We start from the raw sequence: 57,671 nt of genomic DNA on the forward strand, positions 1-57,671 counted from the left end.
GCGGCAACCAATCGGTTGCCGCCCCCCGCCTCTGCGATGTCATGAGGTGCCGCTGCCCGGCGTGCGCCTTCGCACGTCGTCGGCCCGAAGGAGCTCTCCCCCCCCCCGGGCGCGCGCTGAGGAACGCGGCACCGCCCTTCACTGGGCGGGCGGGGACTACCGGTCGTCGCGGGAGGGTCACGCGGTGGCGGTGTCCTGGCTGCGGGTGTGTGCGGTGAGGGCGTGGGCGGCGGTGGGATGGGCGGGCAGCAGGGTGTCGAGCCGGTCAGGTGGAGCGCTGAAGGCGGTCGGGGACGGCGGCGAGGGCCAGGGTGCCATCGACGGACTTGGCGCAGCGGAAGATCCCGACGAGGGCGTTGAAGCCGGAGGAGTCGCAGAAGGTGACGTCCTGGAGGTCCAGGATCAGGTGGCGGTGGCCCTGTTCGATCAGGGTCATTGCCTGGTCGCGCAGGTGGGGAGCGGTGGCTATGTCGAGTTCCCCGGGGGTTGTTAGGAGGCAGGCTCTCTATTGGAGGGGTGGCGTGGAGGCTGCCGGATCGTTTCAGCTGATGTGATGAAGGATTCCGCTTCTTCGAGCCGAGCTCCAGCTGCTCGATCCGCAGCAGCGCGCCGGCCGGGGTCCTGCCGCCCGGATGCTCAGTCGCGGAGATCCCGTGTGAGGGGACGGTGACGTGATGGGGCGGTCGTTCTGCTGGTGTCGGTCCTGTCGCAGCCTCTCTATGCCACCAGTTCCCTCGCGCTTGCGGCTGGTTGGAACTGGGAGATCGACCATCAGCGGCCCAGCGACTGCGTCAACGGCCACCTGATGCCCCTGACCGGCACTGCCGCTGTCCCTGAAGACCTGCCCAACGCTCCGCGGGTGCTGCGCGTCTTCGGATCCTGAGCTCTGGCCGATGCCGCCCAGGGGGAGGTGTGGTCGCCGCCCCGTTGCGGGTCTGCTGGTGACGGGTGGGTTACGGCCCGCCGCCGCGTCCGGTGTGGGGTCGTTGGGCTGCTTATGGACCAGAGAACCGTTCCAGCGCCAAGGGGTTTCACCGATGTGGAGGCGGGCGCCGGTTGGGTTTCCCAGTCGCCGATCTACGACGCCCTTGAGCGGCAGTGGCTCCAGGAGGGCCGGGAGGTTTCCGGCAATGAAGGATCCGCGTCAAGGGGTAGGCACCGTTCAGGGGGTGCAGATCTGTTCCACCGAGGCTGACCGGACGAGCGGTTCAAGATTCACCGCCAGCTTCGGAAGGAACTCCCCGGTGACGCCGACGCCGACGCCGACGGCGAGAACCGGGAGCCGGTCCCGACCGGGGGTGGCGCGGGGATCGTCGTCGCGGTCCAGCGCATGACTTCGAAAGCGCCGAAGGCTCTGCACCGTCCAGGCGTGGCCGTACAGGTCGTCCGATCCGGACATAGGCGTCTCCCTCGTATGACGGAGGCTTCCTGTCCATGGATCGCCGGTTGCATGACCCCTCAACGTACGTTACGTTGCGTCATCAATCGACTACGCAAATGATGCGCTATGGCATCGCCATGCCTGTCGTTGGTGTCACGCAATGGATGTGGCTGTGCTGGTGCCACCATGCCCCGACGCAGTCCCCGATACCGCCGTGACCGTCGCTACTGGATCAGTTGGGGAGAGCGTCATTAGCGTTCAGACTTCCATGCCCGCCGAGGGTTTCCGGACTTGTGAGGAGACCGCTGTCAGCGTCCTGCACGAGGTGCAGGACGCCATTGATGCCATCCGACGTGGGGAGATGGTCCTCGTCGTGGACGACGAGGACCGGGAGAACGAAGGGGATCTCATCGTCGCCGCCGAGTTCGCCGACGCCGCCACCGTCAACTTCATGATCACTCATGGGCGGGGTCTCGTCTGCGTGGCCATCTCCGCCGCGCGCGCTGAGGAACTGCGCCTGCCGCCCATGGTGATGTCCAACGAGGACCGCAAGGGCACGGCGTTCACCGTCAGCGTCGATGGCACTGCCGCACACGGGATCACCACCGGCATCTCCGCCCACGAGCGGGCTCGGACCATTGACCTCATCCTCAACGGCGGCGCCGACGATCTCAACCGTCCCGGACACATGTTCCCCCTGGTCGCCAAGGACGGCGGCGTCCTGGAGCGCCGCGGCCACACCGAGGCCTCCGTGGAACTGGCCAAGCTCGCCGGCCTGGCACCCGCCGGAGTGATCGTCGAGATCATCAACCCCGACGGCACCATGTCCCGGCTGCCGCAGCTCGTGGAGTTCAGCCGCAAGCACGGCCTGGTCCTGACCAGCATCGACAAGCTCGTCGAGTACGTGGCGGCCCAGCAGTGACGCTCCTGCAACGCATGTGCGCGGGTCTGACAGCTGCGGTGTCCAGGCCGATGACAGTGCGTCGACACCTGGCCGACGTCGAGGGGCTGGAGCACCTTCCCCTCGACGGCCCCTTCGTACTCGTCTCCAACCACGTCAGCTTCGCCGACCACTTCATCTACGAGGCCCTGTTGTTCGCAGCCCGCGGCGAACAATCGGCGTTCCTGACCAAGGCGGAGAGTTTCACCGGTCTGCGGGGCGTCTGGTTCGAAAGTGTCGGTGCTGTGCCCGTGGACCGCAGCCGCCCGGCACGGGAACTCCTCGATGTGACCGACCGGATCCTCAACTCGGGCCGCGTCCTGGTCGTCTACCCCGAGGGCACCCGAAACCCCCGGCCCCCGATGCTGGACTTCAAGGACGGCGGCTTCCGCTTCGCCGACCGCGCCCACGTACCCGTGGTACCCGCCGCGCTGTGGGGCGCGCAGGACATCCTGCCCGTCGGCGGCAAGATGCCCCGCGCCGCCCGAGCCCGAGTCGTGTTCGGTCCACCGCTGTTGCCCGATCCCGCGCTGCCGCGCGCCGCCCGGATCCGGGACCTGACCGAACGCGGCCGTGCGGCGATCAGCACCCTCCTGGAACACGCCACCGACCCCCTGCCGCCCGCCGCGGCCGACACGGCGGAGCGGATCAGCGCGCTGGCCGAAGCCGTCCTGGAACGAGGACTCAGCGGCGTCGACACCACCCATCTCAAAATCCGCCGCCGACAGGCGGCCCTACTACTGCGCATCGCACGCCGCGCCGACCCGGACAGCGTCGCTGTCCGGTCCGGCGCGGTCCGACTGGCCGGACTCCGCGTCATGGACGCTCCTCTGCCACTCAAAGCGTTCGGCGTGTTCCAGGTGCGCGCAGGAGCACAGAAGGTACTGAGTGAGGACGCCGACAACCTGATGGCCCACTACGTCCTGGGCCGATGGCACCTGAAGATGCCAAGGGTCCTGGGAGGCCGACCCGACCTGGCGGTGGAACACCTGGCCTGCGCGGAACGGCTGGGAGGCGCCGACTCCCGCTACGCCATGGCCCATGCCGAGGCGCTCCTGGCCGCAGGTCGACACGATCAGGCAGCGGCTGCCCTGGACCGGGTGGTCGCCGCCCCTGCCCCCGACCAGCGCACCCGACTGCGGCGCGAGCGCGCCATGGCCCTGCGTGAGCGCGATCCCTCTCGTACCACTGCTTGAGGCCCCTATCCGCAGAGCCGCACGACCTCTGTGCCCACCGCCGTCCTGCTCGCCGCCATCGCCCCCTTCTGCGACCTCATCCGTCGCGAGGCTCCGCGCCCGAGAAGAGCGACCCCACCACACCCGGTGGGCCCCGGCCGGCCGTGTGAACCAGGCGGCGTGGAGCGTCTCCGCTCTCCCGACCCGAGGACCAACTCATGAACCGCCTCACCCGCCTGGTGATCTCGCGCCCCAAGGCAGTCGTAGCTGCCTGGATCCTGCTCCTGCTGCTGACCGCTCCCTTTGCTCTGCAACTGAACGGAGTCCTGAAGGCCGGCGGATTCTCCGACCCCAACGGCGAGGCGGCCCGCGCCCAGAGCACCCTCACCCGCGCCTTCCACGAGGCGCCCAACACGCTCCTGGTCGTCCTGCACGACCCGAGCCGTCCGGTCGCAGGGCAGGTCGCCGCAGCCCGCGCCGCCATCCCCGACGCGGGAGTAGCCGGCGTCGCGGACTACCGGACCCACCCCACCTGGCTCTCCAAGGACGGCCACACCACCTTCGTGCAGGTCGGCTACGGCAGCAGCAACACCACCGTGCAGAACCTGGTACCCCGTCTGCGGTCCAACGTCGCGGCGAGGGTCGGGTCGGGCGTGCAGGTCGAGGTCACCGGCGCCCCAGCGCTGGACTACGCCCTGAACATGCGCTCCGCGCAGGATGGGATCCGGGCCGAGCTGATCGCCTTCCCGGTCCTGATCGTCGTCCTGCTGTTCGTCTTCCGATCCATCGCGGCCATGGCCGTACCACTGGTACTGGCCGGCGTCACCCTGGGCATCACCCAAGGGGCCGGCTACTTCTTCGGCAGGGCCACCGACCTGTCCGTACTGTTCACCAACATCGTCTCCCTGGTCGGTCTCGCCGTTTCCGTCGACTACTCGCTCTTTATCGTGAAACGGTTCCGTGGGGAGCTGGACCAAGGCCACAGCGTCCCGCACGCACTGCAGCGCACCATGCAAACCGTCGGGCATTCGGTGCTCTTCAGCGGACTGGCGGTGATCGTCGCCCTCTCCGCGCTCTTCATCCCGCGGGCCATGTCGTTCACCAGCATCGCGCTCGGCGGAGTGACCGTCACCGTGGTCGCCCTCGCGATGTCGATGACGCTGCTCCCAGCCGTGTTGAGCATCCTCGGAACCCGAATCAACTGGGGCACGCTGCCGCGCCGCTCCGCCACCACGAACGATTTCTCGCCCGTCTCCGGAACCGGGGCAGCCCGAGCACTCAAGCGTCCCGCCGCCCTGCTCGTTGCCCTCGTCGCGGTCTTCGCCGCATGCGCCTTCCCCATCACCGCCCTCACCCTCCAGGTCCCGGTAGCCAGCGCCGGCATCCTGCCCGCCAGTGACAGCACGCGCGTGGGCATCGAGCGGATCAAGCAGGACATCGGCCTGAACGGCCTGTTTCCGGTACAGATCGTGCTCACTGCCAGGGCCGCCGACGAGGCAGCGCTGCTGCAGGCCGTACAGAAGGTCACGGACTACGCCCGCAGCAATCCCGAAGCCTCCGGTGTCCAGTCAGTCACCACAGTCGGAGTCCCGGCCGCAGCACTGCCTCAGGCGCTCTCCTCCGGTGGCGCGGGCCTGCCGGCCGGCGCCACCACGGCGATCGGGCAACTGTGGACCCGAAGCGGCAACAGCCTCTTCGCCCAGGTCGTCGTCACTTCCCGGGCGGACCCCGACACGCTGGCCTCCCACAATCTGGTCAAGGACCTGCGCAGCCGACTCAGCTCGCTGACAGGCAGTCAGGTCACCGCGCAGGTGGCGGGCGCGACAGCCGTGGGCGTCGCCTTCGACGACCTGGTACTGCGCTCCATCCCCCTGGTGGTCGGGGCTGTCGCCCTGGCCACGTTCCTCCTGCTGCTCTTCGCCTTCCGGTCGGCGCTGCTCCCACTGCTGGCACTGGCCTTCAACGCGATGGTGGTCGCCGCGAGCCTGGGCACTCTGGCCCTCATCTCGCAGAACGGCGAACACGTCATCAACAGCGTCACCCCACCCATGCTCTTCGCGGTGATGTTCGGCCTGAGCATGGACTACATGGTGATCATGATCGCCCGCATGAGGGAGTGCTACCGCGAGGGCGCTACCCACTCCGATGCGGTCCTGGGGGGCCTCGCCCGCACAGCAGGCATGGTCAACGGCGCCGCAGTGATCATGGTTGCCGTTTTCGCCTCCTTCACCAGCGCGCAGATCAGCATCGTCAGGGAACTGGGAATCAGCCTTGCCGTAGCCGTCATCCTGGACGCCCTGGTCATCCGCCGCTTCGTGATGCCCGCAGCGCTGCTCCTGATCGGCCCCCGGGCGTGGGGCCGCCGGGCCGACCCCGTGCAGCCGAGTCCCGATTCAGTACCGGACCAGAAAGGAACCGTCAGTGCCCTTGTCGACTGAACGTTTCGCGGACGTCCTGGTCATCTTCGAGGGGTTCCGCCAGATCGTGTGGCACCCCCTGGGAGACGGCTGCGCAACTCCGGCGGCACTGTGGCCCCGACAATTCTGAGCGGGCCGCAATCGATCACCATCTGCGGATGAACCTGCCCGCCATCGGAGCAAAAGCCTTCCGGCACACGCGATGCCTGGCGGGGCTGCTGTGGATGCTCCACGGATTCCCGTAGGGCGTCCACAGCAGCAGGCGACAGTTACGGCTTGGGGAGAGCGCCGAACGGGTTGGTGATCTCCGCCTGGGCCGTGAAGATGAACATGGGCTCACCTTCTGCTGTCGGGCTGGCACCGAAAGCCTTGGTGAACGCCGCCTTCGCGGCGTTGGTGAGCGTGACCGGGTTGTCCTTCGCGGTCACTGAGGTCGGGGTGATCGCGACCCTGCTCACGGAGACAGGCCAGCGGTCGATGGTGAGGTTCTTCGCCGGCTCATCGTCCACGGTGACGTCCGCGGTGTCGAAGCCCTCCCCGATACGGATGTGACTGTTCATGTTGGTGATGCCCAGGCGATGCCCTGTGCCGGCGAACCGCATGCCTCCCTGCAGGAGGAGTTCACCCCCCGAGATGTCGCTCGCCAGCGTGCCGGTCCCCGGCATGGTGAGGCAGGTGCCGGAGACCGTGGCGGGAGCGATGGCCTCAAGGGTCACGCTCTGGGCTGCAAGGGTGCGAGCCGCTTCCGGGGAGAGGCAGAAGGTGGCCTTGCCCCGCAGTTTGAGTTCGGTGGTGATGGCACTGGCCTGGACGGAAGCGGCCCCCATGGAGACCACCGCCGCGACCGAAAGAACCGCCAGACGCTTCTTGAAACCATTGGTTTTCATGCCTGCCGTAACGACTGATAGCGCGATAGGGAGTGCCCAACTAATCAAGATCACTCCGATGCGCGGTGTCCGAAACTGCCTTGCGGCGACCTCGCGAAGGGGTGCGGCGCCGGCCTGAGCCTCTACCGCGTCGTCCGCGAGCTGCAGACCCTCCTCGCGACACGGACCGGCGTCTGCCCGACCTGTCACCGCGGCATACCCACACCAGCCCCGACCTGACCAATCCCTACTAGGCAGCCCAATTTCTGACCGGCCACGGACGCAGCGATGAGTTTTCCCGGCCCGGCAAGTCTCATTACCGTTGTCGACAACACAGGAGGAACACGTGGCTCAGCTGCTGAGAGTCCAAAACTTCAACGTCTCGAGTGACGGAATCGGTGCCGGTGAGGACCAGACCCTCGAGAGGCCATTCGGTCATGTCGAGCCCGAGAGGCTGTTCGCCTGGGCCGGCGCCACGGCGAGCTGGCCCATGCGCACCGACCCCGGGGGGAGCCGGGGCTTGGACGACTACTTCACGCGGGACTACGCGCGCAACATTGGCGCCGAGATCATGGGCCGCAACAAGTTCGGGCCTCAGCGCGGGCCCTGGCACGACCATGAGTGGCAGGGCTGGTGGGGTGACGAGCCCCCGTTCCGCACCCCGGTGTTCGTCATGACCCACCACAAGCGTCCTTCGTTCACGCTTTCCGACACCACGTTCCACTTCGTCGACGGCGACCCTGCCACGGTGCTCGAGCAGGCCCGGGAGGCGGCGCAGGGCAAGGACGTCCGACTCGGCGGCGGAGTCACCACCATCCGGCAGTTCCTCGACGCCGACCTCGTCGACACCATGCATGTGGCGGTTTCGCCGATGAAGCTCGGGTCCGGACTACGACTCTGGGATTCCCCTGATGAGCTGCTCGACCGGTTCCACCGGGAGGTCGTCCCCAGCCCGAGCGGGGTGACGCACCACCTCTTCTGGCGAAAGTGACCGGTCCTCAGGGCAGCCCCGCCGGCTACTTTGCCTCTGGGGCCTGCCCTGAGGGGGGCCGTTGAGTCGCACCTCGGACGGTCAGCTGGCCTTGGCTGTTTCCTCAGCTCGTGCCCGGGTGGAGGCGAGCCGGTAGACATGACATCCGCAGCGTTGCGGTCGTGTCCCCGGCAGTTCAAGATCGTTGAGGTGGCGTGAGCAGCACCAGCGCCCAGTCGCCACGGCCACCGCCGGGACCGCCTCGCCGCTCGGGTGAGGCAACCAGAGGCGGTTTGTCCCCTTCGCCTTCCCAGCTACGGAAGTGAAATGCAGTCGTTTGCCATGCCGCTCAACGACGCGCTCTTTGTGTTGAGTGAAGATCACTTCGCCGGAGTTTCCACCACCTGCACGGTCGTGGGCTGGTTCCAGGGGGCCGCACCCGCGCTGGGTGAGCTCCGGGCTGCGGTGCAGCGCCGATGGGCGGGCATTCCGCGGTTGTCGATGAAAGTGACGGAGCATGCCGGTCTGCCCGTGTGGCGTCTGGGTGAGCCGTTCCTGGCAGAACGGCATGTGTCGAGCCGTCCCCCGACCACGGACGAGGGCCTTCAGAGGCTGGTCAGCGAGATGAGCGCTTCTCGTATGGACCGCGACTCTCCGCCCTGGGAGCTCCTCCAGGTTATTCAGCCCGGTGGCGAATTCTGTCTGGTGTTGCGGTTTCACCATGCCCTTCTTGACGGAGTGTCCGCCAGCACTCTGCTGCGCGTGCTGCTGGAGGAGACCGAAGCGGTCAACCCCCTGCCGGCGGGGTGCCTGTCGCCGGTTTCCCTTCCGAAACCCCGGGTCACGCTCAGCGGGGTGTGGGAAGCGGTCAAGGCGCAGTCGCCCATCGATCTGTGGCGTGCGGGCGGATGCCTTCCCCCTTCAGGGCCCGGCGACCTGGCCTGGCAGCACCTCCCGTTCCAGACCTTCGCCGCCGCCCGCGCCAGCCTGCCGAAAGCGCGTGTCACCGTGAACGATGTCTTCATGTCCGCTGTGGCCGGCGCTCTTCATTCCCACCCACACCTGATCAGGGACCGTTCCCGCCCCCTGCGCGTGATGTTCCCCGTGGACCTGCGCACGCCCTCCCAGGCAGAAGCTCTGGGCGACATCACCTCCATGGACACGGTCGCCCTCCCTCAGGCCGCGGACAGGCACCGACGCCTCCTCCTGACCCATCACGCGATGAGGAAAGTGAAGCAGCACGGGCGGCCGGCGGGCGGCCTCGCGCTGCTCAAAGCGCTGGTCCGCATCGGTGGACAGCGGGCCATGAAGTGCGTCGCGGCCTACATGATGAGCGAGAGCTACGCCGACGTGCTCTGCTCCAACGTCCGCGTCCCATGGACCGACGCGAACCTGCTGGGCCGTCCCCTGCTCAGGATGTGCATGCTGCCACCGCACCTGCACCTGGATCACACATTCGTGCAGCTGACCAACTTCGGGGACACGCTGACAGTGACGGCGATGACACCGCAAGGCCATGCCGGTTCGGCCGCCTCGCTGGTCACCGCCGTCTGTGAGGAAGTCCGTGCGCTGGCCGATGTGAGCAGAACTGCCGACTCCCAGCCGGCATGACCAGACTCAGGCGGGAGCGCCGGTCACCCTGGTCCGGGAGAGACGAGCCCCCGGTAGCAGCCTCCTCCCCACAAGGCCGGTGAGCCGGCCAGCCGTACGCGCCCTGGCCGTCCCGCAGACCGTGCAGACATGCACCAACCCGCGAGCATCCCGCCGAGCAGGCCCGGCAGGGACTCCGCACTTCGACGCGGCCTACCGGGGGGCCAGGAGGATGGGTTAAAGGGCGCCGAAGAGGCGATTACCGGGGGCGTTCGGGTCTTCGCTGGTCCAGTACTCCTCGGTGGCGCGCCGGATCTCTTCACGGGAGAGAGTGCCGTCGCCGTCGGCGTCGAGCTTGGCGAACGCTGCCTTCAGGTCCTCAGGAGAGCCGCCCATGGTCTTGATGAGCATGGTCTGGTATTCGTTCTCGTCAATGAGGCCGTTGTCGTCGGTGTCGCAGATGTCCATCCACGCGTCGACCATGACACCGAGGCGCCCAAGGATGCCGCCGAGGTCGTTGGCAACCGCCTCGCGCAAACCGGCGATGAACTCGGCCCGATCCAGCTGCCCGTCACCGTCGGTGTCCATGGGGGACAGGTCTTGGGCCCACAGCTGGGTGTGCGCGCCACGCAAGCGGGCGATCTTTGCGGCATCGCCGCTCATGCCGAATGCGGCGGCGAGCCGCTCGCTGAGAACCAGCAGGTCCTCCTCACGCAGGTGGCCATCCCCGTCGACGTCAAGCATGGCGAAAGCACGGCTCAGCTTCTGGTCCAGCACCCCAGCAGCAGCACTCATCGATCGTCTCCTCTACTTCCGCCCGATCCGGGCACAAGATCACCCGCTGGTGATCACAAAGGGGAACGATCCGCGAACCGCTTCGAAACGGTTCCCACACCACAAACCGGGGGTGGGCCGCTTCGGGCCGCCGTGACCGTCTTGCCCCACGAGCCGCCCCACCTGCCCCCCGAGCCTGCGGCTCGATGTGGTCGTTGCGGCACCGCACCATGCACGAGGGCCAACCCGTGACCGGGACCGCGGTCATCCTGGAGGTCCAACGCCCCGCGACCACTCCCAGTACGTAGACAATGGCCTCGCCCCGCGTCGCTGGTGCGGAGAAGGACCAAGATCAGAAGACGGGACACCACCGAAGCGATCGTCGGCGCCGTCACCGGCACCCTGGCCCGCCCGCAGCTCCTGGTCCTCGGTCGGCGCGACGACGCGGGCCGCCTGCGGGCGGTGGGTCGCACCGTCGCGCTGCGCCCGGAGCAGGCCCGCCAGGCAGCGCACCTGGCCGCCGCCGGCTCCGGGCATCCATGGACCCGCCGCTGCCGACCGTTGACCTGCCTTGCCCGATTGCACCGGGCCCGTCGGCTGAGGCGGGAACGGCGGCCAGGAGCAGGGCCGCCACAGCGAACGGCAGGCGCCTGCAGAGGCACACCTAGTGCGCGGCCCAAAACTGAGCCAGGGCCGCCTCCTTGTACGGCGCCGGGCTCACGCTCAGGTCCCCCGCGAAGGGCCGGTCCAGCGCCACCACCAGGAGCAGGCTGAAGCCGATGAGCCCGGCCACCGCCGACACGAACAGCAGCTGCGTCTTCAGGCTGCGCAGCCCGAACAGGAAGGTGAGCGGGACCATCACGAACGCGCCCCCGTACACCAGCACCTGCAGCAGGACCGGCAGCGAGGTCTCGGCCATCGTGACGCGCGCCCGACGCTGCGCGGCGACGTCGTTGAGGCGGGTGACCGCCTCGGCGTAAAAAGTCTCCGCCCGGGCGCCTTTCGGCTCGTACGCCTGGAGAGCCTCGTACAAGGCGTGCGTCTGCGGGCCGGTGGCCTCGTAGCTCGGCTGCCCCTCCCGCATCAGGGGCCACTGCACCTCGACGACGGCGTGCGCGTACGCACTCACCGCCTCGTGCACCCTGGCCCGGTTCGCCGGCGGGAAGGCGTCGGCGCTGCGCACGACGAGGGCCAGGTCGGTGGCCTCGCTGGCGACGATGTTCTGCGTGTTCTCCAGCTGCGTCCAAAGGGTGACGACGACAAAGGCGAGGATGATGCCGTAGATCGCGCCGAACATGCCCAGCGCGACGCCGACCATCTCGTTGTGCTCCCCCTGCGCCAGGTGCGGGAAGCGGCGACGCGCTGCCAGGCTGCCGACCACGGCGAGGGCGGTGAGGCCGCCCACGACGAGGACGGCAATGGTGAACGTGCTGAGGTGATTGAGCAACCAGAGGATCATGCGCTGCTCAACGAGCGCCGCCGCTCCTCGGCCCCGCCTCCGTGCACGTCGATGAGTCCGAGATCCGCTGAGCCGCACCGACGTAGCCGTGGGCGCTGACACCCGCGCCGAACGTGCCGCCTTGGACACCCTCGTACTGCCCGGTCCGCACCACCGTGCACTGCTTCACGAGGCACGCGGTCGTGGACGGTCGAAATACGCGTCAGCTGACCCGAAGACCGACTGCCAGCGTCAGTTCAAGGACCCGGTGTGGCGATGCGAGATCCGGAAACAGCTCCCGCAGCTGCGACATCCGGTACCGGACTGTCTGGGGATGGACGAACAACGCCGCCGCCACCTCGTCCCGCCTGCCCTGGTGCAGCAGCCACGCCCGCAACGTCTCCTCCAGCCGCCGTGCGGTCGCGACAGGCAAGGTCCGCAACGGTGCGAGGGCTCGGGCACGCAGGTCCGCGAACGCGTCCACGTCGGCGCTCAGCACCAGCTCGGGCAGGTGGTTCTCGGTGTCGCGAATATCAGCGGAGAGGGAGCGCGCGCGTACGGCTCGTGCGTACGACGCGGACGCACGAGTCCATGGCCGGGCCGGGCCGACCACGGCGGTGCGGTCGGTCAGCTGCCGCAAGAGATGTGATCGGTCGGCATCGGGGACGAGCAGCACACCGGTGGCATCCGGCAGATCGTCGAGGACGAGGGTGCTCGGGTCGAGCGCGCGGTAGGCAGGTCGGGCCTGGTCGGCAGGCAGCAGGACGGCGGTCAGCGAAACCGGAGGCTGCCACCCGGCCCGTTGACCAGAGGCCAGCAGGACATCCGGGCTCGCGCCGGCGAGGAGGTCGCGGGCCAGGTGTTCCAGGTGGCGCTCGTGGGCCCTGCCCCGGGCGGCCAGTTCGTCGGCGTGGCCCGCGGCGCTCGCGGCGGAGAGCTCGTCGATGTAGGCGAAGGTCAGCTCGGCGAACTTGGCGACCTCGGCGGCGGGCAGACCTGCGGGTACGGCACCCGCTGCCAGGCATCGCCAGGCCACGCGGGCGCCGACGCGGTAGGCGCTGAGTAGGGCGTCCATCGTACGGCCGTCGCGCACCTCGCCGCGGCCCAGCTCGTAGGCTGCGTCACCGGCGTCGCCGCCAGTAGCGTTCCCGCTCGCGAGGTTCAGGTAGTGCCCCAGGGCGGTGCGGACGGCTCGGCGGATGGTGCCGCCCATGCGGCCCGAAAGGGCGTTGGCGTAGGGAGGGACCTCGTCGATGATCGCCTGGACGACCTCGTCGGCGGTGGTCTTCAGCGCAGCCCGAAGTGCGGTGACCGTCTTCTCATCCAGGGCCAGTTCGCTGGCCCTCCGGATTGCATGGCTCACGTTTTGTTCCTTGCGAACAATTTAGCCGACCAGTTTTACGTCCTACGGTCAGGACTTTACGCCTTGAGGCGCAGCAAGCTGGAGTCATGACGAGTACAACCCTCCGCAGCAGGGCGTGGAAACTGCTGGAGATGGTCACGACGCCGCTGCTGCCGTCGGACTACCTCGACCTGGTCGGCCCGCTGCGTGCGGGCGCTGACCTGCGTGGGCGCATCGAGGCCGTGCACCCCGAGACGGGTGACGCCGCGACTATCGTGATCAGGCCGGGACGGGGCTGGCGCGGCCACACAGCCGGTCAGTACGTGCGGATCGGGGTCGACGTCGACGGGGTGCGCCTGTGGCGTGCCTACTCCATCACCTCGCCGACGAGCCACCAGGACGGCCGCGTCACGATCACCGTGAAGGCGATCCCGGACGGCAAGGTCAGCAACCACCTGGTCCGCAGGGCGAAACCGGGCACGCTGATCCAGCTCGACCAGCCGACCGGTGACTTCGTGCTGCCGCAGGCCAAGCCCGCCAAGGTGCTCTACCTGACGGCCGGCAGCGGCATCACGCCCGTGATGGGCATGCTGCGCGACATCGAGTTCGACGACGTCGTCATGGTCCACTGCGCGCCACGGCCGCAAGACGTGATCTTCCGCAACGAACTGCACGACCTAGTCGCGGACAAGAAGCTGCGGCTCACCGAGGTGCACACCGACACAGACGGCATGCTCGACATCGCCCGTCTCGACGAACTCGTGCCCGACTGGGCCGAGCGCGAGACCTGGGCTTGCGGGCCCGCGGGCCTGCTCGACGCCGCCGAAGAGCACTGGGCCGAGCACGGCGTCCAAGAGCGCCTGCACACCGAACGCTTCCGCCCCAGCATCGTCGTCGCCGGCGACGGCGGCGAGGTCACGTTCAGCGCCACCGGCAAGACCGTCGACGCGGACGGCGCCACGCCGTTGCTGGACATCGGCGAGGAGGCCGGCGTGCTCATGCCCTCCGGGTGCCGCATGGGCATCTGCTTCGGCTGCGTCACGCCGCTCAAGGCGGGCGCCGTCCGCGACCTGCGCACCGGCGAGATCACCGAGGCCGAGCCGGGCGTCCTCATCCAGACCTGCGTGTCCGCCGCGGCGGGCCCATGCGACATCGAACGGTAGGAGCACCTTGACCGCCATCGACCCCACCGCCCACCTGACCGCGGAGCAGATCGAGGAGCTAGGCCGCGAGCTGGACGCGATCCGCGACGAGGTGATCGCCGGCCGCGGCGAGAAAGACGCCGCCTACATCCGTAAGGTCATCTCGGCGCAGCGCAAGCTCGAGCTGGTCAGCAGGGGTGTGCTGCTGTTCTCGATCTTCCCGCCGGCGTGGCTGCTCGGCACCGCCGGGCTGTCCGTGGCGAAGATCATGGACAACATGGAGATCGGCCACAACGTCTTGCACGGCCAGTGGGACTGGATGCGGGACCCGAAGATTCACTCCACCACCTGGGAGTGGGATCACGTCTCGCCGTCCGAGCAGTGGAAGCACTCGCACAACGAGCTGCACCACACGTACACGAACGTGATCGGCAAGGACAACGACCTCGGCTACGGCATCATGCGCGTCGACGAGGACCAGAAGTGGCACCCCTTCCACCTCGGCCAGCCGCTGTGGAACTTCCTCAACGCCTGCTTCTTCGAGTACGGCATCGCCGCGTACGACCTGGAGCTCGGCAAGAACCTCCACAAGCGCCGCCGCAAGAACCCGGAGTTCCGCGCGCGGGCCAAGGCCGTGGGCCGCAAGATCCGCAAGCAGGTGCTCAAGGACTACGTGATCCACCCGCTGCTGTCGGGCCCGTCGTTCCTCACCACGCTCGCCGCCACGTTCACCGCGAACCTGGTCCGCAACATCTGGTCCCACTCGGTGATCATGTGTGGGCACTTCCCCGAGGGCGTACAGGTCTTCGAGCGCCGGTCGATCAAGGGCGAGACGCGCGGCCAGTGGTACCTGCGCCAGATGATGGGCTCGGCGAACATCAGCGGCAGCAAGGCCATGCACTTCATGACGGGCAACCTGTCGCACCAGATCGAGCACCACCTGTTCCCGGACCTGCCGAGCAACCGGTACGCCGAGGTCGCAGTGAAGGTGCGCGCTCTGTTCGAAAAATACGAGCTGGAGTACGTCACCGGCCCGCTGCCCAAGCAGGTGTTCTCCGCGTGGCGCAAGGTCTTCCGGCTCGCGCTGCCGAACAAGAAGCCCAAGGTCAAAACGCCGGACCGCGAGCAGGAGCTCGTCGCCGCCTGATTTCCGGTATTGGTTCAGACCTCTCGGCCGTGCCGTACCGGCGGCACCGCCGGGTTCGTGAAGTTCCGTTGCGGACGGTGGGCGACCGCGACGTCAAACCGTACGACACGGGATCCGGGGCAGACCAGCAAGGCCCGCATGCGAATGACGGAGCGTTGGCTTCAGAGCAAGGACCAGCCATATGGACTTGAGAACCCGTACGTGACGCCACGCCTCCTCGGGCATCACGTGCGGGTTCCACGAGTTCGAGCATCAGGAATTCTCGATCTCGCGCGCTTCGGCGTTCGACCTCCTTGACTACCCGGACTTCGGAGATGACCGCGGGCGGCCGTACGCCGAACGCCGCCGGCTGGTGCTGGAAGTACTGGAAAGCCTCGGCCTCCGATCCAGCCGGTACCGGCGAGGCGACGGATGACCGGGAGACCGCCTTGGTCTGGCACCAGGCCCTCCAGCAGCCGGGCGTCGAAGGTCTTGTCATCGAGCCCCTGGCCAGCCGTTACTCCCTTGCATACAGAGGGTGGACCAAGATCAGAAGACGGACACCACCGAAGCGATCATCGGCGCGATCCCGGGCACCCTGACCTGCCCCGCGCTTCTCGTCCTGGGCCGCGACGACGCGGCGGGCCGGCTGCGTGCGGTGGGCCGGACGGTTCCGCGGCGCCCGGAGGTGTCCCGGCAGGTTGGCGAGCACCTCGCGGCGGCCAGCCCGGGCACCCCTTCGAGAGTGTGCGGTTCACGGCGGCGTGGGGGAGTCGTGACGTCCTGGACGTGGTGTTGGTCCGCTCGGATCTGGTGGCGGAGGTCAGCGCTGGTCGGGCCGTTGACCGGGGTGTTTTCCGTCACCCGCTCCGCTTCGAGCGGCTGCGCCTGGACGTGACCGCGGACGATGTCCCGCGGTTCGGGCAAGGGATGGCCGGATCCGCAGCGCCCTCAAGAAACCGGCGGCGCCGCCGGTCTGTCCCTCCACGCGATCAGCGCCTACGGCGACATCACCGTCCGCAGCCTTTAAGGACTGTTCGGCGTCGCGCCGAGCGCTGCCGAGAGGGCGGTCGGCGAATCCACGGAGCCGTACACCGTCCTCGTGTCCACCACTCCGGCCGCCCCCAGGTCTAGGCGGACCGGCGGATCCAGGTACACGGCCACGTTCAGCGAGCCGTCCACCGAACAGGCCACGGCTCCCGGCTCGCCCGGCACGACCCGCGGCCCCCTGCCCGGGACGGTACGCACCACCGCCGAAACGGACCGCACCGCCGAGCGCGGCAACGTCACGTCCCCGAGAAAACCGGTGCGCAGGACCAGCCGCTCCGCGTCCACCTCATGCGGATGCCGCAGCACCGCGGCTACCAGGGCAAGCCCGGCCACCACCAGCAGAGCCTCCACCACCGCGTGCACCGGCCGCGCCGCAGGCGGCAGCATCGAGGACAGCAGAGAGGCCACCACGACTTCCATGACGACCAGCGGCAACACCAACTGCCGCACTCCCGCCGAATGCCGCAATCCCACCGCCGACCGCCGCCGCACCAGCACCGCCACCAACGCCCCAGCCCACACCCGCACGACCCCGACCCTGCCCGGCCCCGCCGTCACCGTCCCCACCACCCAGTCCGCCGCAGTCACGCCAGCACCCCCTCCTCCGTCGCCCCAACAACTCCTCCCAGCCTCAGGCGCCTCCGCCGCGGAGGTAAGTGACAAACGTCAGCGCAGAGCCCGACCAGGTGCCCCGTCCCGATCACCGGGCTGGTCCTGCCTGCTCAGTCCTGCGTCTTTACGGCGCGGCCCGATCGACGGGCCGCCGATGTGCGATCGGAGTGGGATTCATTGGCGCGTTCGGTGCGGGAGCAGTGCGACGAGAATCAGTCTGCGGGCCGGCTGCGGGTGCCTCTGGCGGCCTGACGGTGGGCGGCCGGCTCGGGCCTTGTACCGGCCGCCGACGCCGGTCCGGGGCTGTGGTCGCGGGCGGTGGTGGAGGCTGCCGACCCGGAGCCAGGTGCGGGCCGCGCTGCGGGGCCCGATCGGGGCCGGGGTGGCGGCGGACCGGCCGACGGAGGCCCTGGGGCGCGGTTGCGGTGCGGGCGGCGGGTGACCGCCTCAGCGGTCGGCCACCTCGCCCGAGCCGGCCTGTTGGTCCGCCGGCGGGGACACCGAGTTCCCCTCGTACCAGTGAACCCGGGCGACGGAGAGGCCGTTCGAGGCCACCGATGCCACCTATCGCACTGAACCGTGGTTGCGACCCCCCGGACGTTCGGTCAGATCTGTGAGCGGGGGTACCCGTTCGTCGATTCGAGCGGCCGTCCGAGGGGTTCACGGGCCTGGCCGCCAGGTATGGGCCGACCGACGGGCACATATCCATCGTCCCAGATGAGCAGGCCGCCCCGCGGCCCCTGCCGGAAGGAACCCCTGCGCCGTGTCCCAGGTCAATGAATCCATCGAGGTAGATGTCCCCGTCCGTACCGCCTACACCCAGTGGACCCGGTTCGAGACGTTCCCGCTGTTCATGGACGGTGTGCAGCGCGTCGAGCAGGTCGATGAGACCCTCACCCGCTGGGTGACCAGGATCGGCGGGGTCGACCGGGAATTCGAGGCCGAGATCACCGAGCAGGTTCCGGACGAGCGGGTTGCCTGGGTCACCGTCGGCAGAGAGACCGAGCAGTCGGGCGTCGTCACCTTCCACCCCGTCCACCCCACCCGCACCCAGGTGACCCTGCGCATGGACTTCAATCCCGACGGACTGGCGGAGAACATCGCGGACAAGTTTGGCCTCATCGACCGCCACGTCAGTGGCGACCTCAAGCGATTCAAGAAGTTCATCGAGGAGCGCGGCACCGAAAGCAGGGCCGGGCACGGCGACGTCTGATCCCTTGGCGCCGGTGAGAGAGCACGTCGTAGGCAAACGGGTGCACCCCAGGTGCCCGGCGACGCTATGCGCGCGCGGAGGGGAAGCGATGGACGGTGATGCCGGAATCAGCCCGGCACGCCGTGAGAGAGGAATCGCGCGATGGAGCAGTCCGAGCTGGAGAGCAAGGTTCAGGAGCTGGAGACGGCTCTGGCCGTCCAGGAGGCGACCATGGCCGGGGCGCAGGCCACGCAGGCGGCGACGCAGGCGGGAATGACCTCGACGTTCGGCGCGACGCACGCGGGAACGTGGTCCGTGATGGTCACCGGCAGCGTCGCGCTGCTGGTGGGAATCTTCCTCGGCATGGCCATCACCAAGGAAAACTGACGGCCCGGTCCCGCCCTACCGGGAGCCGGCGTCTGGTTTGCGCCGCCCTCTGCCCGGCCTGAAGGCCGGTCGGGGGGCGGCTCGCTGTGAAATGCCGGTGCTGCGGGAGCAGATCCGGCCTTGTCTGACAGGTGAGCTATCCCCGTAAGGGGTGGGCGACGACCGCGGCGGTCCCGGGATCACCCATTTGCGGATCACCGGCATCCACACCCGACGTGACGCACTGAGTGCGGCCAGGCTGTGCCGCGGACCGCGCGCCCGCCAGCCGGTAGCAGGAGCCGTCGTAGTGGTCACGGCTGCCGGATTCGGCCAGCCCGCGGCTGATCATGTAGCCGAAGGTGAGGATCACGACGTATCGCCACGCCATGTCGGCGCGGAAGCGTCGTGACGCGGCTAGCGACGAGGGCCGTGCCAGTCCAGGCACAGGACCGTGGCGTCATCGCGTGGGGGCCGGCCGTCGTAGGCGTCGCTGACCGCGCCGACCAGGGTGCGCACGACCTCGCGCGGGTGCTCCTCGGCCGTCTTGCGGAGAAGGGCGGGCAGGTCGACCGCCTCTGCTTGACGTTCTTGCATGCCGTCGGTGTGTAGGAGGAGACGGTCGCCAGGTTGCAGGTCGAGGTCCTGGACCTGGTAGACGCCTTGGTGGTGGGCGACGCCGAAGGGCAGGTTCACGGTCAGGGGCAGTTCGTCGACTGCGCCGTCGCGCAGTCGTAGTGGCCGGGGGTGGCCGGCGTTGACGAGCTGGGCGCCGCTTCCGTCGAGGGCGATGCGCAGGAGCTGGCCGGTGGCGAAGGTCCGGTGCCCGTGGTCGATGAGCGCCTGGTGGGTCTGTCGGGCTTGTTCGGGGAGGTCGCATCCGGCGCGGCGGGCGCCTCGGGAGGCGTTGACCAGGAGGGTGGCCATCAGGGAGGCGTGGACGTCGTGGCCCATGGCGTCGGTGACGGAAAGATGCAGGGTGCCGTTGTCGAGGCTGTAGTCGTAGGTGTCGCCGGCGATGGTGGCAGCTGGGACCAGGGCGCCGGCGAGGGTGAACTCGGGGGCCTCGCAGGAGGCGGCCGAGGGCAGGAGTTGGCGCTGGATCTCGGCGGCGACGCTCACGGTGGTGGTGCGGTTGCCCCAGTGGTAGAGGTCGGTGAACCGGCGGTCGGTGACGATGATGTACGCCAGCGCGTGCGCGGCCTCCTCCACCTGAGCCAGCACATCGGGGGTGACCTCGGTGAGGAACAGCTCCAGGACACCGATGGTGTCGCCGCGGTTGGTGACCGGGGCGAGGACCCGCTGCCCCAGTCCGCCCTCGGCAGCCGGTGCCCGCACCAGCCTCTGGCTGCGCAGGACCTCGTCGTAGACGCCGCTCCCTGAGAGCGGGACCTGCCCGGTGCGCCCTTCCTGATCGGATGCGGCCGTGTCGTGGACCCGCAGCAGACGCCGGCCGACGACATCGACGAACAGGAACGACACATACGTCGCGTGGAACCGGTCGCGCAGATTGCGGGCCACGACATCGAGGGAGTCCACCGGCGCGGCCGCCTCCGCGGCCGCCAGCACCTCGGCCAGTCCGATTCGATCACGCGCCATGTCAGCCTCCATCAGTTACGCACTGCCCTTCCCGCCGACACCGCAAGAATCACGCTCGGCACGTCTGGGACCGCTTCGTTCTGTACTTCGTCCTCGTGCTGCCCTTCGGTTGCACAGACGGGCCATCCCGACGCCGTGGGCGCGGGGACGCCTGCGCTCGATGATCCTGCCAGTGGATTGTCTGGACGCCAGCAGGGTGTCCGCGGCGATGCTCGACAAAATGCCCTCCCTTGTTGTGTGTCCGGCCTTGCCTGGCCGGCGGTTGGGTTCCCGCCCGCAGCGGTCGAACCGGGCAGCATCCGATTATCTCAAGAGAGGGCACCTGAAAATCTATGTCGGCTGGAGTAGACATTGGGCGGTGTCGTGGTTATGGTTTCTCTCGTAGCTCAGAGAGACCGCAGGGCCTGGCAGGGACGAACTGCCGGGCAGTTGTACACGCAGTCGCAGTACCCGTAGTTGCAGTTCGCAGGGCGGTGCGGTGGTGGAGTGTCGAAGCCAGAGCAGGTGCAGGACGGCGACGGGACTGGCGACCGGACCGGGTGGCCCGCAGTGATCAGGGGCCACCGTGAGCAGTACCGCAGTTGACGCAGTGGCAGTACCCGCAGTACCCGCAGTTAGCAGTACCCAGCAGTGAAGTGAGTGGAGCAGTACCTCGGTGAAGGCGTCGGCTGCGGGCGCACGCAGCGGGAGGTTCGGCAGTGGGGTTCTAAGCCAGAGCAGTTGCAGGATGGGCGACGGGGCTGGCTGCCGAAGAGTGGCGCTTGGTCAGGTCACACAGCAGTTCGCATCACCAGCAGTACACGCAGTTGAGCAGTACCCCGCAGTACGCGGTCCCCCGCAGGTAAGTAGTTGATCACCAGAGGGAAGAACGGAGGAGCCGAGCGCCATCAGGATCGCCCGGACGCCACGCGAGTCCGGGTACCGCAGGACATCGTTAGTGAGGTGGTCTCCGGTCAAGCAACCGCGATCCCCGCATCCCCGACAGCCTTCCAGTCGGGTCGGCGGATACAGAAGGCCGGCGCAGTTCCAGGGCCGGCAGATGGTGTAGTCAGTTCCTTCGGGGCCCTGGTGCCATAGGCGCCAGGGCCCCTCCGTGTTCCAGAAAGAGGTGCGATGACCGCAGACGACTCGTTCGGCCGTCTCGATGACGATGACTTCCCCGCCTACACGATGGGCCGGGCCGCCGAGATGCTCGGCACCACCCAGGGCTTCCTCCGCGCCATCGGAGAAGCACACCTGATCACCCCACTCCGCTCCGCCGGCGGACACCGGCGTTACTCCCGCTATCAGCTGCGGATCGCCGCCCGCGCCCGTGAACTCGTCGATCAGGGCACCCCGATCGAGGCCGCCTGCCGGATCGTCATCCTCGAGGACCAGCTCGAGGAAGCCCGGCGCATCAACGCCTGATACCGCCATGCCGCTGGTTCGGCGAACCCGACGGCAGCGGCCTGAGACCGTCCCGCGCCCGCCGGACACCGGCGGGCCTCGGGCCCCACATTGGTATCTGGCTTCCGGGTCGTTTCCTCTGGTGACCGGGTGTTGTTGGCGTGTAGCGTTTACGTCAGCTGTCGTGGTTCGGAAGTTCCCTTTGCCCACGCCTTTGGCGTGGGTGTTTTGCTGTGCTGTGCCGCAGGAACCAGGACGATCACCTCCGCCTTCCACACGTTGTGGGAGGCGTTCATCGACTGGAAGGCATGGATATGGCTACGGGAACTGTGAAGTGGTTCAACGCTGAGAAGGGCTTCGGCTTCATCGCCCAGGAGGGTGGCGGCCCGGACGTGTTCGCCCACTACTCCGCGATCAACTCCTCGGGCTTCCGCGAGCTCCAGGAGGGCCAGGTCGTCACGTTCGACGTCACCCAGGGCCAGAAGGGCCCCCAGGCCGAGAACATCACCCCGGCCTGACCCTCCCCGACCGGCCGGCAGGCACCGCGATCGGCCCGGCTTGCCGGCCGGCCGTAGCGGGCGACCCGGACATCGAAACCGGGGCCGGTTCCCGGCGGGAAGGGGCACGCACTTGATGAGGGCCGCGCTCCTGCGCGGCCCTCATCCGTGTGGCAGGGCACCGTGGTCTCCCATGCAGTCACCCGCCGCCGAGCTGCATCGTTCCTGATGACATGCTGATCGCCCGCCGCAGCGGAACGGGCGACATTGCTTTCCCGACCGAGGGCAGGCGATCACCCATGGACCTGCCCGCAGCCGCACTTCCGGCTCCGGCCGCCGTCAGGGCGCCCACCACCCGGGCATCTACCAAGTCCAGTACCTCGACCTGCGTCCCGGCGACCGCCTCCTGCTCCACACCGACGGCATGCAGGAACGCGAAGCCGAAGCGGTAGTTCTAATAGGTCATCGGTGAACCCAGGCGTGTGAGTGCAAGGGCCACCAGGCGAGGTCGAGGTCTGCCGCCCTTCGGGGACTGGGTCCCTCTGGTCAGGCCGGCCCTGCCTCGCCCGCGCCCTGCCGGGCGGAGACCTTCGGTAGTTCCGTAGCCTTGAGCTCTCGTCAAAGACCGGTCCCGCCCGGCAGAGGCTCGAAACAGCTTTCATGTCCTCAGCCCGCCACCAGGGGCCGACCTCTCAACAGTTCGCGAGCCGATGCGCTCTCCAACAGACCGAGGTCCCAGCCGGTCGCTGGAGACACGAACACTTCATGAGATGGCGTGCCCGATTGCCTTGCTGCCCAGCCCCGCCCTCGGGGCACGGCCTTGCACGGCTGGGGGCTGTGTCGCATCCACATCGGCCGCTACCGCGTCCCGTACGCGATCACCACTGCTCCAGTGGCGGTCGTCATCAAACACGTCGGCCGCCTCGGGCGAGGGGTGCTGCGATGGGACGCATCGCGACGATCGGCGTTTACGGCTTCACGGCCGGAGTTTTCCTCGAGAAGCCCGCCGGCGGGGCGTGGGGCTGCTGCTCGACCTCCGCCGGCGCCGCGGCGTTCGGGGCCCCGACTATTCCTGGTCGAACTCGGCGCGGCTCCAGCGCGCGCTCGCCGCGGCGGGCATCGGCTTGCAGGAGCTGGCGCCGACGACGGAACTGCGTCCGCTCCAGTACCGCGAGGACGACCGCCACGGGGTGGGCGCGCGCAACCGCATTGCGCCGGCGCCCGAGTACGCCGAGCGCTACACCCGTGAGACCCTCGACCCGTTCGGCCTCGGCGCGCTCGTGGCCGAGCTTCCGAGAGGCTCGGTGACCGCCCTCTTCTGCGTCGAGCGCGATCCGGAGGCGTGCCACCGCTCGCTCGTGGCCGAACGCCTGCGCGCCGAGCACAGCCTGCCAGTCACGGACATCCGCCCGGTCTGATCCGTGCCCGTCACCGGCGTTCGTTGCCCTACAGACAGTCGACGCTACTCACGGTCACAGCTTGGCGCTGGGGACGGCGAGCGGCTCACCTGGAGCCTTCTTCTTGGCCGCTTCCATCCGGTCGCCGAGTTCGGTGAGCCGGTTGCGGCCCATGGCCTTGCGGACGTCGGGGAACCACTCCTTCTCTTCTTCCTCGACGTGGTGGCGGACGTTCTCCATGAGGACACTCATCTTGGCGTCGAACCGCTCGTCGGCCGGGTCGAGGTCCTTGAGCTCGGAGAGCATCCACAACACGACGTGGTGCTCTTCGATGCTTTCGAGTACGTGGTCCTTGGTGTCGGGCTCGGCCTCGCGGGCGGCCGGGTAGAAGATCGTCTCCTCGATCCAGGTGTGTGTGGTGAGTTCTTCGATCACCTGGTCGGCGATCTTCCGCTTCTCGGCGTGGTCGCTGTCGCCGGCCTTCTCGAACTGCTTGAACAGCTTCTCGACCGTCTTGTGGTCTTCCTTGAGCAGCACGATCCCGTCCACCAGTGCCTCCTTGGCGTCGCCGTACGAGGCGGCGCAGCCGGCCACCCCGACACCGTGTACCCCGTCCGTCGACGCGTAGCTCGTCAGGGACGGGGGTTGACCCGGAAAGGCGACGTGCATACGCCGTACGCCGCCCAGGTCACATGCCTCCGAGGCGGGCGGAGGCGGCAGCTGCGCCCACCTACGCCGCGGAGCAGCCGCGCGGAGTGGCATCGCGAGTGGGCCCTCGCGGATGAAGGAGAGGCGGCCTCCCTCATGCTCGTCGACGAGTCCTGGTCCCCCTGCTGTTGGCGCTTTCCGGTACGGCAGCCGACGCGCGGGTGGCGCCAGGCTCCGCCATCGGCTGAGCAGCATCGGTGGAGCAGCGCCGTGAGGACGCTTGCGGGGCCCGGTGGGAATGCGCGCGGCCGGTCCCACCCGTGAGTGCCAGGGTCACGGCAGTCGACGTCTCCTGGCCTGCTGTGGCCGCGGGCCGCCTGACGCGCTGCGCCGGCGGCTGCCTCTGCGGCTCGCCCACGGAGAGTCTGCTGCCCGCACCGCCGGGCGATCATTCGACCTGATCATCGCGAATCGGCCGTACGTTCCCGCCCCGGGCAAACGCATGCCGTCGTGTGGGCCTGAGCGAGCGTGGGCGCAGGCCGTCCATGGCCTGGGCCGCGGCCGCCATCGGCATCTGGACCTGCGTCGCCCCCTGGGTCGTCGCCGGGGACGTCGCCCACACCCGCTCGATCACCAGCAACCTCATCACCGGCGCCATCGCCACCCTCCTCGCCCTCGCCGCAGCCTCCGCCGCCCGCGCCCGCGCCCGCGCCCGCGCCCGCGCCCGCGCCCGCGCCCGCGCCCGCGACACCAACCGCCACAGCCCCGGTTCGCGCCGCCCCATGCCCGGAGCTCACTGACAACCGAACTACCTCCACTGCATGGCCACGCAACAGCGGCGATGGCAGCCGGCCGCCCGACCCCGGCAGACACTGATCCGGCAGCGGTATGCAAGCAGCAGCAGCGGTATGCAAGCAGCAAGGGAGCGGCGCTGCTCCCGGCCCCATGGCGCTGCCGACTGCGGGCAGGGCCGGCAGCCGTCACACGTCTGTCTCACTACCCCGGCCGACAGCATGCCCCGGCCGCTTCCGGCGCCCCACCGCCTGGGCCGTCACACGGACTCTCGGCGCCGCGGCCAGAAACCGGCGTCGTTCTGCGTCACGGCCGGGGGCGCTTGGGCACCGGTGACCGATCCGACCTCCACACTGGCAACGTCAGGCACCTGCTGGCCGACGAACACCGCACCCCCTTGCCATGCCACCTGGGCCTGGACGACGACAAGGCCCCTGCCGAGGCCGTCACCTTCCAGCCCGCTTTCGGTCCGGCCCGCCGGGTGAGCCTGTACGAGCCTCGTCTACGCCGGCCGCCTGCTCCGGACCCTGGACAGCGACGCGATCATCGTCCTGCGCCACGTCCCAGCCGACGACCTTGCGCTGCACTCGCTGCACTCGCTGCGCCGCCTAGGACCTGTCCGGGCGATCAAGCGCGGATGCGGAATTGAGCCATGTCGAGCTACTCCTCGGTTGCAGGTATCGATCAAGCATCGATGGGCATGATCACCGGGCTGTTGGATTGCCCTGCGCGGGCCCACGGAGACGGAGTGTTCATGGAAGTCGTCAAGCACCAGTGGCAGATCGAGCTGGGGGATCGTCGAGTGGAGACGCTCAAGAGCGTCTCTGGGGTCTCGGTCAAACAGGAGTACATCCAGCTGCTGCAGAACTCGCCGGACGGGAAGCCGATCCCCGACCTTGTCCTGGGTGCACCGGAGTCCTTCGGGACGCTGACCCTCACGCGGGGCTTGGACAAGAGTGAGAAGTTCACTCAGTGGATCTTGGACTCCAAGGATCCGGCCAAGGCGGAAGCCGGTTCCCAGACCATCGTTCTGGCTTATGTGAACGAGCAGAACGAGGTCGTGAGGCGCTTTCGGTTCGAGGGTGCCCGAGCTTCGGGCTGGAGCGCCCCGGACCTGTCGGCAGGTGACTCCTCGGCGGTGGAAGAAACGCTCGAACTCACCTATGTGAGTGCTAACCCGCTCTAAAGCCTTCTGAGCCGCATCAAGCGGTCCGGCCGTACATGCGACTGCTGCGTGTCTGGGTCGTTGATGTGGACATGGGGCGGGGGGATCTGAGTGATGCCGAGTGGGAACGGCTGCGGCCGTTCCTACCGGTAAGCAACAGGCGTTGTGGCAGGTGGCGGGACCACCGTCAGGTGATCGACGGGATCCTGCATCGAGTGCGGACCGGGGTGCCGTGGCGTGACCTGCCCGAACGGTTCGGTCCGTGGAAGACGGTCTATGAACGGCATCGGCTCTGGCCGGCCGACGGTATGTGGGAGCGTCTGCTCCAGCAGGTCCAGGCGGCGGCCGATGTCGCGGGTGAGATCGACTGGGACGTCTCGGTGGACTCGACGATCGTTCGTGCGCATCAACATGCGGCCGGCGCCCCTACCGATCCGCCGATGGACCCCGCCGCTACAGGGGGCGAAAACGCCAGAGCGCGAGGGCGAATTCGCGTGGCGGAGCCTGCTCGGCTGCCTGGTGGAGGTGGAGGTGGAGCGGGAGGTGAGGGCCTGGGGCGCTCGCGGGGTGGGTTCACCACAAAACTCCACCTGAGCGCGGACGGACGCTGCCGCCCGCTGTCCCTGATCGTCACGCCGGGGCAGCGAGCGGACTGCTCGCAGTTCCAGGCCGTGCTGGAGAAGATCCGTATCCCGAGAGTCGGGCCGGGCCGAACCCGCAAGACTCCTGACAGCGTCATGGCCGACAAGGCCTACAGCAACAGGCCGTGCCGGGACTATCTGCGGCGCCGGGGCATACCGCACACGATTCCGGAGAAGACCGATAGCCAGGCCGCTCGCTCACGCAGAGGCTCACGAGGCGGCCGACCGCCGGGCTTCGACCAAGAGCGGTACAAAAAGCGCAACACCGTCGAACGGGCGATCAACCGCTTGAAGCAGCACCGGGCCGTCGCCACCAGGGATGACAAGCGTGGCTTCGTCTTCCTCGGCACTGCGACAGCGGCGGCCCTAGCCATCTGGCTGCGAACTTGATCGCCCGGACAAGTCCTAGTCGACGTCCTCGCCACCGCAGATGAGCAGCCTTCGAGAAGACCTTCCCCGGACGCCGCCACGATGCCGTAGGCGCGCGGCGGTGCTGGTGCCAAACGCTCCGCCGGGGAAGGGGGTGTCGTCGGTCGCAGCGGGGTCACGGGTGGGAGTGGGGGTGGGACTGACTTACGTGACCGCTGACAGTTGCCCACAGCGGCTTCGCCTCAGCGGCAACGCCGTGCCGCCCCGGCCGGCGTCCGGTCGCCGGGAGTGGGAACGGAACGGGCGGGCCGAGGCGTACGTCGATTCCGTTATCCCGGGTATGCGCGGTATGCGGAGCGCCACCCGCGTTCCGGGTGGAGCCCCGGGTAGGGCGCGATCCGCCCGTGCCGTGGCCCGCTCCTCTGTCCGGCGGAACGGAAAGTGACTTCTGATCATGAATTTCTCCCCGACGGTGCGTCCCCTTCCCGTACGGGCGGATGCGGGTAGTGACTTCGCCCGGCTCTCCCGGAAGATCCAGGAGGCTGGGCTCATGGCCCGGCGCCCCGGGTACTACGCACTGCGCATCGCAGCCGTGGCGGTGCTGTACGCCGCCGGGTGGACGGCGTTCGTCCTGATAGGCGACAGCTGGTGGACGCTGGCTGTAGCCGGTTTCCTCGCCTTTGTGTTCGGGCAGGTGGCGCTGCTCGCGCACGACGTCGCCCACCGGCAGGTCTTCCGGCTGCGCAAGGCCAGCGAGGTGTCCGGGCGCGTCGCCGGGAACCTGGGCATCGGCATGGGGTACGGCTGGTGGCAGGACAAGCACACCCGCCACCACGCCAACCCCAACCACGAGGACCTCGATCCCGACCTCGACCCGGACATCTTCGTCTGGACGCAGGACCAGGCCCGCGCGGCCAGGGGACTGCCCCGGCTGCTCGGCCGCTCGCAGGCGTTCCTCTTCTTCCCGCTGCTCACGCTCGAGGGATTCAACCTGCACGTGTCCGGGGTGCGGTCGCTGTTCGACCGCTCCCTCAAGCACCGCGTGTGGGAGGGGGCCCTGCTCGCCGCGCATCTCGCCGCCTACCTCGGCGCGCTGTTCCTGGTGCTGCCGCCCGGCAAGGCGGTCGTGTTCCTCCTCGTCCACCAGTGCCTCTTCGGCGTCTACCTCGGCTCGATCTTCGCCCCGAACCACAAGGGCATGCCGATCCTGAGGGGCGCCGACCGGCCCGACTTCCTGAGGCGCCAGGTCCTGACCTCCCGCAACGTGCGCGGAGGCCGGTTGACCGACATCGTCCTGGGCGGTCTCAACTACCAGATCGAGCACCACCTCTTCCCGAGCATGCCCAGCCCGCACCTGCGCAGGGCCCGGACCATCGTCCGCGGGTACTGCCAGGAGCTCGGGGTCAGCTACCTGGAGACCAGCCTGGTCAACTCCTACCGGCAGACCCTCGCCAGCCTCCACGCGGCGGGAGCCCCCCTCAGAAGGCCGCGGACCACCTGACGCCACGACCACCGGCCGGCGCGCGGGAGGATCGCCGGTACGCGGGACGCCGGCCGGAGTCAGGGGTGCGGCGGCCGACGCGGGTCGGACCGGGCGCAGCGGACACAGGTGGGTCATGGCCGTACCGGGATACGCAGCCCATGCATGCGTCAACGGGCCGCGGTTCCCGATTACTGAGGATTTCAGGGTGGGGTCGGTGGGTTGATAGTCAGGCCTGTGGCGGTGAGGCAGCCGTCGATGAGGTGGGGTCGGAGCTGGATTCTGCGTAACTCGCGGCGGAGTGTGCGGTCGAGGTCGTCGGGGGTGCCGAAGGCGGTGTTGGCCGTGGCTCTGCGCACGAGTGACCAGACGGCTTCGACCGGGTTCAGGTCTGGTGCGTATGCCGGGAGGCGGATGGTGGTGAGCCAGTCGTGCTCGGCCTCGTACCGTTTCAGCCCGGCGGCCAGGTGGGTGTTGAGGTTGTCCCAGACCACCACGATGGGTCCGCCGAGTTGAATATGGGCCCTCACCAGCAGGTCGCGGTAGTCCTGCCAGGAGAAGCTCTTGCGTGCGCCCTGGAGTAGGAGATGGTTGCGGGGCCGGTGGATGAGGCGGCTCTTCTCGCCGGGTTTGTAGCAGCACAGGGCGGCGACCGAGGTCCTGCGGCGGGAGCGGCCGCGGACGCGGATGACGGGGGTGTGTCCGCGTCGGCCCCAGGTGCGGGCGCGGGGCGGCGTCATGGAGAATCCGGCCTCGTCCTCGAAGACGCCATGCCCCGGACGCCGCCGTGAGGCTTTTACCTCCGGCCACACCTCCTTCTTCCACAGCTCGACCGCGTGCTCGTCACGCTCGAGGGCTCTGCGGGCAGGCGTCTGCCAGGACCAGCTATGCCGTTTCAGCAGCCGCCACACCGTCGCCACCGAAAGCGTCAGGCGCAGACGGCGGCGGATCACCGTCTGGACCCTGACAAGAGTCCACCGTTCATCCTCGAAACCGTGTGCTGACGGGCCCTTGCCGAGTTCCTTCTCGAGCACGGCGAACTGGGTATCAGTGACAGTCGGGGAGTTCGCTGGACCCGCCGAGCGCAGGGCCTCCATGCCGCCCTCGCGCCAGGCACGACGCCAGCGTTCCACCGACCGCACACTCACCCGCAGGTCCTTCGCGATCACGGCGGTCTTCTCACCCGCCGCGAACCGCTCGCCGGCCTGAAGCCGGATCCCCGGACGAAACGCCCGACGCTCAGCGGTCAGGCCCCCACCCTCCGGATAACGCATACCACTGGCATAGCGCAGGGATCATGAACCGTCACTCCCCGACGACAACCCGCAAAGCTCAGTAGGTGACGCGGGCCAGGATCGGGCGTCGAGCGCGTTCCAGGACAGGACCGCGAGTTGCACGCACTGGCGCTGACCGGCGTGCGCCGGCCTACCGTCGCCGGTTATCCCTTCCCTCTCGGAGTCCGGGATGCCGCGCTGCCACCCGTTCCCCCGACTTCCTGTACTCAGGTGCGGGTCCGATGACCTCAAGGGCCATGATCGTCTTTATGTGACGTTCATTCTTTCCATTTGCGGTAGCCGCTCAGGTGGGACGGCGTCGATCTTGGCGTGATCCCGAAAACGCGTGGAGTGCACTACGTGCTTCGCACAACGGATCGGACACCTGCCATGACCACTGCGAACCCGGCCGGTACCCCTGCAGGTCGCTCCGCCGGTGCCGACGTTTCCGGCCACGGGACACGCCGCCTGTCGACCGAGACGAAGTCGGCCCTGAAGACGACGGAGTCCTTCGTGTACATCGCCTGCGTGGTCGCGGTCCTGATCGCCTCCATGGTGGTGGGCACCGAAGAGGGTCACCTCGACTACTTCCGCGCCGACAGGGCCTGGCTCTACATCGTGATCCTCACCTTCGGTTACATGATCAGCCGAGGGCTGGCCAAGTCCGGAAGCCGGGACCACTACGACGACGACGGCTCCTGACACGTGCCGACGGCGCGAGGGCTGCTTCACAGCCGGCTCAGGACCTCACGATGCCCCGTCGTGTGGGGAAACGATCGGCAAACGGGTGACCCCAGGCCCGCCGCAGTCTTCGCCCGCCCGCCCATGGGGAAACGTTCACCTGCGAGGCGAATGCCGGGATCTACTCCCGGACCACCTCGCAGCGAGCCGCCCTCCGACCGGCCGTGAGGCCGGGCAGAGGGCGGCGCAAAACCAGACGGTGGCTCCCGGTAGGGCGGGGCCGGTCGTCAGTCCCTGGCGATGGCCATGCCGAGGAAGATCCCCACAAGCAGCGAGACGCTGCCGGTGACCATCACGGACCACGTCCCCGCGTGCGTCGCGCCGAACGTCGAGGTCATCCCCGCCTGCGTCGCCGCCTGCGTGGCCTGCGCCCCGGCCATGGTCGCCTCCTGGACGGCCAGAGCCGTCTCCAGCTGTTTGACCTTGTTCTCCAGCTCAGACTGTTCCATCGATGCGGTTCCTCTCTCACAGTGTGCCGAGATGCTCCCGGCATATCACCGTCCATGGCTTCCCCGTGATGCGCCCACGGTCGCGCCGGCTGCCTGCGGTGCACTCGTTTGCCGACGACGGGTGCCCTCTTTGGAGGTCGGCGGGTTACGCGGAGAGAGTGGGGGGACATAGCCGTACCGGCCTGCCGGCACCATCTGGCCGTCCCGCGCCGAATCCATGAGCGCCTGGCGGGACAGTAGGTGTGCCAGTCGATGATTCGCGCCGGCTTGGTAGCTCGTTGGTTGCCGGCAACCGCCACAGGCGGAGCCGGTAGCGGTCATCCTGAAAGCGCCCATGGGGGTGTCCGATGCACGGCGGCGCGTGGCACTGGAAACAATGGCTTATATGCGGATGTACTGGGTGTATCAGTTTCGGGACGGCCCGGAGTGTCAGGTCGTCGAGGTCCTGGCCGAGGGGGATGGCAAGCCCCGGCAGGTTCAGGTACGGGAGTCCCGTTCGCGTGGGCTGGTGGACGGGTACGTTCTGCGGCATGCCGACGGCTCGACCCGGGTTGCCGTCTACACCTGGGTGCGGCGGGGCAAGCCCGAGCCGGTGACCGCCCATCTGCTGGAGCTCTTGGCCGAGGTCTGCCCGCAGGAAAATGCCTGATCCGATCTATTTCAGACCGATGGCTATGACGGCGCAGGGCTGCCCGTGGCTGCCCAATCGGACTTGTGTGATCCGTTGATCGCCCACCAGTGGCCCGAGGGTGAAGCGGAGCCGGTGAAGTACTGGGGCTCGAACCTGCCCGTCGACATTTCCGCCAAGGATCTGGTCCGCCTCGCGAAAGCGCGGTGGCGGATCGAGCACGACTACCGCGAACTCAAGACAGCTCTAAGCCTGGATCACTTCGAGGGCCGCTCGTTCACCGGCTGGCACCGACACGTCACCCTCGTCACCGCCGCCCATCTCTTCCCGACCGAACAGCGGAGGACCCCGAAAGTCCCTGCCAGGGCCTGACCCTCTACCAGGCCCTGGACCTCCTCCAACACCTCATCGCCACCTGGACCGGCACCTGCCCCACCTGCCGACAAACCACCAGACAACCCTTCGACACCAGCTGACAAAGCACTAAGAGGTGGCTTCACCGGGGGCAGTCGCCCCTGCCCGGGGCTGTATCCGGAGGTGCGCTGTGTCCCGTACGGCTCTGAGTTCGGGTGAGCCTCTTTCCGACGGCTTGATCGTCCCTCCGGGGGTGTACCGTCCGCAGGCGGATACCAGGTTCCTTGCCGAGGCTCTCGCCGGTGAGAGCCTCGGTCCCCAGAGCGACGTCTTGGAGATCGGCACCGGTAGCGGGGTGCTCGCCCTGCTTGCCGCGGGCAAGGGGCGCCGGGTCGCAGCGGTCGACGTCTCCTGGTCTGCTCTCATCGCGCCTCGCCTGAACGCGTTGCGCAGCCGGCTGTCGCTGCGGCTGGTGTACGGCGACTTCGCACCCGCGGCCGGACGGTCCTTCGATCTGATCGTCGCCAATCCGCCGTACGTGCCCGCGCCGGGAAGCGAGCTGCTCTCGCGCGGACCTGAGCGAGCGTGGGACGCCGCCCCCGACGGACGTGCAGTCATCGACCGGATCTGCGAGCGCCCCGACGCGGTGGCAGCCGGGCGGAAGACTGCTCATGGTGCATTCCGGGATGTGCGGGGCCCAGGCCATCGTTGACCGGCTCTCCCAGACCGGGCTTGTCACGCAGGTGACAGCGAGAACCCTCGTCCCGCGGGGTCCGGTGCTGCGCTCACGGCGGACGCGGCTGGAGCAGCGGGGCCTGGCGGCCGAAGCGCAGGAATGGGAAGAGCTCGTGGTCATCCGTGCTCAACACCCCTGACTACTTCCAGCAAGAGGGGCCGGCGCCGTGCGTGGCGCGTGTGCCCTGGCCGCGCGGCTTGACACGGCGAGGTCCGTCTTGCGCCCTCGCCCCACTACCTATCCGCCCGTGGTCGATTACCTCTCCGTCTGACGAACGAAAATCTGCGATGGCCGGAGTAGACATTGCATGGTCGTGTGGCTATGGTTTCTCTCGTAGCCCAGGGAGACCGCAAGGTCTGGCAGAGACGAACTGCCGGGCAGCAAGCAGCAACCGCAGTTGCAGTGCGCGCGACGGTGCGGTGGTGGAGCTCCGAAGCCAGAGCAGACGACAGGACGAACGACGGGGCCGGCTGCCGGAGAGTGGCGCTCGGAAAGGCCACGAGCAGTTCGCAGTACAGCGGTAGGCAGTACCAGCAGTACGCGGTGAAGCAGTACGCAGTCCACCGCTAGGCAAGTAGTAGTTGATCACCGAGGGATGAACGAAGGAGCAAGAGCGCCATCAGGGTCGCCCGGGCCGGCAGTTGGAAGCCCGGGTACCACAGGACATCGATAGTGAGGTTGTCTCCGGTCAAGCAACCGCGATCCCTGCATCTCCCGTTTCCGATCGGACGGGTGGGCGGACACAGTAGGCCGGCGCAGTACCAGGGCCGGTAGGTGGTGTAGCAGTTCCTTCGGGGCCCTGGTGCCATAGGTACCTGGGCCCTCCGTACGCTCCCCGAGAGAGGTGCGATGACCGCAGACGACTCCTTCAGCCGTCTCGATGACGATGACTACCCCGCCTACACGATGGGCCGGGCCGCCGAAATGCTCGGCACCACCCAGGCCTTCCTCCGCGCCATCGGCGAAGCCCGCCTCGTCACCCCGCTCCGCTCCGCCGGGGGCCACCGCCGCTACTCCCGCTACCAGCTGCGCATCGTGGCCCGCGCCCGGGAGCTCGTCGACCAGGGCACGCCCGTCGAGGCGGCCTGCCGGATCGTCATCTTGGAAGACCAGCTCGAGGAAGCACAACGCCTCAACGCCGAGTACCGCACGACCGCCGCCGCCGCGGCGGCCCCCAAAGCCGTGGCCTGAGACGGCACAGCCCTTCCCCCCTCCTCTGCCAGGCACGCGCGCCGCCCGAGACGCACAGCGATCGGAATCCGAGGCTGGATGTCACGGCGGAGGCGTGCCGGGATGTGGGCCGGGTGGGCTGCGGCTGCCGGGTGAGGGCGGTGCCCTGTGTGTTGGATCAAGACGGAGCGTGCAGTCTGAGGCTGTGCTCTGGGTCGTTGTGCCCCGAGGGGGTCGGCGCGGTATGGCGTCGTTGGTCGAGGTGGGGAGTTGCTGGTGGAGCTGCGGGTGCGGGTACTGCCCGATGAGGATGGCGTGCGCGTCATCGTGTGTGCGGGTGAGTTCGACCAGGACACTCTGGGATCCCTCAGAGCGGCCTGCGCGGCGGCCGCTGACCACCCCGGCCTACGGCGGATCGTTCTGGATGTAACCCGGGTGACTTTCGCCGACTCCGCCATGCTCAACCTGATGCTGATCCTGCTACGCACCGGCCGCCTGATCCTGGCCGGACCGGTGCCGACTCGGCTGGGCCGGCTCCTGGACCTGACCGGGGCCCGCGAGGTGTTCCCGACCGCCGACGGCATCGAAGCCGCGCGCACCCTGTGAGGCCAGATCGCCACCCGGCGCGTGCCTGTGTGCGATCTATCGGTTCCGTGCGAGCGGTGGCGCGTTGATGCTGTTCGGTGGCTGTTTCGGTGTGTGGGGCCACTGTCCGAGGTGAGAGATCCGGGGTGTGTCACCGGGCGACAGACGTGCAGGTCGTGTCCTGACGCGACGGCGAGAGACCGCACCGTTCCGCACCCGTTCAGCACACAAATGTCGGCATCTCCATCCACTATCGAAATAATCCTTTATGTCCGTCCGGTCTCTGAGCGCCGGACCTCATGAAAAGTGGTGAGAGACATGTGGCGGGTCACATATCGCAGGTGCATGACGGCACTCGCCGGCTGCCTGGTCGTCGGCGGCGTTCTTCTGCCCTCCTCGGCTGAAGCTGCTCCGCTGGTGACCACCAGGTGGTCTTGCAACGGGGGGCCGGTCTTCACGGTCACCACTACCCCGCAGGCCACGTCCCTGCTGAGGCAGATCTACCCGCGGTACGGCTGCCAGCAGGTGGGGTAATCCGCACCGTCTCGGGCTGCGCGCCGCCATGGCCGCAGCCCGAGACGGACGGCTGCCGGACGCCCTGCCTACAGCTCATCCAGGAGGCGCTCCGCCGTTCCCGGAGGCCCCAACGGGTCTCGCCACCCGAGCATCGACCACGTCCCGACTGGTCACACTGGCGCCACAGACGACGACCTGAACCGTTGGTTGCGGCTTTCCTGCCAGTGGTTTGTTGGCCGGTGATCAGTCGGCTCCTGGTTCTGAGTCAGCCCAGTGGGCTGCCTCGAACTCGTTGGGACTGATCATGCCCAGGCTTGAGTGCAGCCGGCGGTTGCTGTACCACTCGACCCATGAGGCGGTCTTTGGGCGGGGGATCAGCGTCTACGGGGCGGTGTAGGTCAGGATCACGCAGCCGTGTGCGCCCTTTTCGCCGTCGTCTGCGGCCTGGTGGGTGGTGGTGGAATCGTTGCCCGTGATGACCTCGGCGGCGCCGCTGCCGCCGTTGGAGCCGTGGCCCGCGCCGACGCACTGGTCGAAGCTCTTCGGGCTGAATGCGCCGTGCCCCGCCACTCCGTAGCTGTTCTTGCGGCCGTCGTCGCCTTTGTCACCGGCTTTACCTGCATAAGTAGCGGGGTCGGAGCCGTCGCAGAAGGTATCCAGGCTGGCCGTTCCACCAGCCCCACCGCTACCGCTGTGGAGGAGAGGCGTCACTCCCTTGCCTCCGCTACCGCCGAGGCCACCCGAGATGGTGACCACAGGCTTCACCCGGTCCTCCTCCACAGCGACCCCGGAGTCTCCCCCTGTTCCCCCGGCTGCGCCGTTTTGGTTCCTGCCGCCGCCCTTGCCCGGCGCGCCGCCTTTAGCGACCATCACCTGGAGGTCCAGGCCGGAGCCGACCTCGATAGTGCACGAGACGACCGATCCGCTGGCCCCGCCTCCGCCCCCGCCGCCGGTCAGGGGGCCGTTGTTGTTGCCGCCACCGCCCCCGCCGCCGCCTCCGCCAGCCACGGCCGTCACCCGGATGCTGGTGACCCCGTCCGGCACCTCGAACTCGAAGACGCCGGGAGAGTTGAACGCCTTGACGACCGGAGCCGGGCCGGCCGAACTCGGCGCCGCCAGCAGCGGCACCGCCGCAACAGCCAGCACCAGCGCCGCGCCCGCAGAGCGTGAGGGGGAAAGAAGCTTCATGAAAAGGCCTCCAGAAGATCGGTTGGACACCCTTGTCAACGAACTCATCCGAGTTCAGCCACTCTCAAACCGTGATCAATCGCAGTGCCAGACCTCGGAGCGCCTGCCGTGCGCACGGCACGCGGCGCCATCGTCCAGGCGTCCTGGTGCGAGGAACACGGGTGGAGCGCTGCGCCGGTGATGGAGTGGCACACCAGGGGGCGGGATCCGCTGTACTGAACTGGCCCGGGGGAGTAGCGAGCTGCCCGTATCGCAGTGAGGTCCACGGCGTTCGCGTTGTGCGGGGCCGGCACCCGGAGGAGTCATGAGGAAGCCGGGTCGGCGTGCGCCGGCCCGGCTTCACCTCTCTGCGGCTTGGCTACGGCAAGGTGTCGATGACGGACCCGGCAGCGTTGCCGGGGTGGCCGTCAGACCCGCCGTTGTTCTGGAGGACGGTGGGGTGGTTGGCGATCTTCTGGAGGGCGTTGGAGGTGATGACGTTGGAATTGACTCCGTCATCAGCCTGCGCTGCGGGGGCCGCACCGAGTACGAGCGCTGCCGTGATGACTGCCCCGGCCGGGACAAACGACTTCATGAATGGATTCATGCCCCGTGAACGAGTCCAGCGCTGGGCAGGTAACCCGCGCGTAGGTGTCGCGGCCCGGCGCTGCTGACACAGGGGGGGGTAGACGGGGCGCGGTGAGTACGGGCCTGCGTAGCGGGCAGGTCGCCGAGGCGGCCGGGGTGAACATCCAGACGCTGCGCTACTGGGAGCGGCGCGGCCTGCTGGCCGAGCCGGAACGCAGCAACGGCGGCCATCGCCTCTACGGCGAGGAGGCGGTGACCGCGCTGCGGGTGATCAAGTCGTGGTGGCGCAGGTCCTCCGCGATGGCCAGGAGCTCGGCGGCGCCGCGGCCCAGTCGCTTCATCTCGTGCACGGTGAAGATCACCCGCTGGTGGGGGACAGCCGTCTTGATGGTGCGGGCGAACTCCATCGCCTTGACGAACTCCGGGCGGACCTTGATCCGGGTACTGATTCTTTTCCGAGAAGACCGGGTCGCACCCGGTTTCGGCGAGGGCGTCGAGCTGGCTCTTGAGCTCTTGCCGGGCGGTGCTGCACTTCGGGTAACCCACTCTGGTGGGCTTCGTGGCGGTTCCGCAGGTTGTCGGTGCGGAGCGGCCACACAACAGCGGCTCTCAGCCACGACTCAGCCCTCGGTGCCTTGGGCGGGCAGCAGGGACGCTTCGGTCCCGACGTGCTCTCCGCGTAGCTCGACGCCAACGACTACCTCGCCGGGGAGGACGGACAGCCCGCGTTCCACGACACGATCATCGGCGGGCCGCCCGCGGACGCAGATCGTCCTGCAAACGTCGGTGCTGGTCAGCGCCACGGGCCGGGAGCGGCGCGCGGCTCTGTAGTGGGTGCAACTGCCTGCACGCAGGGTCGTGGTGGACTGAAGTCACGCCAGGGTCGATCGTGGGGAATGTGCGGGCAGGGCGAGGCGTGATCCGAGGCGGAGCCGCATTTCTGCGGCGGCCTGGCGTACCTCTTCGGAGTGGGTCTCTTCTTCGAGGGCGTCGAGGAGCATCATGACCGCTCTTGCTTCGTCGCCGGTGAGGAGTTTGAGGCGGGTGTCGGTGACGGCGTCCAGGAGCACGCCGAGGAAGTCTTCGTCGTCCATATCCATGCCGGGACAACGCGGCGCCGAGGCACGGGTCACCCCGCCAAGCGGCCGGGGCTTCTGTTGGGGGAGTACTTCCTGGCGATGGTCGAGGGGGTCAGGGACAAGCCGGGAATCCTGACGCGCCCTGATGTCCGCCGCGGTCCTCGTCGTTGCGCCCGGAGCGGGCGGGCAGGGTGCGGTCTGGCGGTCGGAATACCGTGATGTGCGATCGGGGTGCGTTTCGCGATAGCGGCGTCTGCGGGTACTGGTAACCCGGCGTCGTGCGGACGGTGGAGATCGCAGGCCGGGACCTGGTGGAGGGCGGGGACGAGCAGGCGGATGCGCGCGTCCGCCCGCGGCACCGCCAGTGACCTCGACTGACCGCACAGGCCGCCGCCCACCTCGGACTCGACGAAGACGCCGCACGCCAGCTCATGGCCCGCTTTGGCCGCTGGAGCCCCTACCGCTGACTGGACCCGCCTCGGGCGGATCACGCTTCCGTGGGCGGGCCGGGCTCGGCGCCGGTGGTCCCGCCGTGGACCAGTCCTCGCCTCCTCGTCGTCCGCCTTCCGTCACCGCGGTCGCGCGGCGGCGCAGGCGGCGGAGGCACGGAAACGTCAGCGGCCGAGCACGTATCCGGACGCGATTCAGAAGGCCGGGCCGTCGCGGAGCAGGGTCTAGAGGAGGTCGCGTGCTTCGGCCTTTCCGGCTTCGGCGGTGTAGGTCGCCAGGTTTGTTGCGGGTGGTGAGGGTGTCGGGATGGTCCGCGCCCAGGACGCGGGTCTGGTCGGGGAGCAGGGCTTGGTAGAGGTCGCGTCCTTCGGCCGGATTCCCGGCCAGCCCGGTGTAGTGCGCCGGCGCTGACCGGTTCGTCGTGTCGGACGAGGTGCGTGCGCTGCTGGCGTTGTGGCGCGGGAACGTGCCAGCGGTCCAGCGTGAGCTCGTCGAGAGCACTGCCGCAGTCTCCTCCGGAGACGGCGCCGTCGTTGACGACGTTGCATCGTGCGATCCGGCGGGATCTGACTGCGGGGGAGCGGGCGGGGCTTGCCGGTGGTGGGGGCGAGGGGCGAGGCCCGGAAGATGGCAGGCCGCTCTCGTCCGCCCCGGTGTCAGGGGTAGCCGCAGCTACTGGCGCCGCCGGGGCAGGTAGCGCTGTCGTTGGACATTGCGCCCAGGACCATCAGCACCAGGACTGCGAGTGCCAGGAGGATCACGGGAATGTGGTCAGATGCCCACCTGCCCTGGCCGGCCCCTGGACGCGGTCTTGAGGCGATGCTCTCCGGTGTTGAAGGGCGGGCTTCGCTCTCGCCGCTGGGGGCATCCCCCGGGCCGTCCTGATCATCTGCCGCCATCGCGCCGCCCCTCGCCGCCGTTTTCCCCACCTCATCACACGGCATGCCGGCCGCACCCGTCAAGAACGCGGAAGTCAACCACCAACTGGCCACCAACGATTGCGGGACGCGTACGCAGACCGGAGCCGGGACCTCAGTTGAGATGTCGTCTCCTCAGGTCCCGGGTGAGGCCGATGGAGCAAGCGCCCACTTTGCTGTACCAGGAGGACTGGCGGTGCCGGCCACGCCGGTCAGGAATTCGCGTCGCATCACGGGCTCCTCCACGCGATGCCGCGTGTGAGTGTCATTGGGGGGCGCAGGCATGCACCGGTGGTTTGGCGCGATGGTTGCTGGTGGGGGATGTTCTGGTCGCTGGTGGAGACCTTTCGATGCGGTTTGTGGTGCGTCATCGACGTGCGATGTCGCTGGCCAGCGATGTGCGGTGCCTATGGCCCCGCGGGGTCGTCACGCCCCGCTCGCCGCCAGAGTCGCGCTCGCCGGCGGTCGGCCGTCTGCGATTCGGCGGTGGTTCTTCAGTGCTTCAGCGATTCGTTTTCAGTGGATGCTGGATCTTGTGACCTGGTGGTTTCGGCGGGACGGTGGCCTTGGAGGTCATCTCATTTGGCCAGCCTTCGGTAGCAGACGATGGTGCAGGCGATGTTGGTGAAGGCGAGGCAACACCGGCCCGACATCGGCCGGCGGTCGGTGGTGGCCTGGCTCCTCGCCCACGCCGGGCGAACACGGCGCGCAGCGCAGAGCTAGTGGCTCTGCTCCATAGGTCGACCCGCAATTGATGCGGCGCCGTTTGGCCGTTGTGCATTCTCGCGAGGGATGGAACACGCACGCGGGGTGTCGTCGCTTCGCGGAGCTGACCCGCAGGTTATTCCGGGGATCGCGAGGATCGCATTCGATGCCAAAACGGAACCCGGAAGCCCTTTCGAAAGTTTTCCTTTTGTGATATTCTGTCAAATTATCCGGCTAATGTCCGGCATCATGATGAACAAAGGGCAACCCAGCCAGACAGCTCTCATGTCGGCCGCAGCGCGCGCGGCACACCTCCTCGTCGACGAGACTCCCTCGATTTTCGCCGACACCCTGGCGCAGACCTTCCTGGGCGAGCGTGCTGAAGAACTCCTCGGCTACCACCGGTCCTATGGTGGGCACCCAGTCCTGTCCGGCGCGCGGACGACGGCCGTAACCCGCAGCCGCTACACCGAGAACCGGCTGGCCGAGCTGGTCGGCCGGGGCGTCGACCAGTACGTGATCCTCGGTGCGGGGCTGGACTCCTTCGCTTACCGGTCGGAACTGGCCGACGGCGTGCGGGTGTTCGAGGTGGACAAGCCGGCGACCCAGCACTGGAAGCGGGCGCTGTTGGTTGAGACGGGGACGATGGTGCCGCCGTCTGCCTTCTTCGTCCCGGTCGACTTCGAGAAGGAGTCCGCCCGGTCACTTACCGATCACCTCGTGCGGGTCGGCTTTGACCCGGGCCGACCCGCGCTGGTCAGCTGGCTCGGGGTCACGATGTACCTGACCCCGGAGGCGATCAGGCAGACCCTGGCCGTCATCAGCGGCTTCGCACCCGGAACAGAGCTCATCGTGGAGCACCTCCTCCCGGCCGCACTCCGCGATGAGGCAGGTCAGTCGTATGCGGAGCTGGTCATGGCAGCGGCGGCAGAGCAGGGCGAGCCCTGGCAAACGTTCCTCAGCATCGAGCAGATGGACGCCCTCCTGCTTGAGCACCGGCTCCAGCCGATCGAGTACGTCCGGCAGCGCGAGACGATCGATCCGGGGGAGTGGGACCGTACCGACATGCTGCGCCCGTTCGAGTTGTCCGTCCTCGCCCGCGCGAGCGTCCCCACCCGCTAGAGCGTGTCTCGTTGCTGGGTTGATCAGTCGATCAGTTGATCGGATGAGCCTGTCCGATTAGTGATCACTGATGTGACGGGGGGCCGGATCGAGCCGCTGATGCCAGCCGATCCGTCCGCGGCAGGCGGTGGGCCGACCGCCGCCGCACCCTTGAGGGCATCGCGTGGAAGTACCCGCGCCAACTCGCCCTGGCAGGACCTGCCCCACGAGCCAGTCCTTTCCAGACACGCTCCCTTGAACGGCGCCAGGCCCTGCCGCCGGCACGGGGCCTGAGTGTGTGCGGTGATGCTTTTCGCGTCCGGGGCTGTTACGAGCAGTCCCGGACGCGCTCAGCGGTCGACGACGGGCTTGTCGAAGTCGCGATGGACGAGGGCGACGTCCAGGTTCCGGTCGGCGTGCGGCTGGGCGGGGCCCGCGATGCCGAGCTCGGCGGCGGTCTCCTGGTCGCCGGTCAGCGCGGCCTGGAGGGCGAGGGCGACCGTTCCGGCGCTTTGCCCGTCCACCGGCACCGGCCGGCGGGGAGGCCCGCGTCCGTTGCGCTGCCGTGGCCCGCACGGGCCGGCCGTCAACGCGTCCGCCGTCCCCCTCTACGAGCAGCCCCACCAACTCCCTCCGGGTACTGGGCAAGGACCACCGCTTGACGGGAGGGTTCCGAAGCAATCTCGCCCGTCGCCCGTCGCCCGTCGCCCGTCGCCCGTCGCCCGTCGCCCGTCGCCCGTCGCCCGTCGCCCGTCGCCCGTCGCCGTACGCAATGGCGGTGAGCGCGGGCACGAGGTCCTGCGGGCGGCCCCGTGGGCGGGCTTGGCCACAATCGTCGATCCTCTGCCGCCGGGACCAGCATCCTGAAACAATCATCGAAGAGGACCATCAATAGGGTGTTGACGCGGGGATCGAGGCGGGGGACATGGCGACTGGAGTGAAGCGGGACGACGCGGTCGAGCTCCGAGCGGGGAGCCCGGAGGATCTCGATGCCGTATACAACGAGTTGCGGGGTGCTCCGGGGGTGTCGCTTCGGGCCGTCCCCGTCCCGGGAGAGGCCGGGGAACAGGGGTCGGCGCTGGAGTTCGTCACGGTAGCCTGCTCCGGCGGTGCGATCACCATCCTGTTCCAGATCGTCAAGACGATGATCGAATCCCGTGGGGCCGGGGTCACGTTGAAGTTCCGCCGTGGCGATGCCGAGCTTGAGATCACCGCCAAGAACGTCGACGAGGTCCTGCCGGTTCTCGAGAGCCTCTTCAACGATGAGCCCTGATCGCTCCCGCTCCCGGGCGATCCTGATCGGCACCTCGCACTACCGTGATTTGAACCTCAGACCGCTGCCCGCCGCCACCTGCGTCAGCGCCATGGTGGAGCTGCTGACCGGAGAGGCGTGCGGGTGGCCGCGCGACCGCGTCACAGCGGTCGAGGACATCGACACGCCACGGGACGCGGTCGTGGAGCTGGTGCCGCTGGTGCGGGACGTGACCGATGTCCTGTTGGTCTATTACGTGGGTCACGGGATGCGCACCCGTGACGGACAGCTGGCCCTCGCGCTGAGCGGCACGGTGGCCGACCCGGAGATCCTGTCGGACTCGGCGCTCGTCTACCCCCGGTTGATGGAGGTGCTGCGCGGCTCGCCGGCTGCCACAAAGCTGGTGATCCTCGATTGCTGCCATGCCGAACTGGGGCTGGACGCCGAGTACCACTTCCAGTCCGGGCCCGGCGACCTGACGGGCGCCTATCCGGTGGATGGGATGTACTTCATCGGTGCCAGTACCCGTTACGAGAAGGCCAAGAGCCCGTTGGGCGGCCGGCTGACCCACTTCACGCACAGCCTCATCGATGTCATCGGGGCCGGCATCCCCGGCAAGCCGGCCGAACTGACGCTCCGACAGATCTTCGTCGAGTCGCGGGCCCGGCTGCTGCGGGACAAGCTTCCCCAGCCGGTCGACGGCGGCATGCGGGACGCGTACCAGTTCCCGTTCGCCAGGAACGCCGCGTACAGTCCGCCCTCCGGTGTCCTGGAGGCATCGGAGCAAGCGGTGGAGTGGAACGTCGTTGCCCCGGGCCAGAGCCCGAGCCGGCACCCGAGCCCCCGTCTCCGTGTTCGGCGTCCCGGACGCCGCACCGTGCTGCTCACCGCGATGGGCATCACGGCCGCCGCCATCCCGCTGGTACGCACCTTCGCCAGTTCGAACGGCCGCGAGGCCAAGAGTCCCGGTTTCGTGCCGGTCCCGTACGCCAGGATCAGCGATCCCGGGGTGGCGAGCGCGGCGTTCAGCCCGGACGGCAAGGTGCTGGCCGGCGGCAATGGCAACGGCACGATCTCCTTATGGGACGTCGTCACCCGCGGACGCCTGGCCACGCTCACCGATTTCACCGGCCCCTCGTTCCTGGGGGTGAGCTCGGTGGCGTTCAGCCCGGACGGCACGATGCTGGCGGGTGCCGACAGCCCGGACCGCAGCGATGACTCCCGCGACGGGAAGATCTCACTCTGGGACGTTGCCACTCGTAGACGCATCACCGTTCTCACCGACCCCGGCGTCGTTTCGGTCGGCTCGGTCGTCTTCAGTCCGAAAGGCGCGATCCTTGCCAGCGCCAACGGCATCGGCACGATCTCGCTCTGGAGCGTCGCCGCGCACGCGAAGATCGCCACGCTCACCGGTGCGGTCGCCAACGTCCCCACGGCGACCAAGGCGGTGAACTCCATTGCTTTCAGCCCGGACGGCACGATCCTCGCCGGCTCCACGGTCGCCGGACTGGTCGAACTGTGGGACGTAGCCACCTTCGCGAAGATGGCCACTCTCGCCGGGCCGGGGACGGGTGTGGGCACCTTGGCGTTCAGCCCGGACGGCAGGACACTCGCGGGCGTCATCGGAAACAAGACCGTCCAGCTGTGGGACGTCGTCACGCACAAGGAGGTCGGCGCACTCGGATACACCGACGACGACAGCCATGGGGCCGTCGCCGACATCGTGGTCTCGTTGGCGTTCAGCCCGGACGGCAGGTTCCTCGCCGGTGGTACCGGAGCCGGACTGCTGGTGGTGTGGGACGCCGCCACCCACACCATCGCCACCACGCTCGGCAGGTTCACCTCCTCCGAGGTCGAGGCCAGCGTGCTCGTCGAGTTCAGCCCGGACGGTGGAACACTCGCCGCCGTGCTCATCTCGGAGATCAGACTCTGGACGCTGCGCCGACCGTCCGGGGGAGGATCATGAGGCCCCTGCAGCCGTCTGACGGGGCCCAGATCGGGCCGTACGGACTGGTCGGAGAGCTGGGCCGCGGCGCCCTGGGCCGACTGTTGCTGGCCACCGCGCCGGACCGCCGGTTGGTCGCACTGAGGTCGGTACGCGCGCAGTTCGTCGAGTACGACGGTGTCCGGGCGCGGTGCCGCCGTGAGGTGGACGCCGCGCGACAGGTGTCCGGCGCACACATCGCGGCCGTGCTCGACGCCGACCTCGAGGCACCGGTCCCGTGGGTGGCGTCGGCGTTCGCGCCGGGGGTCCCGCTCGACCTGGCGGTGGACGCCATCGGCCCGTTGCCGGAGGAACCGCTGCTGCGTCTTGCCGCCGGACTGGCCTCCGCGCTGACCGACATCCACCGCGTCGGTGTCGTACACGGCGGCCTGCGACCTTCCGCCGTCATACTCGGCGACGACGGTCCGACCGTGACCGACTTCGGCATCGGGCGAGCGGCTGCGCACGATGGTGACAACGAGCCGACCCCCCTGAACCGGCTCCTCTCCACCTCGGCGTTCATGTCGCCGGAGCACGCCGAGGGCGGTCGGGTCACATCGCGGAGCGATGTCTTCTCATTGGGCGCCGTGCTGGCCTTCGCATGCGTCGGCAGGAGTCCGTTCGCCGGGTCCTCGACTCCACAGTCGCTCTACAACATCGTGTACAGGGAAGCCGACCTCGGCGCGGTCCCGGAACGGTTGCGTCCGATCATCGAGTCGTGCCTGGCCAAGGACCCGGTCCATCGCCCGACGCCTGATCAGATCCTTGAGTCCGTCGGCCGGATCGCACCGTCGGCCCGGCCGTGGCCCGCTCCGGTGCACACACTGATCGCCAGGCACGGCGAGGAGGCGACCCGGCTCGTCCAGACGCCTCGGGAGTCGGCGGCCATGCCCCTCCCTGAGGACGGCTCCCTCTCGGAGCAGCCGGAGCGCCGGAGCAGCCGGACCGCCCGGAGAGTCGGGTACATGGGTGCGCTCGCCGGCCTTCTCGTGCTGCCGGTCGCCACCGTGGTGTGGTTGCAGTGGGGGTCACCCGATGCTCCGGTCGCCGACCCACGGGCGGGGGCGTCCTCCGTGAGCGGGAGTGCTTCCCAGCCCCCTCCGTCGGTCACGGCCAAGCCGCCTGCCAAGCCGCCGGTCAACCTGCTCGGTCACACCGGCTACATCACCAGCGTGGCGTTCGGTCCGGACGGCCGCACCGTGGCCACCGGGGGCGCAGACGGCAGCGCGCGGCTTTGGAGCGTGGCCGACCGGGTGCAGCTCGGCGATCCCTTGATCGCGGGTTCGGGCCACTCCGTCAACGCCGTGGTGTTCAGTCCGGACGGCCGCACCCTGGCCACCGGGGGCACCGACGGTACGGCACGCCTGTGGAGCGTGTCCGATCGCCGGGAGCTCGCACAGTGGCCGGCCGTACGCTCCGACTCCGTCGACACCGTGGCGTTCAGTCCGGACGGGCGCACGCTGGCCACCGGGGGCAGCGACGGCGACACCCGACTGTGGGACGTGAGCACCCATCAGCAGATCGGCCAGCCCTTCGGGCGGTTCAAGTTCATCACCGTCAACGCCGTGGTGTTCAGTCCGGACGGCCGCACCCTGGCCACCGGAAGCAACGACGGCGTCACGCGCCTGTGGGATGTGACCACCCATCAACAACTCGGTCAGCCGATCGGGAACTCCCTCAACGTCATGAGTGTGGCGTTCAGCCCGGACGGACGGACCCTGGTGACCGGCAACTGGGACCACACCACCCGGCTGTGGGAGGTCGACAGCCATCGGCAACTCGCCCAGTTCGAGGACACGACCACCATCCTCGATGTGGCGTTCAGTCCGGACGGCCGCACGGTTGTCACCGCGAACACCTCCGACCTGCGGCAGTGGGACGTCGGCAGCCATCAGCTACGGGGCCAACTCGTCAGCGGCGCGGTCGCGAGTCCCTCATGCGTGGCGTTCAGTCCTGACGGCCGCACGATTGCCACCGGGAGCGGGGACAACGACGGCGCGGTGCAGCTGTGGGACGTCGACTCTTTCCGCTGAGCGCCCGAAGCTGTCGGCGACAGCGATGGCCGTGCCGTTCGGGTTCGAGGCCGGGTACCTACTGCTTCGACTGCCACACGGGGCCGTCGGTGTCGCTGTAGTACTCGGACCGACGACGGCCGGGTCGGCGGGGTCGCGGCGGACGCCGAGGGAGTGTCCCGGCCGGTGATCTGGACCTGCTTGGGCGAGCCGGCGTACCTGCCGAAGGCGAACCAGGGTAGTGAGATGCGCAGCGCTCGTACCGCATGCACACCCTGACTGGCGCTGACGGCGGGCATCGCGCTCGCCACGGTGGCCGTGGCCCTGCCCGCACCCGTGGCCTCGGCATCGACCGACACGGTCGGCCGCTCCCGGTACCGGCCCGCCTACTGGTTGGGCGCGGTGCGTGCGAGCCGTGCCGCTGCCTGCGGGATACGCCGTGGGCAGCGGGGAGGCGGTCAACCTCTTCGGAGTCATGGTCGGCCTTCGCAGTCTCCGAGCTCACGGAAACAGCCGTCGCCTCCTCCCTGAGCAACCATCAGGCCACGCTCGATCCCCGTCACCGCGTCAAGCATCCAAGTGATCGCCAAGATGCCGCCCGGCCGCCCCGAGAACCCGCCCCGCCCTCCACCGTAGCGGCCCCGACGGGCGGACAGCAGCGAGGGCTCCCTAGGGGTGCACAGACGAGCCTTACGGGCCAGGACCCTACGCACGCTTGTCGCAGCATGCAACCCAGCGGTGAAATATTTCTGAATCTACGTCAGTCATCTGTTGCAAGCTACTAGTTGCTCCCGCGGCGGCGGCCTGCTCCAGGTGTGGCCACTCCACCGCTGATCGCCAACACGGAGCAGGTGGAAACCGGCTGCATCAGGCCGCTGACCTGCCCATTCGTGGCATCGCCCAGGCCGACGCCATCCGGTCCGGGCGCACCGGGGCGGCGTACCTGGACCGTGGCACCCGACCCGCACGCGCGGGAAGCCGGCGCGATCGAACTGAACACATCTATTGACACCACTCTTCCTCAAAGCATCAATAGGCAACACAGTTCAACAACTTGCAACACGACGTGCGAGGAAGGGAGCCGCCTGTGCCTGCCGTCGCGTCCGGTGCGGCGCACGCCCTTCCCCCTTCCCCGCCGCGCGCATAGCCACCGCGCGGACCCTGCCGGCCCTTCGGCGCCCGGCCGGCACATCGGCCCGATCTTCCCGGTCCCGCCCTGCGGGACGCGACGCAACGGCGGCAACCACGCTCGCGCGACCGCGAGTACGCCTCAGGCGGCCTCGTCCGGCCCGACTCGCCTTGCAATGCCTCGGCGGTCGGCTTCGGGACGGCACGGATCGGCGTTCGAGACCAGCCGTCATCGCGCGAGGAACCCCCCATTCGAAAGGATCAATTGCACATGCGTCGTTCTGCTTGTGTGTTAACTGCCCTACTCGCAACGGTCGGCACCGCAATCGCCGTTCCCAGCACGCCCGCGGTGGCCGTGTCGGGGGCGAAGGCAGGGCCCTACGTGATCGAAGTCGAGAACATGTCGCTGACCAACTTCGCGACAGACACCGTGAATCACACCTGGAACGGCACGTCAGTCGACAACGTCACCTATGCACGGGGTGCGTCAGGACAGACGAGCACGGCCAGAACGACCTTCAACGGCTCTGCCGGAACCTACGACCTCATCACGCGCTACAACGGCAAGACCGCGAACGGAGTGAAGTACGAGATCTCCGTGAACTCCGCCCTTGTGGATTCCTGGGCCACGTCCCAGCGGTACGGCCGTGACTACACCGATCCTATGAGCATCGACACCCGCACGTCGAGCAAGGTGACGCTCAAGGCCGGTGACATCGTCGAGCTGACGGCCACGTCCACCGGCGAGGTACCGCGCGTCGACAAGATCACGATCCAGGAACACGCGGGGCCGCCGACCAGCACGCTGACCCTGAACTCGCCGAACGCGACACTGAACGACGGCTTCAACTGGGGCAAGGACCGGGCCTTGGGGATGACGTTCTACCCCGGGAACCCGATGATGGGGCACGAACCCGAGTGGTGGCGCCTGAAGAATTCCACGCACCCGACGGTGGAACCCGGCTACTGGGGTGCGTACACCAATCGGGAGTCCTACTACAACCGGGACATCTCCCACCAGTCGGACGGCGCGCACGCGCTCGGCCTGGACGCCGAGACGCTCCACATGATGAAGACGTTCGCCGCCGATGCCGACGATCCGGGTCAGAACGGCTGGCCGCTGTGGGCGCACAGTTCTACCGGAGCCATGTACTACATCGACGGCACCGGCTTCCGGGAACTGCCGTCGCCGTTCAACCTCATGACCAAGGCGTACAAGCAGTACCAGTGGACCGGCAACTCGGACTGGATCAACGATCCGGCCCTCTCCGCGTTCTACGACTCGACGATGGGTTCGTTCCTGGCCGGCCACGAGGTGAAGTGGAACGACGCGAACCCGTCCGGCGAGCAGCCGGTTTCGAGGAAGCAGCCCGGGGAGTACACGGCGACGTTCTTCGAGTTCCCGAACGAGAACCTCGTCTCCGCAGCCGATTCGCTCGGTTACCAGTACCAGTCGATGCTCGCCTACGCGGAGATCCTGAAGGCCAAGGGTGACAACGCCAACAGCGCGAAGTGGGCCGATCGTGCGAAGCGGGTGCGCGACCACTTCGAGACGAACTGGTGGGATGCGTCGACCAACCGGTACATCCGGGGCAAGGACGCCGGCGGCACCGGCTACAGCAGTTGGGGCCACGAGGCCAGCTTCCTGATGATGCTGACGGGGCTGGGCGACCACGGCGCCAAGACCGGCAGCTACCTGGACTTCATCGCCGCCAACGATGACGATCTGAACGTCGAGGCGACCTCCTACCTGCCGGAGATGTACTACCAGTACAACCGGTCCACGGAGGGCTGGGCGTGGCTCAAGAAGCTCATGACCGGCAAGAACAGCTATCCGGAGATCTCGTTCCTGGCGGTCAGCAGCGTCATCGACGGCATCATGGGAGTACAGCCGGACGCCCCGAACGACAAGGTGGCCACCGTCTCACGGCTGACGTCCGAGACACCGTGGGTGGAGATCGACCACCTCAAGGTCGGTGACAACGACCTGAAGCTCAAGCACACCGGTACGACGGGCTCCACGCTGACCAACAACTCCGGCGGCACCGTCAACTGGGAGGCCCAGTTCTACGGGACCCCCGCCACGATCACCGTGAACGGCACCGTACAGACGCCGCAGACCAAGTCGCTGTACGGCAAGACCGTGTCGTACGTGACCGTACCGGTGGCCGCCGGCGCGTCCGTGACCGCTACGGCCGGGACGCCGGAGGCCGACACGATCTCCCCCACCGCGCCGACCAACCTCGCATCGAGCAATGTGACGTCGAACAGCGTGGACCTCAAGTGGACGGCATCGACCGACAACGTCGGCGTGAGCGGTTACAAGATCTACCGCGGCAGCACGCTCGTCGGCACGTCGACGGGGACGAGCTTGACCGCGACGGGGCTGACGGCCTCGACGCCGTACACGTTCACGGTGAAGGCGTTCGACGCCGCCGAGAACGTATCCGGAGCCAGCAGCGCCGTCGCCGTCACGACCGCCACCAGCGGAAGCAGTCAGACGGCCCATCTGAGCGATCTCACCTGGAGCGATGCCAGGAGCGACTTCGGCACCGTGCGCAAGGACAAGAGCGTCGACGGGAACCCGATCAAGCTGAACGGCACGGCCTACAGCAAGGGCATCGGCACGCACGCCAACAGCACCATCACCTACTCCCTGAAAGGCGCCTACACACGCTTCCAGTCGGACCTCGGCATCGACGACGAGGTCAGCGCCAACGCAACGGTCACGTACGAAGTCTGGGGCGACGGCGTCAAGCTCTACGCGAGCCCGGCGCCCTTGACACCGACGAGCCCGACCCAGCCCGTCGACGTCGACATCACCGGCGTGAACACACTGGTACTGAAGGTGACGGACGCAGGCGACGGCATCAACAGCGACCACGCCGACTGGGCGGGAGCCAAGGTCATCGGGAAACCTCAGGCGCCAACGGCCCTCAGTGACCTGGACTGGACAGGTACTCCCACGATCGGGTCGGGCACCGTGCGCAAGGACAAGAGCGTCGACGGGAACCCGATCAAGCTGAACGGCACGGCCTACAGCAAGGGCATCGGCACGCACGCCAACAGCACCATCACCTACTCCCTGAAAGGCGCCTACACACGCTTCCAGTCGGACCTCGGCATCGACGACGAGGTCAGCGCCAACGCGACGGTCACGTACGAAGTCTGGGGCGACGGCGTCAAGCTCTACGCGAGCCCGGCACCCCTGACGCCGGCGAGCCCGACCCAGCCCGTCGACGTCGACATCACCGGCGTGAACACACTGGTACTGAAGGTGACGGACGCAGGCGACGGCATCAACAGCGACCACGCCGACTGGGCGGGAGCCCGACTGGTGCGGTAAGAACAGCCCACAGGCCGGCGGGAGCCCCCAGGCGCCCCGCCGGCCTGTGACCCGGACACCGCGCTCTGCCCGGCCCGTGACCCGATCCGACGGGGAGCCTGGCGCAGCAGCAGCGGTGGACGGCGCCGAGCCTCCGCCGTGGCCCTCGCGGCTAGCCCCGTCAGGGCCAGGTAGGTCTGCGAGTCGGTCAAGGCGGAGGAACCTGTCCGACATACCCCTCCCCGAGATCGCCGTCCGCATCGGCTGAGCCCTTACAGAAGCCCACACCCTCCTACCGGGACACCCCGGCACCCTGGGCAGCCGGACCGGGGGGCGGCAGAGAAGCCGGCGGCGTCGTGCCGAGCGTGCCTTGGTCGCGTGTTTACCAGTGGGTGAGGTCGAATAGCTGGGCGCAGTAGGGGTCTGTCTCCTGCGAGGGGTTGTATCGGAGTTGGTCGTCGGCGATGAGGCTGGGAAGAGCTGATGCCAGGCCGGTGACGCCCGGCTTGAGGACACCGTGTTCGTCGCGCAGCGCTACGTCGAGTCCGACCGTGTCCGGCAGGGCGTCGCCCGTGACGTAAAGGCGTGCCTGGCGCTCGTCGAGGAGCAGGAAGCCGAGCAGGAGCAGTTCCTGGCTCCCGGTGTCGGCTACCGGTGTGATCCCGGTAGCGGCCGCGTGGAGGGCGTCGGTGAGGTCGAGGAGTGTGGGGTGGGTGTCGAGGAGCCCACGGAGGGTCTCGCAGGGCACGACGGGGATGCCGTATCCGTCCCGGAGCGGGGCCGGCGCGCCCGGTCGGTCGTCGGGTGGGTGGCGTACGAGGTGACGTACGGCGGCTACCAGCTCGGCGGCGGGGATGTGGTTGCCGTCGCGGTCGAGCAGGGGTACGTCGTATGCCTGCGATGTCGTCACGCTTGCGCCGTCCCACACGATGACGCGGGCAAGATCTCGCTTCTGCGGGTGGGGGAGGACTCCCCGGACCACGGGGCCGCCTCCTAGGGGCGCAGCCGTGAGCCGGAGCATGGCCTGGACGAGAGCGGCCTGCAGTCGTGCCAGCCCCTCGTTTTCCCACCGAGGAGGGGTGGGTGGCAGGTCATCGTCACAGGGGGGAGAGGGCGTCATGTTTCGTTCACCGCGTCCGGGCACCTGTTGCGTGATACCCGCTCGCAGTAGGCCGTGATCGTGCCGATCTTCTGGCTCCGATCGGCAAGTTGGTACACGCCGTCTGCGGTCTTGTAGTCGTACTGTGCGACGACCTTGATCCGGGCCAGGATCGCGCCGAGACGGTTGGTGAGCACCCCTCCGTACTCGCGGCGTACGCCCTTCCTTGTGGGATGTTCGCTGGTCACGATCTTGATGACTTTGGGGTCGCGGATGTTGTGAGGTCCCGAGAAGTGCTGCCAGCCGAAGGCGCTGTTGCCCTCTCTGGTCGGGATGTACTTGCCTTCGCCGTCTTTGCTGACGAACTTGACGACGCTCCAGTGACTGCCGCGTGCTTGTGCTGTAGTGGCCTGGGTGGGTGCCGTGGCGGGGTGAGATTGCAGGACCAAGCCGGCGGCCCTGGCACGTTCCTTCCCGAAAGCGGCCGCGTAGTGCTCATCGGACATCACACTGAGATCTCCTCCGGCCGACGACACCGAGCGTGGGGCGGAGGGCGAAGCAGTGGCAGCGGTCGAGAGAAGCATGGCTGCTGCCGCGGCTAGACACGCTGTGATGCGGAGCTGAACGTGCAAGCGGATCTCCTCGTACGAGCCCTGATCTGGAGGTGCATCGTGCCGGTCTTGCTCGAAGGATGAAGCACGCACGCAGGTGCGTGGTGGGTTGAACGGAGAAGTTCACCCGGACCGCGCACCAGCCGTCTTGCCGCCACCCGGATCGTGACCTGCGGCGGCGAACGCGGCTGCGGCGCCGTTGCTGTCGCTGGTGTCGGGGGCCCCGGCCGCCGACGGGGCGGCAGGTGACCGGCTGGCTCACCCGTCACCCCGCCGCCCTGATCGAGGGGGACAGCGCCAGCCTGAAGGACGTTCCGACCCGGCAGATGCGGCGCTATTTCGGGCGGCCTGGTGCGGGGTGCTCCGGAAGCGGCTCTACGCATCCGCACCGCGCCGTGACATATTGTCAGCATGTCGGCGAACTCGGTGTCCACGTAGCCGACCACAGTCAGACGGCGGGTCACCGACAGGGGAGCCGGATCGTCGCCTTGGGCCCGCCCGCGCGGGTGGCACAGGCGGTGGCGAGCCGCACGGCCCCCTACCTCGCCCGCGTTCTGGAGGCGGGATCCCTGTAAGGCGGTTCCCTCCCGGGGAGCAGGCTGAAGACGGCGACGCTCGCGACCCACAGGACGGCCAGTCCGAGCAGCACGAGCAGCAGCCACGGCCAGCGCCCTCGGGTCTGTTCCAGCTCCCAGGCGCGGATCTGGTCCTGACAGTGCGGGTTCCCGGCGTTGCTGGTCATGCTGCATACGGGCTCGGGCTGAGGTGCCGGCAGGGCCTGGCTCGTGGCCTGCCCCTGGGCTGTGGGTGCGCGTTGCTCCAGCAGTCCGGGGTGGTTCTTCAGCCAGGTGGTGAAGGTGGCGCGCATGGCTTCGTGGCCGCGCTCGTTCGGGTGGAGGCTGTTGTGGATCCATTTGGCCGGGCTGAACCGCTGTGAGGCGAAGCCGTTGACCGATGCGATGTCCACGAAGTTGATACCGGCCTTGCTTTTTCTTCCCTGGCACAGCTGGAGCTGGTGGTCCTTGAGGCTGTCCTTCATCTCAGCCAGGTACTCGATGCCCGCCTTGGCGTCGGTCGCGGCTTCGAACATCGTCTTGTCCACCTCGTCCACGAACCGGTGGATGAAGTCCCGCTCGGTCTTCGTCAGGGCCACTCCTGTGCAACTTTCGGCCGTGGCGAGCGGCTGCGGGTAGGGCACCGCCACGATGGGCACGTCGGCGGGCAGGGCCTTCCTGAGCGACCGGAACGTCGCGGCGAGGGCCCCTCGGACCTTCGGGAGGTTGCTTTTGAACACCGACTCCTGCTCCTCGCAGCCGCCGGGCGCGATGCACGCTTCTCCTAGGATGGCGAAGCCGGCGTCGTTGCCTCCCAGCGCCACGATGACGAGTGCGGGGCGGAACGAGGACGCCTGACTCGTGAGTTGATCGATCTGGGTACCCGGCTCGTCCCCCTGCGCTTTGATCTTGGTGCCCGGCCTACCCTCCTGCACTTGGAGGAAGCTTGCGTCGGATTTCGCGATGACGTTGTAGGTCCGCGCCCCGGAGCACGCGAGGAACAGCACGCGGTCGAACCGCCGGTCCCCCGTGGTGAGTCCCACGGCGTATGCGGAAGGCGAGCGCCGGCATTCGTTGCGGCCGCCGTCGTCGGTTCTCTCGAAGTAACTGCTCGCGCCCTCGCCCGACATGTAGGAGTCGCCGATCGCCACGAGGACGCGCTGCCCTCCGGCGGGAAAGAGGGCCTGTGGTTTGGGGCGCTCGGGGGGAGCCGCCGCGAGCATGCAGAGCGCCGCGAGGATGAGGGCGACGTCTGCGTGCGTGTTGGAGACGATGGCCAGCAGCAGCACCAGTGCCATGGCCACGAGGACCGCGGCCAGTACCCAGTCCAGATACCCGAGCAATGCGACGGCCCCGACGGCCGAGACGATCCCCAGGCAGCCGACGATGGCGACACCGGCGCCGGGTCCCGCGGCAGAACTCCGCTGGCGCAGCCGGCGCACGCCCCACTCGGACAGGACGTTGAGCCCGAGCGGCAGGGCCACGAAGAGGGCCAGGCCGAGGGCGATGAGCAGGGCCAGGAAGAGGCCGCCCTTGACCTTGGGCAGTAGGAAGGCAGCTGCGCCCGCCGTCACCGCGGTCAGGGCGCACAGGGCCACACCCCACCACAGGAGGGCATTCCTCTGCTGGCCGGGCTTGGCTCCCCGCCACGCTTCGACGAACCAGCCCAGACCGAGCAGCAGCAGGACCGAGCCGACCAGCGGCAGGGCGTCCCCCTCGAAACCCGCCAGGTGGGCGACGAGTACCAGCACTCCTGCGGCGGTCAGGAACGCGGCCGCGCGCACCAGCCAGCGCGGGGGGTCCCCGCCCGGCCCTCGCTGATGCCCGACCCATAGCTGTCGAACGATGAAGACGGCACTGCAGGCACAGAAGACGTACAGGGCCCGCCGCAGCTCCGAGAGCGGCACTCCGCGGCTCGACTCCACGACGAGCACCACGGCGCCGCCGACGAACATGACCCGCGGTCCCCACCACAGCGGCATGCTGCGTCGGCCCCTTCGTTCGGCCGGCGCCGCCGGCTCGTCACCGTTCATTTTCCTGCACCCTTCTGGCGGTCGGAGAACAGCGGACGACGCTCGACGTGCTGGGCATCCCCTGACAGCAGGTGCTGCGGGGTTCGCGGAAGCTCCACCGGCCCTGCTGGCGGCTGAACACCCACACCAGCCCGTCGCGCAGGGGGGTACGCAGGGCCGCGGTCAGCGGCTCGACCGTCTGGCGGCAGCGGGCGGGTCCGGCCGATCCGCCGGTCGCGAAGAGGACCGCGGGGCGGGGCCGCGTCCAGCCGCCGTCGGGCGGGACGAGGTGATGCAGGTTGTCGCCACGGCGCCGGTCGAGCCCGGCCGGGGGCCCGGGGTCCTCGTTACCCTCCGCGTCCTCGCCGGTGTTTCCGGGGTACGGCTTCTCCGCAGATTGGATCACCATGACCAGGGCGTCTTTCGACCCGGGTTCCGGGACGTGGGCCGAGGCGGCGGTCGGGCCTTCCGCGGAGCAGCCGGCAATCGCGCGCGGGGCGAGGGCGGCAGCCGCCAGGAGGGTGCGGCGGCGCCGTCCTGACCCGGCGAAGGCTTCCGGCATGGGGCCCACTGTCTCCCACGTGCCGGACGCCGGCGGGGCACGACGCTCCGGACCCGCCGCCACGAGCGCCCGGTCGGCCGATCGGGCCAGCCGATCGCCGAGGCTTCTCGAAGGGGGTCGGGTGGGTTGTGAAGACTTCTTCGCACGGCCCACTCTGTGCGCGGCATGGGCGGGCGTGCCGGATGCCGGCTGTGATCCCTGGTGAGCGCGCGCGAGCAGGTGAGCGCGCGCGAGCACCGGAGGAGGTCTCGCACAGGTCCACTCCGACCGGCTGCGGTGCGAGGGCCGCGGCGACGTGGTGGGCGGTGTGGCTGATGGAGACGTGGAGGGCGGGCACCGGGCTGCCGCCGACGAGGACGTGGCGGCTGCCGTCGTCGCGCGGGAGCATCTTTACGTCGGCCGCCGGGGCAGCGAGGAACTCGCCGACCAGGCCCTTGGCGAGCACCCGTCCCGCCCCCACCCGTCCCGCCGGCCGGCCCCGTTGCGCCGCCCACTCGGCCCGCCGCCCACTCGGCCTGCCGCCAGGCCGGCAGAGCCCGGACCGCCTGCCGCTCGCCCGATGAGAGGGGCGCGAGGTGCGCAGCCCGGTGGAGGTCGGGGCGCCGGGCCACGAGGACCCCGGCCCCGCCCCCATCGGTGGACCTGTCCCGGCACGATCGGCGGGAAGACGGTGCGCACGGTGGCGGGAGGTCACGCGGGGGCGGGGGCAGCGGTGGCCGTGTCCGCGTCCAGCCGCCGCAGTTCGCGCTCCAGCGCGGTCACGGCCTGACGGATCTGGTCGGGCGTGTGGTCACAGGTGACGAAGAAGCGCAGCCGGGCCATTTCCTCCGGTACGGCCGGGTAGAGGATGGGGTTGACGCTGATGCCCTGCTGGAAGAGGGCCTCCGCGAGCTTCAGGGTCTTCAGCGAGTCCCCGACGATGCAGGGGACGACCGGCGTGTCGTGGCTGTCCCCGACGTCGATCCCCGCCCCGCGCGCCAGGCGGACGAACAGCGAGGCGTTGTACGCGAGACGCGTGACGCGCTGCGGCTCGGTGCGCAGGAGGCGCAGGGCGGCCAGCGAGGCGGCCGTGTCGGCCGGGGTCATACCGGCGCTGTAGACGAAACCCGGAACGGTGTAGCGCAGGTACTCGACGACCGCCCGGCTCCCGGCGACGTAGCCGCCGCAGCTCGCCAGGGCCTTGGACAACGTGCCCGACCACAGATCGACCGCCGTGCGCTCGATGCCGTGGTACTCGCCTATGCCGCTCCCGGTCGCGCCGATCGTTCCGATGCTGTGGGCCTCGTCGATCATCAGCAGCGCGCCGTGGCGGCGCTTGACCTCGACGAGCGCGGGCAGGTCGGCGATGTCGCCGTCCATGCTGTAGACGCCCTCGATGACGATGAGCACCCGCCGGTACTGATCGCGGACCTGGCCGAGCACGGCGTCGAGTGCGGCCGCGTCGTTGTGGGGGAACGGACGGCGGGTCGCTCCGGAGAGCTTGCAGCCCTGCAGGATGCTGTCGTGGGCCAGCGAGTCGTGGATGACCAGGTCTCCGGGACCGACGAGGTGTCCGATCACGGTGACGTTGGTGGCGTGCCCGTTGGCCAGGGTGATCGCGGCCTCGCACCCGAGCAGGCCCGCGAGTTCGGTATCGAGTTCGAGGTGGAGCGGACGGCTTCCGGACAGCAGCCGGCTGGCGGACACCGACGTGCCGTAGCGCTCGACCGCCTCCTTGGCGGCCGCCTTCACCTTCGGGTCGGTCGCCAACCCCAAGTAGTTGTAGCTGGAGAAGGAGACGAGTTCCCGGCCGTCGATGACCGTCGTGTCCGTCATGCCGCCTTCGTGGACGAGGAAGTACGGATTGGCGAGTCCCAGCCCGGCGAGCGCGTCGATCCGCTCACCGTGGGCGGCGACCTCCGGGAAACGGTCGATCCGCGTGTGCTCCTCCGGCGCGGCCGGGTCGTCCGTCGGCTGGTCCGGGGGCGTCGGGACCACGCGCAGGCGGGGGGAGTCCGCTGCCGCGGTCGGGTCGGGAGCCATCGCGACCGGCGGCAGGTCGGCGGACGTCGCCGGCGGGGTCCCGTCACCGTGTTCGGCGCGTTGCCCGGGGACGGCCGTCGCCGCCGTGGCGTCCGGGCAGGCGCCCGTGATCAGCGCGGCGAGCCGGGCGACGGTCGGCTGGTCGGCGGCCCGCTCGTCGAAGGTCCACTGCGGCCACTGCCGGTTGAGGGAGGTGAACAGGTCGGTCAGCATCAGCGAGTCGAAGCCGAGGTCGTCGATCAGCAGCTGGTCGTTGCTCAGCTGCTCCACCGGGAAGGCGCTGATCCGGGCCACCTGC

At 68.7% G+C, this 57,671-nt stretch carries 46 protein-coding genes and 6 pseudogenes (1 of these 52 cut by a window edge); 30 read left to right on the forward strand and 22 right to left on the reverse strand.

The window, feature by feature from the left end:
• Positions 1-265 precede the first annotated feature (265 nt).
• Both ACFWBY_RS26965 and ACFWBY_RS26970 read right to left on the reverse strand, forming a co-directional pair.
• Complete coding sequence (locus tag ACFWBY_RS26965) at positions 266-469, reverse strand: STAS domain-containing protein (RefSeq protein WP_385409719.1); 204 nt, start codon at positions 467-469, stop codon at positions 266-268.
• A 693-nt stretch (positions 470-1,162) separates the two neighbouring features.
• The gene (locus ACFWBY_RS26970) at positions 1,163-1,399 is read right to left on the reverse strand and encodes a hypothetical protein (protein WP_385343135.1); all 237 of its coding nucleotides are present in this window, start codon (positions 1,397-1,399) and stop codon (positions 1,163-1,165) included.
• Between the two features lie 250 nt (positions 1,400-1,649).
• Between ACFWBY_RS26970 and ribB the strand changes: the two genes are divergently transcribed.
• From ribB to ACFWBY_RS26985, 3 genes are all read left to right on the forward strand, one after another.
• Entirely contained in the window at positions 1,650-2,303 is a 654-nt protein-coding gene (ribB, locus tag ACFWBY_RS26975) for a 3,4-dihydroxy-2-butanone-4-phosphate synthase (RefSeq protein ID WP_385343132.1), read from the forward strand.
• Between the two features lie 50 nt (positions 2,304-2,353).
• Positions 2,354-3,517, forward strand: a complete 1,164-nt coding sequence (locus ACFWBY_RS26980; RefSeq protein WP_385343129.1) for a 1-acyl-sn-glycerol-3-phosphate acyltransferase — start codon at positions 2,354-2,356, stop codon at positions 3,515-3,517.
• 197 nt (positions 3,518-3,714) lie between these two features.
• Positions 3,715-5,934 carry an MMPL family transporter gene (locus tag ACFWBY_RS26985; protein WP_385343126.1) on the forward strand — a complete coding sequence of 740 codons (2,220 nt, stop codon included), beginning with the start codon at positions 3,715-3,717 and terminating at the stop codon, positions 5,932-5,934.
• Between the two features lie 248 nt (positions 5,935-6,182).
• Here the strand turns inward: ACFWBY_RS26985 and ACFWBY_RS26990 are convergent, their stop codons facing one another.
• Entirely contained in the window at positions 6,183-6,854 is a 672-nt protein-coding gene (locus ACFWBY_RS26990) for a hypothetical protein (RefSeq protein WP_385343123.1), read from the reverse strand.
• Positions 6,855-7,125: 271 nt separating this feature from the next.
• Between ACFWBY_RS26990 and ACFWBY_RS26995 the strand changes: the two genes are divergently transcribed.
• Positions 7,126-7,770, forward strand: coding sequence for a dihydrofolate reductase family protein (locus tag ACFWBY_RS26995; protein ID WP_385343121.1), 645 nt, complete (start codon positions 7,126-7,128; stop codon positions 7,768-7,770).
• 306 nt (positions 7,771-8,076) lie between these two features.
• A complete protein-coding gene (locus ACFWBY_RS27000; RefSeq protein ID WP_385343118.1) occupies positions 8,077-9,360 on the forward strand; it encodes a wax ester/triacylglycerol synthase domain-containing protein in 1,284 nt (427 codons plus the stop codon).
• Between the two features lie 216 nt (positions 9,361-9,576).
• Here ACFWBY_RS27000 and ACFWBY_RS27005 read toward each other — a convergent pair whose 3' ends face one another.
• From ACFWBY_RS27005 to ACFWBY_RS27015, 3 genes are all read right to left on the reverse strand, one after another.
• Positions 9,577-10,134 (reverse strand): EF-hand domain-containing protein, encoded by a 558-nt coding sequence (locus ACFWBY_RS27005; RefSeq protein WP_385343115.1) that lies wholly within the window; start codon positions 10,132-10,134, stop codon positions 9,577-9,579.
• Positions 10,135-10,777: 643 nt separating this feature from the next.
• Complete coding sequence (locus tag ACFWBY_RS27010; RefSeq protein WP_385343112.1) at positions 10,778-11,572, reverse strand: DUF4239 domain-containing protein; 795 nt, start codon at positions 11,570-11,572, stop codon at positions 10,778-10,780.
• Positions 11,573-11,774: 202 nt separating this feature from the next.
• Positions 11,775-12,914 carry a PucR family transcriptional regulator gene (locus tag ACFWBY_RS27015; protein WP_385343109.1) on the reverse strand — a complete coding sequence of 380 codons (1,140 nt, stop codon included), beginning with the start codon at positions 12,912-12,914 and terminating at the stop codon, positions 11,775-11,777.
• Between the two features lie 86 nt (positions 12,915-13,000).
• Here ACFWBY_RS27015 and ACFWBY_RS27020 point away from each other — a divergent pair, with 86 nt between their 5' ends.
• Both ACFWBY_RS27020 and ACFWBY_RS27025 read left to right on the forward strand, forming a co-directional pair.
• Positions 13,001-14,056 carry a ferredoxin reductase gene (locus tag ACFWBY_RS27020; protein WP_385343106.1) on the forward strand — a complete coding sequence of 352 codons (1,056 nt, stop codon included), beginning with the start codon at positions 13,001-13,003 and terminating at the stop codon, positions 14,054-14,056.
• A gap of 7 nt (positions 14,057-14,063) precedes the next feature.
• Positions 14,064-15,182 (forward strand): fatty acid desaturase family protein, encoded by a 1,119-nt coding sequence (locus tag ACFWBY_RS27025; RefSeq protein WP_385343103.1) that lies wholly within the window; start codon positions 14,064-14,066, stop codon positions 15,180-15,182.
• Positions 15,183-16,187: 1,005 nt separating this feature from the next.
• Here ACFWBY_RS27025 and ACFWBY_RS27030 read toward each other — a convergent pair.
• A complete protein-coding gene (locus ACFWBY_RS27030; protein ID WP_385343100.1) occupies positions 16,188-16,799 on the reverse strand; it encodes a hypothetical protein in 612 nt (203 codons plus the stop codon).
• 787 nt (positions 16,800-17,586) lie between these two features.
• Here ACFWBY_RS27030 and ACFWBY_RS27035 point away from each other — a divergent pair.
• Both ACFWBY_RS27035 and ACFWBY_RS27040 read left to right on the forward strand, forming a co-directional pair.
• Positions 17,587-18,036 carry an SRPBCC family protein gene (locus ACFWBY_RS27035; RefSeq protein WP_385343098.1) on the forward strand — a complete coding sequence of 150 codons (450 nt, stop codon included), beginning with the start codon at positions 17,587-17,589 and terminating at the stop codon, positions 18,034-18,036.
• A 141-nt stretch (positions 18,037-18,177) separates the two neighbouring features.
• A complete protein-coding gene (locus ACFWBY_RS27040) occupies positions 18,178-18,402 on the forward strand; it encodes a hypothetical protein (RefSeq protein WP_385343095.1) in 225 nt (74 codons plus the stop codon).
• A gap of 393 nt (positions 18,403-18,795) precedes the next feature.
• On the opposite strand, the gene ACFWBY_RS27045 is transcribed toward ACFWBY_RS27040, so the two are convergent.
• Positions 18,796-19,977: a PP2C family protein-serine/threonine phosphatase gene (locus ACFWBY_RS27045; protein ID WP_385343093.1), complete on the reverse strand. Its 1,182-nt coding sequence runs from the start codon at positions 19,975-19,977 to the stop codon at positions 18,796-18,798.
• A gap of 1,113 nt (positions 19,978-21,090) precedes the next feature.
• Here ACFWBY_RS27045 and ACFWBY_RS27050 point away from each other — a divergent pair.
• From ACFWBY_RS27050 to ACFWBY_RS27065, 4 genes and pseudogenes are all read left to right on the forward strand, one after another.
• Complete coding sequence (locus tag ACFWBY_RS27050) at positions 21,091-21,384, forward strand: MerR family transcriptional regulator (RefSeq protein WP_385343090.1); 294 nt, start codon at positions 21,091-21,093, stop codon at positions 21,382-21,384.
• Positions 21,385-21,677: 293 nt separating this feature from the next.
• Positions 21,678-21,881, forward strand: coding sequence for a cold-shock protein (locus tag ACFWBY_RS27055; protein WP_351041234.1), 204 nt, complete (start codon positions 21,678-21,680; stop codon positions 21,879-21,881).
• Between the two features lie 271 nt (positions 21,882-22,152).
• Positions 22,153-22,317 (forward strand): annotated as a pseudogene (locus tag ACFWBY_RS27060) (SpoIIE family protein phosphatase); the annotation flags it as partial.
• A gap of 559 nt (positions 22,318-22,876) precedes the next feature.
• Positions 22,877-23,278, forward strand: coding sequence for a DUF488 domain-containing protein (locus ACFWBY_RS27065; RefSeq protein ID WP_385343086.1), 402 nt, complete (start codon positions 22,877-22,879; stop codon positions 23,276-23,278).
• A gap of 54 nt (positions 23,279-23,332) precedes the next feature.
• Here the strand turns inward: ACFWBY_RS27065 and ACFWBY_RS27070 are convergent, their stop codons facing one another.
• Entirely contained in the window at positions 23,333-23,806 is a 474-nt protein-coding gene (locus ACFWBY_RS27070; protein ID WP_385343141.1) for a hemerythrin domain-containing protein, read from the reverse strand.
• Positions 23,807-24,450: 644 nt separating this feature from the next.
• Here ACFWBY_RS27070 and ACFWBY_RS27075 point away from each other — a divergent pair.
• The 4 genes from ACFWBY_RS27075 (at position 24,451) to ACFWBY_RS27090 (ending at position 28,373) form a co-directional block, all read left to right on the forward strand.
• A complete protein-coding gene (locus tag ACFWBY_RS27075) occupies positions 24,451-24,705 on the forward strand; it encodes an SPW repeat protein (protein ID WP_385409714.1) in 255 nt (84 codons plus the stop codon).
• Positions 24,706-25,349: 644 nt separating this feature from the next.
• Positions 25,350-25,883: a phage tail protein gene (locus ACFWBY_RS27080; RefSeq protein WP_385339833.1), complete on the forward strand. Its 534-nt coding sequence runs from the start codon at positions 25,350-25,352 to the stop codon at positions 25,881-25,883.
• A 71-nt stretch (positions 25,884-25,954) separates the two neighbouring features.
• On the forward strand, positions 25,955-26,893 hold the full coding sequence (locus tag ACFWBY_RS27085; RefSeq protein WP_385339839.1) for an IS5 family transposase: 939 nt from the start codon (positions 25,955-25,957) through the stop codon (positions 26,891-26,893).
• Between the two features lie 433 nt (positions 26,894-27,326).
• On the forward strand, positions 27,327-28,373 hold the full coding sequence (locus ACFWBY_RS27090; protein ID WP_385339831.1) for a fatty acid desaturase family protein: 1,047 nt from the start codon (positions 27,327-27,329) through the stop codon (positions 28,371-28,373).
• Positions 28,374-28,555: 182 nt separating this feature from the next.
• On the opposite strand, the gene ACFWBY_RS27095 is transcribed toward ACFWBY_RS27090, so the two are convergent.
• Positions 28,556-29,521 (reverse strand): IS630 family transposase, encoded by a 966-nt coding sequence (locus tag ACFWBY_RS27095; RefSeq protein ID WP_385339830.1) that lies wholly within the window; start codon positions 29,519-29,521, stop codon positions 28,556-28,558.
• A gap of 495 nt (positions 29,522-30,016) precedes the next feature.
• Between ACFWBY_RS27095 and ACFWBY_RS27100 the strand changes: the two genes are divergently transcribed.
• A complete protein-coding gene (locus tag ACFWBY_RS27100; RefSeq protein ID WP_385339828.1) occupies positions 30,017-30,328 on the forward strand; it encodes a hypothetical protein in 312 nt (103 codons plus the stop codon).
• Positions 30,329-30,594: 266 nt separating this feature from the next.
• Here the strand turns inward: ACFWBY_RS27100 and ACFWBY_RS27105 are convergent, their stop codons facing one another.
• The gene (locus ACFWBY_RS27105; protein WP_385339827.1) at positions 30,595-30,816 is read right to left on the reverse strand and encodes a hypothetical protein; all 222 of its coding nucleotides are present in this window, start codon (positions 30,814-30,816) and stop codon (positions 30,595-30,597) included.
• Positions 30,817-31,150: 334 nt separating this feature from the next.
• Here ACFWBY_RS27105 and ACFWBY_RS27110 point away from each other — a divergent pair, with 334 nt between their 5' ends.
• The 5 genes and pseudogenes from ACFWBY_RS27110 to ACFWBY_RS27130 all read left to right on the forward strand — a co-directional run bounded on the left by ACFWBY_RS27110 (position 31,151) and on the right by ACFWBY_RS27130 (position 34,310).
• The gene (locus ACFWBY_RS27110) at positions 31,151-31,465 is read left to right on the forward strand and encodes a hypothetical protein (RefSeq protein ID WP_385339824.1); all 315 of its coding nucleotides are present in this window, start codon (positions 31,151-31,153) and stop codon (positions 31,463-31,465) included.
• A gap of 27 nt (positions 31,466-31,492) precedes the next feature.
• Positions 31,493-31,816, forward strand: a pseudogene (locus ACFWBY_RS27115) (transposase); the annotation flags it as partial.
• Between the two features lie 187 nt (positions 31,817-32,003).
• Positions 32,004-32,673: pseudogene (locus ACFWBY_RS27120) on the forward strand (HemK2/MTQ2 family protein methyltransferase).
• Between the two features lie 710 nt (positions 32,674-33,383).
• Complete coding sequence (locus tag ACFWBY_RS27125) at positions 33,384-33,725, forward strand: MerR family transcriptional regulator (protein ID WP_385339821.1); 342 nt, start codon at positions 33,384-33,386, stop codon at positions 33,723-33,725.
• Between the two features lie 255 nt (positions 33,726-33,980).
• Positions 33,981-34,310, forward strand: a complete 330-nt coding sequence (locus tag ACFWBY_RS27130; RefSeq protein WP_385339837.1) for an STAS domain-containing protein — start codon at positions 33,981-33,983, stop codon at positions 34,308-34,310.
• A 738-nt stretch (positions 34,311-35,048) separates the two neighbouring features.
• Here the strand turns inward: ACFWBY_RS27130 and ACFWBY_RS27135 are convergent.
• From ACFWBY_RS27135 to ACFWBY_RS27145, 3 genes and pseudogenes are all read right to left on the reverse strand, one after another.
• Positions 35,049-35,165 (reverse strand): annotated as a pseudogene (locus tag ACFWBY_RS27135) (hypothetical protein); the annotation flags it as partial.
• Between the two features lie 21 nt (positions 35,166-35,186).
• Complete coding sequence (locus ACFWBY_RS27140; RefSeq protein ID WP_385339818.1) at positions 35,187-35,993, reverse strand: hypothetical protein; 807 nt, start codon at positions 35,991-35,993, stop codon at positions 35,187-35,189.
• A gap of 358 nt (positions 35,994-36,351) precedes the next feature.
• Positions 36,352-36,567: a hypothetical protein gene (locus ACFWBY_RS27145; protein ID WP_385339815.1), complete on the reverse strand. Its 216-nt coding sequence runs from the start codon at positions 36,565-36,567 to the stop codon at positions 36,352-36,354.
• Positions 36,568-36,716: 149 nt separating this feature from the next.
• Here ACFWBY_RS27145 and ACFWBY_RS27150 point away from each other — a divergent pair.
• A pseudogene (locus ACFWBY_RS27150) lies at positions 36,717-36,782 on the forward strand (MerR family DNA-binding transcriptional regulator); the annotation flags it as partial.
• A gap of 14 nt (positions 36,783-36,796) precedes the next feature.
• Here ACFWBY_RS27150 and ACFWBY_RS27155 read toward each other — a convergent pair.
• Positions 36,797-36,967, reverse strand: coding sequence for a hypothetical protein (locus tag ACFWBY_RS27155; protein WP_385339841.1), 171 nt, complete (start codon positions 36,965-36,967; stop codon positions 36,797-36,799).
• Between the two features lie 465 nt (positions 36,968-37,432).
• Positions 37,433-37,654 (reverse strand): hypothetical protein, encoded by a 222-nt coding sequence (locus ACFWBY_RS27160; RefSeq protein WP_385339812.1) that lies wholly within the window; start codon positions 37,652-37,654, stop codon positions 37,433-37,435.
• Positions 37,655-39,948: 2,294 nt separating this feature from the next.
• Here ACFWBY_RS27160 and ACFWBY_RS27165 point away from each other — a divergent pair.
• Complete coding sequence (locus tag ACFWBY_RS27165) at positions 39,949-40,833, forward strand: class I SAM-dependent methyltransferase (protein WP_385339809.1); 885 nt, start codon at positions 39,949-39,951, stop codon at positions 40,831-40,833.
• Positions 40,834-40,932: 99 nt separating this feature from the next.
• Positions 40,933-41,043 (forward strand): annotated as a pseudogene (locus ACFWBY_RS27170) (IS5/IS1182 family transposase); the annotation flags it as partial.
• 119 nt (positions 41,044-41,162) lie between these two features.
• On the opposite strand, the gene ACFWBY_RS27175 reads toward ACFWBY_RS27170, so the two are convergent.
• Complete coding sequence (locus ACFWBY_RS27175) at positions 41,163-41,336, reverse strand: hypothetical protein (protein WP_385339806.1); 174 nt, start codon at positions 41,334-41,336, stop codon at positions 41,163-41,165.
• Between the two features lie 401 nt (positions 41,337-41,737).
• On the opposite strand from ACFWBY_RS27175, the gene ACFWBY_RS27180 reads away from it, so the two are divergent.
• The 4 genes from ACFWBY_RS27180 (at position 41,738) to ACFWBY_RS27195 (ending at position 50,534) form a co-directional block, all read left to right on the forward strand.
• Positions 41,738-42,085 carry a hypothetical protein gene (locus tag ACFWBY_RS27180; RefSeq protein ID WP_385339803.1) on the forward strand — a complete coding sequence of 116 codons (348 nt, stop codon included), beginning with the start codon at positions 41,738-41,740 and terminating at the stop codon, positions 42,083-42,085.
• Entirely contained in the window at positions 42,075-44,030 is a 1,956-nt protein-coding gene (locus ACFWBY_RS27185) for a caspase family protein (RefSeq protein WP_385339800.1), read from the forward strand. Before ACFWBY_RS27180 ends, ACFWBY_RS27185 begins: the two co-directional genes overlap by 11 nt.
• A complete protein-coding gene (locus ACFWBY_RS27190; protein ID WP_385339797.1) occupies positions 44,027-46,081 on the forward strand; it encodes a WD40 repeat domain-containing serine/threonine protein kinase in 2,055 nt (684 codons plus the stop codon). The genes ACFWBY_RS27185 and ACFWBY_RS27190 overlap by 4 nt, the downstream gene beginning before the upstream one ends.
• Positions 46,082-47,570: 1,489 nt before the next feature.
• Positions 47,571-50,534 carry an NPCBM/NEW2 domain-containing protein gene (locus ACFWBY_RS27195; RefSeq protein ID WP_385339794.1) on the forward strand — a complete coding sequence of 988 codons (2,964 nt, stop codon included), beginning with the start codon at positions 47,571-47,573 and terminating at the stop codon, positions 50,532-50,534.
• Positions 50,535-50,895: 361 nt separating this feature from the next.
• On the opposite strand, the gene ACFWBY_RS27200 is transcribed toward ACFWBY_RS27195, so the two are convergent.
• The 5 genes from ACFWBY_RS27200 to ACFWBY_RS27220 all read right to left on the reverse strand — a co-directional run.
• Complete coding sequence (locus ACFWBY_RS27200; RefSeq protein WP_385339791.1) at positions 50,896-51,423, reverse strand: hypothetical protein; 528 nt, start codon at positions 51,421-51,423, stop codon at positions 50,896-50,898.
• A gap of 206 nt (positions 51,424-51,629) precedes the next feature.
• The gene (locus ACFWBY_RS27205) at positions 51,630-52,118 is read right to left on the reverse strand and encodes a hypothetical protein (RefSeq protein WP_385339789.1); all 489 of its coding nucleotides are present in this window, start codon (positions 52,116-52,118) and stop codon (positions 51,630-51,632) included.
• Positions 52,119-52,761: 643 nt separating this feature from the next.
• Positions 52,762-54,810, reverse strand: coding sequence for a GDSL-type esterase/lipase family protein (locus ACFWBY_RS27210; protein ID WP_385409715.1), 2,049 nt, complete (start codon positions 54,808-54,810; stop codon positions 52,762-52,764).
• Positions 54,800-55,351, reverse strand: coding sequence for a hypothetical protein (locus ACFWBY_RS27215; RefSeq protein ID WP_385339783.1), 552 nt, complete (start codon positions 55,349-55,351; stop codon positions 54,800-54,802). Before ACFWBY_RS27215 ends, ACFWBY_RS27210 begins: the two co-directional genes overlap by 11 nt.
• A 690-nt stretch (positions 55,352-56,041) precedes the next feature.
• Positions 56,042-57,671, reverse strand: partial view of an aminotransferase class I/II-fold pyridoxal phosphate-dependent enzyme gene (locus ACFWBY_RS27220; RefSeq protein ID WP_385339781.1) — the final stretch only. The gene runs 3,170 nt beyond the window's last position; only the last 1,630 of its 4,800 coding nucleotides appear in the window; its start codon lies beyond the right edge, outside the window — the gene reads right to left on this strand; the stop codon is at positions 56,042-56,044.

Origin of the sequence: Streptomyces sp. NPDC060049, assembly GCF_042736715.1 — a bacterium.
GTDB lineage: Bacteria > Actinomycetota > Actinomycetes > Streptomycetales > Streptomycetaceae > Streptomyces.

Coding starts and splice junctions, on each gene's coding strand:
- ACFWBY_RS27105 (WP_385339827.1), bottom strand. CDS start 30,816: ATGGAACAGTCTGAGCTGGAGAACAAGGTCAAACAGCTGGAGACGGCT.
- ACFWBY_RS27145 (WP_385339815.1), bottom strand. CDS start 36,567: ATGAAGTCGTTTGTCCCGGCCGGGGCAGTCATCACGGCAGCGCTCGTA.
- ACFWBY_RS27110 (WP_385339824.1), top strand. CDS start 31,151: ATGGGGGTGTCCGATGCACGGCGGCGCGTGGCACTGGAAACAATGGCT.
- ACFWBY_RS27215 (WP_385339783.1), bottom strand. CDS start 55,351: ATGCCGGAAGCCTTCGCCGGGTCAGGACGGCGCCGCCGCACCCTCCTG.
- ACFWBY_RS26985 (WP_385343126.1), top strand. CDS start 3,715: ATGAACCGCCTCACCCGCCTGGTGATCTCGCGCCCCAAGGCAGTCGTA.
- ACFWBY_RS27090 (WP_385339831.1), top strand. CDS start 27,327: ATGAATTTCTCCCCGACGGTGCGTCCCCTTCCCGTACGGGCGGATGCG.
- ribB (WP_385343132.1), top strand. CDS start 1,650: ATGCCCGCCGAGGGTTTCCGGACTTGTGAGGAGACCGCTGTCAGCGTC.
- ACFWBY_RS27100 (WP_385339828.1), top strand. CDS start 30,017: ATGACCACTGCGAACCCGGCCGGTACCCCTGCAGGTCGCTCCGCCGGT.
- ACFWBY_RS27140 (WP_385339818.1), bottom strand. CDS start 35,993: ATGAAGCTTCTTTCCCCCTCACGCTCTGCGGGCGCGGCGCTGGTGCTG.
- ACFWBY_RS27165 (WP_385339809.1), top strand. CDS start 39,949: ATGTCCGGCATCATGATGAACAAAGGGCAACCCAGCCAGACAGCTCTC.
- ACFWBY_RS27055 (WP_351041234.1), top strand. CDS start 21,678: ATGGCTACGGGAACTGTGAAGTGGTTCAACGCTGAGAAGGGCTTCGGC.
- ACFWBY_RS27205 (WP_385339789.1), bottom strand. CDS start 52,118: ATGTCCGATGAGCACTACGCGGCCGCTTTCGGGAAGGAACGTGCCAGG.
- ACFWBY_RS26980 (WP_385343129.1), top strand. CDS start 2,354: ATGACAGTGCGTCGACACCTGGCCGACGTCGAGGGGCTGGAGCACCTT.
- ACFWBY_RS27020 (WP_385343106.1), top strand. CDS start 13,001: ATGACGAGTACAACCCTCCGCAGCAGGGCGTGGAAACTGCTGGAGATG.
- ACFWBY_RS27180 (WP_385339803.1), top strand. CDS start 41,738: ATGGCGACTGGAGTGAAGCGGGACGACGCGGTCGAGCTCCGAGCGGGG.
- ACFWBY_RS27005 (WP_385343115.1), bottom strand. CDS start 10,134: ATGAGTGCTGCTGCTGGGGTGCTGGACCAGAAGCTGAGCCGTGCTTTC.
- ACFWBY_RS27155 (WP_385339841.1), bottom strand. CDS start 36,967: ATGGAGTTCGCCCGCACCATCAAGACGGCTGTCCCCCACCAGCGGGTG.
- ACFWBY_RS27000 (WP_385343118.1), top strand. CDS start 8,077: ATGCAGTCGTTTGCCATGCCGCTCAACGACGCGCTCTTTGTGTTGAGT.
- ACFWBY_RS27040 (WP_385343095.1), top strand. CDS start 18,178: ATGGAGCAGTCCGAGCTGGAGAGCAAGGTTCAGGAGCTGGAGACGGCT.
- ACFWBY_RS27185 (WP_385339800.1), top strand. CDS start 42,075: ATGAGCCCTGATCGCTCCCGCTCCCGGGCGATCCTGATCGGCACCTCG.
- ACFWBY_RS27045 (WP_385343093.1), bottom strand. CDS start 19,977: ATGGCGCGTGATCGAATCGGACTGGCCGAGGTGCTGGCGGCCGCGGAG.
- ACFWBY_RS27010 (WP_385343112.1), bottom strand. CDS start 11,572: ATGATCCTCTGGTTGCTCAATCACCTCAGCACGTTCACCATTGCCGTC.
- ACFWBY_RS27080 (WP_385339833.1), top strand. CDS start 25,350: ATGTCGAGCTACTCCTCGGTTGCAGGTATCGATCAAGCATCGATGGGC.
- ACFWBY_RS27125 (WP_385339821.1), top strand. CDS start 33,384: ATGACCGCAGACGACTCCTTCAGCCGTCTCGATGACGATGACTACCCC.
- ACFWBY_RS27050 (WP_385343090.1), top strand. CDS start 21,091: ATGACCGCAGACGACTCGTTCGGCCGTCTCGATGACGATGACTTCCCC.
- ACFWBY_RS27075 (WP_385409714.1), top strand. CDS start 24,451: ATGGCCTGGGCCGCGGCCGCCATCGGCATCTGGACCTGCGTCGCCCCC.
- ACFWBY_RS27085 (WP_385339839.1), top strand. CDS start 25,955: ATGGGGCGGGGGGATCTGAGTGATGCCGAGTGGGAACGGCTGCGGCCG.
- ACFWBY_RS27210 (WP_385409715.1), bottom strand. CDS start 54,810: ATGAACGGTGACGAGCCGGCGGCGCCGGCCGAACGAAGGGGCCGACGC.
- ACFWBY_RS27160 (WP_385339812.1), bottom strand. CDS start 37,654: ATGGACGACGAAGACTTCCTCGGCGTGCTCCTGGACGCCGTCACCGAC.
- ACFWBY_RS26970 (WP_385343135.1), bottom strand. CDS start 1,399: ATGTCCGGATCGGACGACCTGTACGGCCACGCCTGGACGGTGCAGAGC.
- ACFWBY_RS27190 (WP_385339797.1), top strand. CDS start 44,027: ATGAGGCCCCTGCAGCCGTCTGACGGGGCCCAGATCGGGCCGTACGGA.